Origin of the sequence: Streptomyces sp. NPDC097981 (assembly GCF_040302565.1) — a bacterium.
Classification (GTDB): Bacteria; Actinomycetota; Actinomycetes; order Streptomycetales; family Streptomycetaceae; genus Streptomyces.
In genome coordinates this window covers 1-47,932 of the sequence record NZ_JBEORW010000054.1, presented here as the reverse complement: position 1 = coordinate 47,932, position 47,932 = coordinate 1, and the positions used below count along the sequence as shown (strand labels likewise).

At 71.2% G+C, this 47,932-nt stretch carries 46 protein-coding genes and 1 pseudogene; 14 read left to right on the top strand and 33 right to left on the bottom strand.

What is annotated here, in order from left to right; genetic code table 11:
* A pseudogene (locus tag ABTY04_RS35110) lies at positions 1-231 on the top strand (2-oxoacid:ferredoxin oxidoreductase subunit beta); the annotation flags it as partial.
* A 32-nt stretch (positions 232-263) separates the two neighbouring features.
* Here the strand turns inward: ABTY04_RS35110 and ABTY04_RS35105 are convergent.
* Positions 264-602: a winged helix-turn-helix transcriptional regulator gene (locus ABTY04_RS35105; RefSeq protein ID WP_352217503.1), complete on the bottom strand. Its 339-nt coding sequence runs from the start codon at positions 600-602 to the stop codon at positions 264-266.
* A 124-nt stretch (positions 603-726) separates the two neighbouring features.
* Between ABTY04_RS35105 and ABTY04_RS35100 the strand changes: the two genes are divergently transcribed.
* The 3 genes from ABTY04_RS35100 (at position 727) to ABTY04_RS35090 (ending at position 4,204) form a co-directional block, all read left to right on the top strand.
* Positions 727-1,581 carry an SDR family oxidoreductase gene (locus ABTY04_RS35100; RefSeq protein WP_352217502.1) on the top strand — a complete coding sequence of 285 codons (855 nt, stop codon included), beginning with the start codon at positions 727-729 and terminating at the stop codon, positions 1,579-1,581.
* A gap of 144 nt (positions 1,582-1,725) precedes the next feature.
* Positions 1,726-2,676 carry an EamA family transporter RarD gene (gene rarD / locus ABTY04_RS35095; RefSeq protein WP_352217501.1) on the top strand — a complete coding sequence of 317 codons (951 nt, stop codon included), beginning with the start codon at positions 1,726-1,728 and terminating at the stop codon, positions 2,674-2,676.
* A 211-nt stretch (positions 2,677-2,887) separates the two neighbouring features.
* Positions 2,888-4,204: a M28 family metallopeptidase gene (locus ABTY04_RS35090; RefSeq protein WP_352217500.1), complete on the top strand. Its 1,317-nt coding sequence runs from the start codon at positions 2,888-2,890 to the stop codon at positions 4,202-4,204.
* 6 nt (positions 4,205-4,210) lie between these two features.
* Here ABTY04_RS35090 and ABTY04_RS35085 read toward each other — a convergent pair whose 3' ends face one another.
* From ABTY04_RS35085 to ABTY04_RS35070, 4 genes are all read right to left on the bottom strand, one after another.
* On the bottom strand, positions 4,211-4,609 hold the full coding sequence (locus ABTY04_RS35085) for a hypothetical protein (protein WP_352217499.1): 399 nt from the start codon (positions 4,607-4,609) through the stop codon (positions 4,211-4,213).
* On the bottom strand, positions 4,606-4,809 hold the full coding sequence (locus ABTY04_RS35080; protein WP_352217498.1) for a YlcI/YnfO family protein: 204 nt from the start codon (positions 4,807-4,809) through the stop codon (positions 4,606-4,608). Before ABTY04_RS35080 ends, ABTY04_RS35085 begins: the two co-directional genes overlap by 4 nt.
* A 110-nt stretch (positions 4,810-4,919) precedes the next feature.
* Positions 4,920-6,146 (bottom strand): LolA family protein, encoded by a 1,227-nt coding sequence (locus tag ABTY04_RS35075; protein WP_352217497.1) that lies wholly within the window; start codon positions 6,144-6,146, stop codon positions 4,920-4,922.
* A 229-nt stretch (positions 6,147-6,375) separates the two neighbouring features.
* Complete coding sequence (locus ABTY04_RS35070) at positions 6,376-7,386, bottom strand: polyprenyl synthetase family protein (protein ID WP_352217496.1); 1,011 nt, start codon at positions 7,384-7,386, stop codon at positions 6,376-6,378.
* A 390-nt stretch (positions 7,387-7,776) separates the two neighbouring features.
* Here ABTY04_RS35070 and ABTY04_RS35065 point away from each other — a divergent pair, with 390 nt between their 5' ends.
* Positions 7,777-9,780 (top strand): CocE/NonD family hydrolase, encoded by a 2,004-nt coding sequence (locus ABTY04_RS35065; RefSeq protein WP_352217495.1) that lies wholly within the window; start codon positions 7,777-7,779, stop codon positions 9,778-9,780.
* 106 nt (positions 9,781-9,886) lie between these two features.
* Here the strand turns inward: ABTY04_RS35065 and ABTY04_RS35060 are convergent, their stop codons facing one another.
* Positions 9,887-10,735: an HAD family hydrolase gene (locus ABTY04_RS35060; RefSeq protein WP_352217494.1), complete on the bottom strand. Its 849-nt coding sequence runs from the start codon at positions 10,733-10,735 to the stop codon at positions 9,887-9,889.
* A gap of 141 nt (positions 10,736-10,876) precedes the next feature.
* Between ABTY04_RS35060 and fahA the strand changes: the two genes are divergently transcribed.
* Positions 10,877-12,100 (top strand): fumarylacetoacetase, encoded by a 1,224-nt coding sequence (gene fahA / locus ABTY04_RS35055; protein WP_352217493.1) that lies wholly within the window; start codon positions 10,877-10,879, stop codon positions 12,098-12,100.
* Positions 12,101-12,297: 197 nt separating this feature from the next.
* On the opposite strand, the gene nuoN is transcribed toward fahA, so the two are convergent.
* The 14 genes from nuoN to ABTY04_RS34985 are packed head-to-tail and all read right to left on the bottom strand — an operon-like array spanning position 12,298 to position 28,145.
* The gene (gene nuoN, locus ABTY04_RS35050) at positions 12,298-13,944 is read right to left on the bottom strand and encodes an NADH-quinone oxidoreductase subunit NuoN (protein WP_352217492.1); all 1,647 of its coding nucleotides are present in this window, start codon (positions 13,942-13,944) and stop codon (positions 12,298-12,300) included.
* Between the two features lie 5 nt (positions 13,945-13,949).
* On the bottom strand, positions 13,950-15,542 hold the full coding sequence (locus ABTY04_RS35045) for an NADH-quinone oxidoreductase subunit M (protein ID WP_352217491.1): 1,593 nt from the start codon (positions 15,540-15,542) through the stop codon (positions 13,950-13,952).
* Position 15,543: 1 nt separating this feature from the next.
* Positions 15,544-17,439 (bottom strand): NADH-quinone oxidoreductase subunit L, encoded by a 1,896-nt coding sequence (gene nuoL / locus ABTY04_RS35040; protein ID WP_352217490.1) that lies wholly within the window; start codon positions 17,437-17,439, stop codon positions 15,544-15,546.
* 12 nt (positions 17,440-17,451) lie between these two features.
* Positions 17,452-17,751, bottom strand: coding sequence for an NADH-quinone oxidoreductase subunit NuoK (nuoK, locus tag ABTY04_RS35035; protein WP_054223348.1), 300 nt, complete (start codon positions 17,749-17,751; stop codon positions 17,452-17,454).
* Positions 17,748-18,563, bottom strand: coding sequence for an NADH-quinone oxidoreductase subunit J (locus tag ABTY04_RS35030; protein WP_352217489.1), 816 nt, complete (start codon positions 18,561-18,563; stop codon positions 17,748-17,750). The genes nuoK and ABTY04_RS35030 overlap by 4 nt, the downstream gene beginning before the upstream one ends.
* Positions 18,560-19,165 (bottom strand): NADH-quinone oxidoreductase subunit NuoI, encoded by a 606-nt coding sequence (gene nuoI, locus ABTY04_RS35025; protein WP_352217488.1) that lies wholly within the window; start codon positions 19,163-19,165, stop codon positions 18,560-18,562. Before nuoI ends, ABTY04_RS35030 begins: the two co-directional genes overlap by 4 nt.
* Positions 19,158-20,528: an NADH-quinone oxidoreductase subunit NuoH gene (nuoH, locus tag ABTY04_RS35020; RefSeq protein ID WP_352217487.1), complete on the bottom strand. Its 1,371-nt coding sequence runs from the start codon at positions 20,526-20,528 to the stop codon at positions 19,158-19,160. Before nuoH ends, nuoI begins: the two co-directional genes overlap by 8 nt.
* On the bottom strand, positions 20,525-23,041 hold the full coding sequence (locus ABTY04_RS35015; RefSeq protein ID WP_352217486.1) for an NADH-quinone oxidoreductase subunit G: 2,517 nt from the start codon (positions 23,039-23,041) through the stop codon (positions 20,525-20,527). Before ABTY04_RS35015 ends, nuoH begins: the two co-directional genes overlap by 4 nt.
* Positions 23,038-24,384 (bottom strand): NADH-quinone oxidoreductase subunit NuoF, encoded by a 1,347-nt coding sequence (nuoF, locus tag ABTY04_RS35010; RefSeq protein WP_352217485.1) that lies wholly within the window; start codon positions 24,382-24,384, stop codon positions 23,038-23,040. Before nuoF ends, ABTY04_RS35015 begins: the two co-directional genes overlap by 4 nt.
* A complete protein-coding gene (gene nuoE, locus ABTY04_RS35005; protein ID WP_352217484.1) occupies positions 24,384-25,163 on the bottom strand; it encodes an NADH-quinone oxidoreductase subunit NuoE in 780 nt (259 codons plus the stop codon). Before nuoE ends, nuoF begins: the two co-directional genes overlap by 1 nt.
* Positions 25,160-26,488, bottom strand: coding sequence for an NADH-quinone oxidoreductase subunit D (locus ABTY04_RS35000; protein ID WP_352217483.1), 1,329 nt, complete (start codon positions 26,486-26,488; stop codon positions 25,160-25,162). Before ABTY04_RS35000 ends, nuoE begins: the two co-directional genes overlap by 4 nt.
* The gene (locus ABTY04_RS34995) at positions 26,488-27,219 is read right to left on the bottom strand and encodes an NADH-quinone oxidoreductase subunit C (protein ID WP_352217482.1); all 732 of its coding nucleotides are present in this window, start codon (positions 27,217-27,219) and stop codon (positions 26,488-26,490) included. Before ABTY04_RS34995 ends, ABTY04_RS35000 begins: the two co-directional genes overlap by 1 nt.
* Positions 27,216-27,770, bottom strand: a complete 555-nt coding sequence (locus tag ABTY04_RS34990) for a NuoB/complex I 20 kDa subunit family protein (RefSeq protein WP_030028258.1) — start codon at positions 27,768-27,770, stop codon at positions 27,216-27,218. Before ABTY04_RS34990 ends, ABTY04_RS34995 begins: the two co-directional genes overlap by 4 nt.
* Before the next feature lie 15 nt (positions 27,771-27,785).
* Complete coding sequence (locus tag ABTY04_RS34985) at positions 27,786-28,145, bottom strand: NADH-quinone oxidoreductase subunit A (protein WP_030028256.1); 360 nt, start codon at positions 28,143-28,145, stop codon at positions 27,786-27,788.
* 758 nt (positions 28,146-28,903) lie between these two features.
* Here ABTY04_RS34985 and ABTY04_RS34980 point away from each other — a divergent pair.
* Both ABTY04_RS34980 and ABTY04_RS34975 read left to right on the top strand, forming a co-directional pair.
* On the top strand, positions 28,904-29,737 hold the full coding sequence (locus ABTY04_RS34980) for a C40 family peptidase (protein WP_352217481.1): 834 nt from the start codon (positions 28,904-28,906) through the stop codon (positions 29,735-29,737).
* 247 nt (positions 29,738-29,984) lie between these two features.
* Complete coding sequence (locus ABTY04_RS34975; RefSeq protein ID WP_352217480.1) at positions 29,985-30,290, top strand: hypothetical protein; 306 nt, start codon at positions 29,985-29,987, stop codon at positions 30,288-30,290.
* Positions 30,291-30,312: 22 nt separating this feature from the next.
* Here the strand turns inward: ABTY04_RS34975 and ABTY04_RS34970 are convergent, their stop codons facing one another.
* Positions 30,313-31,596: a geranylgeranyl reductase family protein gene (locus ABTY04_RS34970; RefSeq protein ID WP_352217479.1), complete on the bottom strand. Its 1,284-nt coding sequence runs from the start codon at positions 31,594-31,596 to the stop codon at positions 30,313-30,315.
* 97 nt (positions 31,597-31,693) lie between these two features.
* Between ABTY04_RS34970 and ABTY04_RS34965 the strand changes: the two genes are divergently transcribed.
* Positions 31,694-32,245: a GNAT family N-acetyltransferase gene (locus ABTY04_RS34965; protein ID WP_352217478.1), complete on the top strand. Its 552-nt coding sequence runs from the start codon at positions 31,694-31,696 to the stop codon at positions 32,243-32,245.
* 55 nt (positions 32,246-32,300) lie between these two features.
* Here ABTY04_RS34965 and ABTY04_RS34960 read toward each other — a convergent pair whose 3' ends face one another.
* The 10 genes from ABTY04_RS34960 to ABTY04_RS34915 form a co-directional block, all read right to left on the bottom strand.
* Complete coding sequence (locus ABTY04_RS34960; protein ID WP_352217477.1) at positions 32,301-33,212, bottom strand: glutaminase; 912 nt, start codon at positions 33,210-33,212, stop codon at positions 32,301-32,303.
* A gap of 15 nt (positions 33,213-33,227) precedes the next feature.
* Positions 33,228-33,920, bottom strand: coding sequence for a demethylmenaquinone methyltransferase (locus tag ABTY04_RS34955; RefSeq protein WP_352217476.1), 693 nt, complete (start codon positions 33,918-33,920; stop codon positions 33,228-33,230).
* A 165-nt stretch (positions 33,921-34,085) separates the two neighbouring features.
* Positions 34,086-35,330 (bottom strand): alpha/beta hydrolase family protein, encoded by a 1,245-nt coding sequence (locus tag ABTY04_RS34950; RefSeq protein WP_352217475.1) that lies wholly within the window; start codon positions 35,328-35,330, stop codon positions 34,086-34,088.
* A gap of 156 nt (positions 35,331-35,486) precedes the next feature.
* Complete coding sequence (locus ABTY04_RS34945) at positions 35,487-36,212, bottom strand: helix-turn-helix transcriptional regulator (protein WP_352217474.1); 726 nt, start codon at positions 36,210-36,212, stop codon at positions 35,487-35,489.
* Positions 36,213-36,222: 10 nt separating this feature from the next.
* A complete protein-coding gene (locus tag ABTY04_RS34940; RefSeq protein ID WP_352217473.1) occupies positions 36,223-37,161 on the bottom strand; it encodes an alpha/beta hydrolase in 939 nt (312 codons plus the stop codon).
* Positions 37,162-37,235: 74 nt separating this feature from the next.
* Positions 37,236-37,886 carry an imidazolonepropionase-like domain-containing protein gene (locus tag ABTY04_RS34935; RefSeq protein WP_352217472.1) on the bottom strand — a complete coding sequence of 217 codons (651 nt, stop codon included), beginning with the start codon at positions 37,884-37,886 and terminating at the stop codon, positions 37,236-37,238.
* Positions 37,887-37,893: 7 nt separating this feature from the next.
* On the bottom strand, positions 37,894-39,093 hold the full coding sequence (gene mqnC, locus ABTY04_RS34930) for a cyclic dehypoxanthinyl futalosine synthase (protein WP_352217471.1): 1,200 nt from the start codon (positions 39,091-39,093) through the stop codon (positions 37,894-37,896).
* A gap of 74 nt (positions 39,094-39,167) precedes the next feature.
* Positions 39,168-41,015 carry a serine/threonine-protein kinase gene (locus ABTY04_RS34925; RefSeq protein WP_352217470.1) on the bottom strand — a complete coding sequence of 616 codons (1,848 nt, stop codon included), beginning with the start codon at positions 41,013-41,015 and terminating at the stop codon, positions 39,168-39,170.
* Positions 41,016-41,065: 50 nt separating this feature from the next.
* On the bottom strand, positions 41,066-41,887 hold the full coding sequence (locus ABTY04_RS34920) for an MBL fold metallo-hydrolase (protein ID WP_352217469.1): 822 nt from the start codon (positions 41,885-41,887) through the stop codon (positions 41,066-41,068).
* 264 nt (positions 41,888-42,151) lie between these two features.
* On the bottom strand, positions 42,152-43,015 hold the full coding sequence (locus ABTY04_RS34915; RefSeq protein ID WP_352217468.1) for a menaquinone biosynthetic enzyme MqnA/MqnD family protein: 864 nt from the start codon (positions 43,013-43,015) through the stop codon (positions 42,152-42,154).
* Positions 43,016-43,251: 236 nt separating this feature from the next.
* Here ABTY04_RS34915 and ABTY04_RS34910 point away from each other — a divergent pair, with 236 nt between their 5' ends.
* The gene (locus tag ABTY04_RS34910; protein ID WP_030012116.1) at positions 43,252-43,455 is read left to right on the top strand and encodes a cold-shock protein; all 204 of its coding nucleotides are present in this window, start codon (positions 43,252-43,254) and stop codon (positions 43,453-43,455) included.
* Between the two features lie 184 nt (positions 43,456-43,639).
* On the opposite strand, the gene ABTY04_RS34905 is transcribed toward ABTY04_RS34910, so the two are convergent.
* The gene (locus ABTY04_RS34905; RefSeq protein WP_352217467.1) at positions 43,640-45,358 is read right to left on the bottom strand and encodes a lytic transglycosylase domain-containing protein; all 1,719 of its coding nucleotides are present in this window, start codon (positions 45,356-45,358) and stop codon (positions 43,640-43,642) included.
* Positions 45,359-45,685: 327 nt separating this feature from the next.
* Between ABTY04_RS34905 and ABTY04_RS34900 the strand changes: the two genes are divergently transcribed.
* Together ABTY04_RS34900 and ABTY04_RS34895 are read left to right on the top strand one after the other, a co-directional pair.
* Positions 45,686-45,853, top strand: coding sequence for a hypothetical protein (locus ABTY04_RS34900; RefSeq protein WP_352217466.1), 168 nt, complete (start codon positions 45,686-45,688; stop codon positions 45,851-45,853).
* Positions 45,854-45,864: 11 nt separating this feature from the next.
* On the top strand, positions 45,865-46,260 hold the full coding sequence (locus tag ABTY04_RS34895) for a hypothetical protein (RefSeq protein WP_352217465.1): 396 nt from the start codon (positions 45,865-45,867) through the stop codon (positions 46,258-46,260).
* A 1-nt stretch (position 46,261) separates the two neighbouring features.
* On the opposite strand, the gene ABTY04_RS34890 is transcribed toward ABTY04_RS34895, so the two are convergent.
* Complete coding sequence (locus tag ABTY04_RS34890; protein ID WP_352217464.1) at positions 46,262-46,705, bottom strand: MarR family winged helix-turn-helix transcriptional regulator; 444 nt, start codon at positions 46,703-46,705, stop codon at positions 46,262-46,264.
* Positions 46,706-46,756: 51 nt separating this feature from the next.
* On the opposite strand from ABTY04_RS34890, the gene ABTY04_RS34885 reads away from it, so the two are divergent.
* Both ABTY04_RS34885 and ABTY04_RS34880 read left to right on the top strand, forming a co-directional pair.
* Positions 46,757-47,185 carry a VOC family protein gene (locus tag ABTY04_RS34885; protein ID WP_352217463.1) on the top strand — a complete coding sequence of 143 codons (429 nt, stop codon included), beginning with the start codon at positions 46,757-46,759 and terminating at the stop codon, positions 47,183-47,185.
* A 142-nt stretch (positions 47,186-47,327) separates the two neighbouring features.
* The gene (locus ABTY04_RS34880; protein WP_352217462.1) at positions 47,328-47,801 is read left to right on the top strand and encodes an SRPBCC family protein; all 474 of its coding nucleotides are present in this window, start codon (positions 47,328-47,330) and stop codon (positions 47,799-47,801) included.
* Positions 47,802-47,932: the final 131 nt, after the last annotated feature.

The window sequence follows — 47,932 nt, the reverse complement described above, 5'->3', positions numbered from 1 at the left end:
ATCCTGGTCCACGACGCCCACAACGCCGGCCCGACCACCGCGTTCGCGCTGTCCCGGCTGGCCGACCCCCACACCCTGCACCAGACGCCCATCGGGGTCTTCCGCAGCGTGGAGCGGCCGGTCTACGACACCCTCATGGCCGAACAGCTGGAGACGGCCGTCGACGCCAAGGGCAAGGGCGACCTCAGCACCCTCCTCACCGGCAACGACACCTGGACGGTCGTCGGCTGACCCGTGCCCGCTGAAGGGCGGCCCGGAGTTCCTCAGGAACTCCGGGCTTCGTCGTACGCGGCCCGCGCCGCCTGGACATCGGCGGTCCGCCGCTCGGTCCAGCGGGCCAGGGCCCACACCTGCTCGGCGGCCTCGCGTCCCAGCTCGGTCAGCGAGTAGTCCACCCGCGGCGGGATCACGGGCTTGGCGTCGCGCAGCAGGAATCCGTCGCGCTCCAGCGTCTGGAGGGTCTGGGCCAGCATCTTCTCGCTGACGCCGCCCACCTCCCGGCGCAGTTCGCTGAACCGGTACGAACGCTCGACGAGGGCGGCCAGCACCAGCACCCCCCAGCGGCTGGTGACGTGCTCCAGCACTCCACGGGAGGGGCACATCGGGGCCTTCACGCTGACCTGCTTACTCACCTTCACACCAGTACCTTACTTTGAAGTTGGTACTTACTAAAGGTTAGCGCTGCTTCTAGGGTGGTGTCACACCCCAACGCAAGGAGCGCATCCCATGAGCATCGTCGTCACCGGAGCCACCGGAGCCCTCGGCCGCCTCGTCGTCGAGGAGCTGCTGAACCAGGTCCCCGCCGAGCACGTGGCGGTCGTCGTCCGCAGCAAGGAGAAGGCCGCCGGCCTGGCCGAGCGGGGCGTCGAGGTGCGCGTCGCGGACTACGACGCCCCCGAGACCCTGGCTGCCGCCTTCCGCTCCGGCGACCGCGTCCTGCTGATCTCCGGCAACGAGGTCGGCCGCCGGGTGCCTCAGCACACCGCCGTGATCGGGGCCGCGAAGGCGGCCGGCGTCGCCCAGCTCGCCTACACCGGGATCCTCGGCGGCCCCGAGGCCGACTTCGACCTGGCCGCCGAACACAAGGTCACCGAGCAGGCCATCCTCGATTCCGGCCTGCCCTACACGTTCCTGCGCAACGGCTGGTACCACGAGAACTACACCGGCCAGCTGGGCACCGTCCTGGAGCACGGCTCGGTCGTGGGCAGCGCGGGCGGGGGCCGGATCGCCTCCGCCGCGCGGGCGGACTACGCCGCCGCCGCGGCCGCCGTACTGACCGGCGAGGGCCACCTGAACCAGGTGTACGAACTCTCCGGCGACACCGCCTGGAGCCTGGCGGAGTACGCGGCGGAGATCGCGGCCCAGTCCGGCAAGGAGGTCGCGTACGCCGAGGTGCCCGCTGACACGCACCTGTCGATCCTGACCGGCGCCGGGGTCCCCGAGGGCTTCGCGGCGATCCTCGTCGACGTGGACGCGGCGATCTCCCGCGGCCGGCTGGCGCACACCGGCGGGGACCTGTCCCGCCTCATCGGCCGCCCGACGACCCCGGTGGCGCACGCGATCGCCTCCGCCCTGGCCTGAGCGGACGCGACCCGGCCTGAGCCGGCGCCGCCGCAGCCACACAAGACCCCGGACGTGTCACGAGTATCTCCCCCTTACGGGCATGACATCCGGCTCGCCCGGCGCTACCTTCGTGGAGTTGGCTGAATCTCGACTGGAGGCCCCGTGAAGGCGGAGAACGAGCAGCGCACGGGTTTGCTCTACGGATTCGGCGCATACGGTATGTGGGGGCTGGTCCCCCTGTTCTGGCCGCTGCTCAAGCCGTCCGGGGCGATCGAGATCCTCGCCCACCGCATGGTGTGGTCGCTGGGCGTGGTCGGGATCCTGCTGCTGGCCATGCGCCGCTGGGGCTGGATACGGGAGCTGGTCCGCCAGCCCCGCAAGCTCGGCCTGACCGCGCTGGCCGCCTCGGTGATCTCCGTGAACTGGGGCCTGTACATCTGGGCCGTCAACAACGGCGCGGTCGTCGAGGCCAGCCTCGGCTACTTCATCAACCCGCTCGTCACCATCGCGATCGGCGTGCTGGTCCTCGGCGAACGGCTGCGCCGGGCGCAGTGGGCCGCGGTCGGCATCGGCGTGGCTGCCGTGCTGGTCCTCGCCGTCGGGTACGGGCGACCGCCGTGGATCTCGCTGGCGCTGGCCTTCTCCTTCGCGGCGTACGGGCTGATCAAGAAGAAGCTCAACATGGGCGGGGTCGAGTCGCTCGCCGCCGAGACCGCGCTGCTGTTCCCGCCCGCCCTCGGGTACCTGCTGTGGCTGGGCGCGCAGGGCCGGTCGAGCTTCGCCACAGAGGGCCTCGGGCACTCGGCGCTGCTCGCCGCGACCGGACTGGTCACCGCGATCCCGCTGGTCTGCTTCGGGGCGGCCGCGATCAGGGTCCCGCTGTCCACGCTCGGACTGCTCCAGTACATGGCTCCGGTGTTCCAGTTCGGGCTCGGCGTCGTGTACTTCCACGAGGCGATGCCGCCCGAGCGCTGGGCCGGGTTCTCCCTGGTCTGGGCCGCGCTCGCGCTGCTGACCTGGGACGCGCTGCGCACGGCGCGCAAGGCCCGGGCCGGGCTCGAAGCGGCCCGTGCCGCCGGGCCGCTGGCGGCTCCGGCGCACGAGCCGGCGTAACCGCGCCGCGCGCCCCCATTACCCCCGCGGTCCCCGCTACGGAACATGCGTAGCGGGGATCGTCCGTTTTCCGAACCATACTGACCGGATCTCGGTCTTGACTGACCGTCACGCTTCCGCTGACCATCAGGCTCGCACTGACGCACGATCGCTCAATTGCGCCACCCCGCACGTTCCGTTCAATCCCCAACGGAATTCCGGAGTCCCCCACATGAGCCTGTCCGTCTCCCGGCGTCTCGCCGCCGTGACCGCGATCGCGGTCGCCGGCCTGTTCGCCTCCACCGCCCCCGCCGCACTCGCCGCCCCCACGGCGGCGGCCGCGGCGCCGACGCCGCCCGACATCCCGGTCGCCAACGTCAAGGCGCACCTGGCGCAGTTCCAGTCCATGGCCAACGGCAACGGCGGCAACCGCGCCCACGGCAGGGCCGGCTACAAGGCCTCCGTCGACTATGTGAAGGCCAAGCTGGACGCGGCCGGTTTCACCACCACCCTGCAGACCTTCACCAGCAGCGGCGCCACCGGGTACAACCTGATCGCCGACTGGCCGGGCGGCGACCCGGACTCGGTGCTGATGGCCGGCTCGCACCTGGACTCGGTCACCGCGGGTCCCGGCATCAACGACAACGGATCCGGCTCGGCCGCCGTCCTGGAGACGGCGCTGGCCGTCTCGCGCGCACAGCTCCAGCCCGCCAAGCACCTGCGGTTCGGCTGGTGGGGCGCGGAGGAGCTCGGCATGGTCGGGTCGAAGTACTACGTCAACAACCTGCCGAGCGCCGAGAAGGCGAAGATCTCCGGCTACCTGAACTTCGACATGATCGGCTCGCCGAACCCGGGCTACTTCGTCTACGACGACGACCCGGCCATCGAGCAGACCTTCAAGAACTACTACGCGGGGCTCGGCATCCCGACGGAGATCGAGACCGAGGGCGACGGCCGCTCCGACCACGCCCCGTTCAAGAACGCGGGCATCCCGGTCGGCGGCCTGTTCTCCGGCGCCGACTACACGAAGACGGCGGCGCAGGCGCAGAAGTGGGGCGGCACCTCCGGGCAGGCCTTCGACCGCTGCTACCACGCCTCGTGCGACACCTCGGCGAACATCGACGGCACCGCCCTGGACCGCAACTCCGACGCCATCGCGTATGCGATATGGAACCTGGGGGCGGCCACTCCGGTCCCGCCGGGCCCGTCCTTCGAGAGCACGGCGGACGTGAACATCCCGGACTCTCCCGGGGCCGCGGTGACCTCGCCGATCACGGTCTCGGGCGTCGCCGGCAACGCCCCGGCCACCACCAAGGTCGACGTGAACATCGTCCACACCTACCGCGGCGACCTGGTGATCGACCTGATCGCCCCGGACGGCACGGCGTACCGGCTGAAGAACTCCAGCTCGGACTCCGCGGCCGACGTGGTGGCCTCGTACGCGGTGAACGCCTCCGGCGAGGTGGCCAACGGCGTCTGGAAGCTCCAGGTCAAGGACGTGGCGGCCCAGGACGTCGGCTACATCAACAGCTGGAAGATCACCTTCTAGCAGCGCCTAGGCCGGCGGGACCGCCAACGGCTCCTGGATGAGGGTGCGGAGCTCCTCGGCGACCGCGCCGATGTCCGCGCGGCCCAGCTTCGCCGCCTCCACCAGGTCGCCGAGGTCCTCCGGGGAGGGCAACTGCTTGGCCCCCGCCACGCGCAGGTACGAGCGCGTGGCGGCGGCCGCGTAGAACTCGTTCATCGGCGACTCCAACGCCGGGCACACCGCGAGGGTGTGCAGAAACGCGGCGGCCCGCCACGCGGTGTCCGGGGCGGGCTGTTCGGGCACGAGGACGAGGTCGTTCTGGTGCCGGGCGACCGCGGCGGCCACACCGGAGGGATCCCACACGGCGGGATCTGACGGGAGATGGTGGGCCAGAGCGGTCCAGGCCCACTCCATGGTGATCTTCAATTGCCGAACCGCTCCTGGAAGTAGCTCCAGTGGTCGGCGAACTCCTCGATGCCGGAAAGGAAGTTCTTCCGGTCTTCGTCCAGCTCGCGTTCCGTCACTTCGGTGATCAGCGCGGTGACCGTCGTGCCCAGTGCCGCCGCGCGTGCTTTGAGGCGCTCGTGGAACTCTTCGTTCAGGCGGATGGTGACGTGTCTCGACATGCTTTTCACGGTACAGCGAGCCTGCTGTACGCAGGGCCGGAACGGCGGAAGGGTGGGCAGGGACACAGTCCCCGCCCACCCTTCGGACAGGCGCAGCCGTCCTGCCGGCGTTACTTGTTGGCGTCGGCCGCCTGGATCAGCGCGTCCTTGGTGACCGCGCCGACGTAGACCTTGCCGTCGTCCGTGATCAGGGCGTTGACCACGCGGGTCTTGAAGACCCGGCCCGAGCCGAACTTGCCGGTGACCTTGCCCCCGAGGGAGTCGAGGAACTGCTTGGCCTCCTTGGGCGCGTTCTTGTCGCCCGCCGCCTTCTCGACGTCCTGGAGCCCCTTGCCGGCGCCGGTGTCGATCCGTGCGATCGTCGACCAGCCCTCGCCGAGCACCTTGGTGTCGCCGTGGCCTCCCTTGCCGCCCATGCCGCCGGTCAGGGCGTCGAGGCCGGGAATGGAGTCCAGGCCCTTGAAGCCCTTGCCGTGGCCGGCCCCGCCCTTGGCCGCCTCGCCGGCGCCCTCGGTCACCTTGGCGCCCTTGGGCGCGGTGAAGGCGAAGGTGTCGGCGGACGGCTTGGCGAAGTCCACCTTGGTGAACCCGGCGTCGACGATGGGCTTGCCGCCCTCGGCGGCCAGCAGCTGCACCCGCAGCGGCACGCCGTTCTGGGCGTCCACCGCGATCTTGACCGAGCCGATCGTGGATCCGCTGTGCTTGGGCTTCAGCACCAGCTGGTAGGCGTTCCGGCCGGCCACCTGCGCGGTCTCGCCCACGCTGACGTCCGTGGTCGGGCCGGCGGCCTTCAGGATGTCCTGGGCCAGCTGCTGGGGCGAAGCGCCGCCCAGCCGGTCGGCCGTCTTCTTGTGGTCCTTGCCGGCCGCAGCGCCTTCGGGGTCCTTCTCGTGCCAGACCTCGTTGGCCTTGGTGTCGTACCCCCACACGTCGGCGCCGTTGTGGATGATGCTGTACTCGTCCTTGCCGTCCACGAACGTGAGCTTCTGGTGGTCCGGTCCGTCGGCCGCGACGCGCAGGGTGTGCGTGCCGTTCGCCAGCTGCGCGAGCTTGTCCTCGGGGTTGGCCGTGCCTCCCGCGACGCCCCCGCCGCCGAGCAGGCCGCTCGCCAGGGTCGGCAGACCGAGGTCGGTGGTGACCTTCGCGCTGCCGGAGAGCTGCTGCACGTCGGAGGCCGCGACCTTCTCGATGAGCTGCTGCGCCGTCACATTCGGCAGGTCGGGGCCGCCGGAGTTCGCGAAGGCCGGGACCATCGCCACGGTCGCGGCGGCGACACCCGCCACCGCGACCGGTACGGCGTACCGGGCGGCCTTGCGGGTCTTTGCGTTCGTTGCCATGTCTGCCCTACCTCTTTGTCACCCGTTCTGGTGTGTCTCCATCTGACCAAGAGGCAGGGGGTCCGGGCGTCACTCCCCGGGCTCAACTCCGCGTACACCCCAGGGATGACACGACGAGGGCCCTGTGTCCCCCACCCGTAGGGGACACAGGGCCCTCGCCTCTGCCTCGGGGCGTATCCGGGCGTACCCGGCATGCGTCCGGATGCACCCGGACGCGCCCGGACGCGCCCTAACCGGCGCGGTGCACCACCGCGTCGCACAGTTCTTCCAGCGCCGACTTCGCGAAGCACTCCGGCAGCGGCGCGAGCATGGCCCGCGCGTCCTCCGCGTACCGGATGGTGTCGCGCCGGGCCTGCTCCAGCGCGGGGTGCACCCGCAGTCGGGCGAGCACGTCCGCGTGCCGGGCGTCATCGGTCAGGTCGCCGTCCAGGAGGGTGACGAGCTCCAGGTCGGCGGGGTCGCCGCCCTGGGCCGCCATCTCGCGCAGCCGCAGCACGGGCAGCGTGGGGATCCCCTCGCGCAGGTCCGTGCCCGGGGTCTTGCCGGACTCGTGGGAGTCGGAGGCGATGTCGAGGACGTCGTCGGCGAGCTGGAAGGCGGTGCCGAGGCGCTCGCCGTACTGGGTCAGGATGTCGACGACCGACTCGTCGGCGCCGGACATCAGCGCGCCGAACCGGCCGGAGACCGCGATCAGCGAGCCGGTCTTGCCGGCGATGACGTCGAGGTAGTGGGCGACCGGGTCGCGGCCGTCGCGCGGGCCGGCGGTCTCCAGGATCTGGCCCGTCACCAGCCGCTCGAAGGCCTCGGCCTGGATGCGTACGGCCTCCGGCCCGAGATCCGCCAGGATGTGCGAGGCGCGGGCGAACAGGAAGTCACCCGTCAGGACCGCCACCGAGTTGCCCCAGCGGGCGTTGGCGCTGGCCACGCCGCGGCGCACGTCCGCCTCGTCCATGACGTCGTCGTGGTAGAGCGTCGCCAGATGGGTGAGCTCGACGACCACCGCGGAGGGAACGATCCCGGGCGCGTAGGGGTCCCCGAACCGCGAGGCGAGCATCACCAGCAGCGGCCGGAACCGCTTGCCGCCGGCCCGGACCAGGTGCTGTGCGGCCTCGGTGATGAAGGGGACTTCGCTCTTGGTGGCCTCCAGCAGACCCGCCTCGACTGCGGCCAGTCCGGCCTGGACATCGGTCTCAAGAGCCTGGTCCCGCACGCTCAGTCCGAACGGCCCGACGACGGTCACGAGGGGTACTCCTGTCTGCTGACGATCACGCTGACGATCACCTGGATTGTCGATGTGTCGCTGCCATCACTCAAGCCAGCGTATCCGGTCTGTTTTCGATCACCGCGAGCGCCTGTCATGTCGCCACCCGCGCACTGCCCCATACACACAGGTATGTTCGTGATGACCCGAAACAACTGGAGAATACGTTTTGTCCAGAACTACCACCGAAATCGGGGAACCCGCGGAGCCGGTCGCGCCCGGCGCGATGCGCCGCGCCGCGCAGTGGAGCGTCGCGGGGCTCCTCGCCCCGGGCGGGCCCGCCACTCTTCCGGCGGGCACCGGCCGGCTGACGACGGCCGCGCCGCGCGGGGCAATCCGTCCGCCGAGGCGGACGGCGGCGGCCTCCGCATGACCATCCGTACCGAGTTCCCGTACGGGACCACGCACGAGGACGTCCGGATCCCGATGGCCGACGGCGTGCAGCTGTACGCCCGGATCTGGCGCCCGCTGACGGACGAGCCGGTCCCGGCCCTGCTGGAGTACCTGCCGTACCGGCTGACCGACTGGACCGCGCCGCGCGACCGGCAGCGCCACCCCTGGTACGCGGGGCACGGCTACGCCTCGGTCCGGGTGGACGTACGGGGCCACGGATGCAGCGGCGGGAACCCGGGCGACGAGTACGACGCGCGGGAACTGGCCGACGGGGTCGCGGTGGTGGAGTGGCTGGCGGCGCAGCCGTGGTGCACGGGGTCGGTGGGAATGTTCGGGATCTCGTGGGGCGGCTGCAACTCCCTCCAGATCGCCGCGCTGGCGCCCGAGGCCCTCAAAGCGGTCGTCACGGTCTGCTCGACGGACGACCGGTACGACAACGACGTCCACTACATGGGCGGGTCGGTGCTGGCCGTGGACATGCACGCGTGGGCGGCGACCATGCTGGCCTGGGCGGCCCGCCCGCCGGACCCGCTGTTCGCCGGCGACGGCTGGCGGGAGCAGTGGCTGGCGCGGCTGGAGTCCGTCGAACCCCTGGTCCACACCTGGCTGGCGCACCAGACCAGGGACGACTACTGGCGCCACGGCAGCGTCTGCGAGGACTACGCGGCGATCGGCGCGGCCGTGCTGGCGGTGGGCGGCTGGCACGACCCGTACCGGGACACGGTGCTGCGGCTGGTCTCCCGCATCCCCGCCGACCGGGTACGGGGGCTGATCGGCCCGTGGTCGCACCAGTACCCGGACCGCGCGGTGCCGCCCGGTGCGGCGATCGGGTTCCTCCAGGAGACGCTGCGGTGGTGGGACCACTGGCTGAAGGACACGCCCAACGGGGTGATGGACGAGCCCCTGCTGCGCTCCTGGATCTCGGAATCCCATCCTCCCGCGACCTCCTACGAGGTGCTGCCCGGCCGCTGGGCCGGGGAGCGGGAGTGGCCGTCCGCGGCCGTCACCCCCGTCACGTACGCGCTCCAGGGCACGCCGGTGGCCGTGGCGTCCCCGCAGCACACGGGGCTGGACGCGGGGCGGTTCCTCCCGGCCGGCAACGAGGCGGACCTGCCGCCGGACCAGCGGGAGGAGGACGCGAAGTCGGCCTGCTTCGAGTTCCCGGTGGGGCGCGAGCCGGTGGAGATCCTGGGCCGCGCCCAGGTGACGGCCCGGCTGCGGATGGACGTCCCGTACGGCCAGGTGGTGGCCCGGCTGTGCGACGTGGCGCCCGACGGCTCCTCGACGCTGATCACCCGGGGCGCCCTGAACCTCTCCGCACGCCTGGGCCGGGACAAGGCGGCGCCCTGGCCGGTGGGCGCGTACGAGGACGTGGTCTTCGAGCTGAACGGCATCGGCCACCGCTTCGCGGCGGGCCACCGGATCCGGCTCGCGCTGTCCTCCGCCTACTGGCCGTGGATCTGGCCGCGGGCCGGCTCGGAGGCGGGCTGGACCCTGGACCCGGCGGGCAGCGCCCTGGTCCTGCCGGTCCGGTCCGAGTCCCCCGCGCCCGGCCCGGAGATCACCTTCGAGGCGCCGGAGCAATCGGAACCGCTCGGGGTGGTGTCGCCGGCCACGCTGGACGAGCCGCGACCGCAGCGGCTGGTCGTACGGGACGTCGCGCGCGGAACCTGGCGGCTGGAGGTGGACCCGCGGTACGGGGGTACGCGGGTGTACCCCGACGGCCTGGAGTGCGGCGAGGACGTGCTGGAGGTGTACGAGATCGACTCGGCGGACCCGCTGTCGGCCCGGACCCGCTCGGACTGGCGGATCCGGCTGCACCGGCCCGAGCTGGCGTGGGACGTACGGGTGGAGACCCGCTCGGAGGTCTCGTGCGATGAGGGCGGCTTCGTGACGTCGAACGAGCTGGTGTGCCGGGAGGGTGAGGAAGTCGTGTTCCACCGCACGTGGGAACGCCGCCTCCCGCGAGCGGCGGGCTGACCCTGCGGGGCCTGTCCCCCGCCCCCCTTCCTCCGTTCCTCCCCCGGCCGCCGCCGGGAGGTGCTCTCAGGGGCTTCGTCCCGGACCCGGCCCCGGATCCCGGTCCTCAGACGCCGGCTGGGCCGGATGTGCCCGGGGGCGGGAAGAGGCGTTCCAGGACCACCGCGATGCCGTCCTCCTCGTTGGAGAGCGTGAGTTCGTCGGCCACGGCGACCAGCTCGCGGTGGGCGTTGGCCATCGCCACCCCGTGGGCCGCCCACGCGAACATCGGGATGTCGTTCGGCATGTCGCCGAAGGCGACCGTCGACGACGCGCCGACGCCCAGGACATCCGCCGCCAGGGCCAGTCCGCTCGCCTTGCTGACGCCGGGCGGCTGGAGCTCCACCGTGTGCTCCCCCGCCATCGTCACGTTCACCAGGTCCCCGACCACCGAACGGGCGACCCGCGTCAGCTCGTCGTCGTCCAGCTCCGGGTGCTGGAGCAGCACCTTGTTGATCGGCGCGGCCCACAGGTCGGCGCGTCTGCGCACCCGGACCGTCGGCAGGTGCGGATGCCACATCCGATAGCCCGGCCCTATCAGCATCTCGGCGTCCACCCCCTCCTGGTTGACCGCCGCGTACACCTCGCCGATCTCCGCCTCGATCTTCCCGAGCGCCACGTCCGCCAGATCCCGGTCCAACGAAATGGAGTGCAACAGGCGTGCGCGCGCCGTGTCGTACACCTGCGCGCCCTGCCCGCACACCGCGAGCCCTGTGTAACCGAGGTCATCCAGGACATGTCGGACCTGCGGGACGGGGCGTCCGGTGACGATGATGTGCTGGGCGCCGGCGGCGCGCGCCGTCGCGAGCGCCGCGCACGAGCGGGCGGAGACGGTGTCTCCGGCGCGCAGCAGGGTCCCGTCCAGGTCAGTGGCGATCAAGGCGAAGGGGAGAACCGAAAGCGGAGCGGAAGTCACTGCGCAAGGATACGGACCCCATTGGACAAGTCCTACAAATAGAGCCTCAATCCGGCCTCCCGCAGGCCTCACCCGCCACGTAACGTATCAACCAGCCCACCGGGACACCCCCGGACCGCATCGAAAGCGAGGCAGTACCCCATGCCCCAGCAGAGCCCCCTCGATGTCCCCGAGGGCGACCCGTTCGGGCCGCACAACCTCCCGTACGGCGTCTTCTCCACCGCCGGGGAACCGCGCCGCCGCATCGGTGTGCGCATCAGCGGACACGTGCTCGACGCGGGGGCGGCCGCGGCCGCGCTCGGCTCCCCGTACGCGGCGCTGCTCGGGCAGTCCTCGCTCAACCCGCTGCTGGCCGCAGGCCGCACCGCCTGGCGCGACGTGCGCCGCGCGCTGACCGCCTGGGTGACCGACCCCGGCCACCGCGAGACGGTCGAGCCGCACCTCCTCCCGCTGGACGCCGTCACCCTGCATCTGCCGTACGAGGTCGCCGACTACGTCGACTTCTACGCGAGCGAGCACCACGCCACCAACGTCGGGAAGATGTTCCGCCCGGACGGTGACGCCCTCACCCCCAACTGGAAGCACCTGCCGATCGGTTACCACGGCCGCTCCGGCACGATCGTCGTCTCCGGCACCGACGTCGTCCGCCCGTCCGGGCAGCGCAAGGCGCCCACCGACCCGGCGCCCGTCTTCGGCCCGTCCGTCAAGCTCGACATCGAGGCGGAGGTCGGCTTCGTCGTCGGCACCCCGTCCGAGCTGGGCCGCCCGGTGCCGCTGGCCGAGTTCGAGGACCACGTCTTCGGGCTGTTCCTGCTCAACGACTGGTCGGCGCGCGACATCCAGGCCTGGGAGTACGTGCCGCTGGGCCCCTTCCTCGGCAAGTCCTTCGCCACCTCCGTCTCCGCCTGGGTGACCCCGTTGGAGGCCCTGGAGGCGGCCCGGGTCGCCCCGCCGGCCCGCGACTTCCCGCTGCTGCCGTACCTCGACGACGCCGACGCGGACCGGCCCGGCGGCTTCGACCTGCACATCACCGTCTCCATCAACGGGCAGGAGGTCGCGCAGCCGCCGTTCGCGACGATGTACTGGACCGCCGCCCAGCAGCTCGCGCACATGACGGTCAACGGCGCCTCCCTGCGCACCGGGGACGTCTACGGCTCGGGCACGGTCAGCGGCCCCGAGGTCGGACAGCGCGGCTCGCTGCTGGAGCTGACGTGGAACGGCCGCGACGCCATCGAGCTCGCCGACGGCAAGCGCACCTTCCTGGAAGACGGCGACACCGTCACCCTCACCGCCTGGGCACCGGGCCCCGAGGGCACCCGGGTCGGCCTCGGCGAGGTCACCGGCCGCGTTGCGGGATCCCGCTAGCCGCCCCTCGGGGCGGAGAGCATCACCGGGGTGGCGGGCCCTTCCGCCACCCCGGAAGGTTTCCGCCCCCCTTCCCCATCGACCTGGACCTCACCGAGATCGTGCCGAGGCGGCTGCGGCCGGAGTGACCCGCACACGCAACGGGGCCAGGCTCCCTCGAAGAGAGCCTGGCCCCGGCACGTCCACCGGACCATCCGTCAGCGGACGAACGTGCTCGCCTGCCCCGCCAGGTCCAGGAAGTACTGCGGGGCCAGGCCCAGGACCAGGGTCACGGCCACGCCCACCGCGATGGTGGTCATCGTCAGCGGCGACGGGACGGCCACCGTCGGGCCGTCCGCCTTCGGCTCGCTGAAGAACATCAGGACGATCACCCGGATGTAGAAGAACGCGGCGATCGCGGACGAGATGACACCGACCACGACCAGCACGCCCGCGCCGCCCTCCGCCGCCGCCTTGAACACGGCGAACTTGCCGGAGAAGCCCGACGTCAGCGGGATGCCTGCGAAGGCCAGCAGGAAGACCGCGAAGACCGCCGCCGTCAGCGGGGAACGGCGGCCCAGCCCCGCCCACTTGGACAGGTGCGTCGCCTCGCCGCCCGCGTCGCGCACCAGCGTGACCACGGCGAAGGCCCCGATCGTCACGAAGGAGTACGCGCCCAGGTAGAAGAGGACGGACTGGACGCCCTGCGCCGACGTCGCGATCACACCGGCCAGGATGAAGCCCGCGTGCGCGATCGAGGAGTAGGCCAAGAGCCGCTTGACGTCGGTCTGGGTCACCGCGATCACCGCACCGGCCAGCATCGTCACGATCGCCACGCCCCACATCACCGGCCGCCAGTCCCACCGCAGGCCCGGGAGGACGACGTACAGCAGGCGCAGGAGCGCGCCGAACGCGGCCACCTTCGTCGCCGCCGCCATGAAGCCCGTGACCGGGGTCGGGGCGCCCTGGTAGACGTCCGGGGTCCACATGTGGAACGGGACCGCGCCGACCTTGAAGAGCAGGCCCATCAGGATCATCGCCCCGCCGATCAGCAGCAGCGCGTCGTTGCCCATGGTGTCGGCCAGCGCCGGGTCGATCTTCGTGACCGTGCCGTCCACCACGTCGGCGATCGCCGCGTACGAGACCGAGCCCGCGTACCCGTAGACCAGCGCGATGCCGAAGAGGAAGAAGGCCGAGGAGAAGGCGCCGAGCAGGAAGTACTTGACCGCCGCCTCCTGCGACATCAGCCGCTGGCGGCGGGCGACGGCGCAGAGCAGGTACAGCGGGAGGGAGAAGACCTCCAGCGCCACGAACAGGGTCAGCAGGTCGTCGGCCGCCGGGAAGATCAGCATGCCGGAGATCGCGAACAGCACCAGCGGGAAGACCTCGGTGGTGGTGAAGCCCGCCTTGACGGCGGCCTTCTCGCTCTCGCTGCCCGGTACGGACGCCGCCTGCGCGGCGAAGGAGTCCACCCGGTTGCCGTGCGCGGCCGGGTCCAGGCGCCGCTCGGCGAACGTGAAGACCGCGACGATCGAGGCCAGCAGGATGGTCCCCTGGAGGAACAGCGCCGGGCCGTCCACGGCCACGGCGCCCATCGCCGCGATGTGCGCCTTGTCGCTGCCGTACCCGCCGGCGGCGAGGCCGACGACCGCCGCGAAGGCCGAGGCCAGCGCGGCGACGGTGAGGAACACCTGGACGTAGTAGCGGGACGTGCGCGGTACGAAGGCCTCGACGAGGACTCCGACCACCGCCGCGCCCACCACGATCAGCGTGGGCGCGAGCTGCGCGTACTCGATGTGCGGGGCCGGGATCCGGTCGACCGGCTCCCCGGCCGCCAGCGTCAGCAGCCCTTGGGCAGCAGCCATGGTGCTCACTTCGCCGCCTCCCCGTTCTTGGCCTCGACAGCCACCTGTGGCTTCGGGTCCTTCTCGTGTACGTCGGACATGGTGTGCTCCACCGCCGGGTTGACGATCTCGGTGAGCGGCTTCGGGTACACGCCCAGCGCGATCAGCAGCACGATCAGCGGGGCGACCACCAGCACCTCGCGCAGGCGCAGGTCCTGCATCGGGCGGACCTCCTCCTTCACGGGGCCGGTCATCGTGCGCTGGTAGAGCACCAGGGTGTAGAGCGCGGCCAGCACGATCCCGATGGTGGCGATGATGCCGATGACGGGATACCGGGAGAACGTGCCGACCAGGACCAGGAATTCACTGACGAAGGGCGCCAGGCCCGGCAGCGACAGGGTGGCGAGGCCGCCGATCAGGAAGGTGCCGGCCAGCACCGGGGCCACCTTCTGCACACCGCCGTAGTCGGCGATGAGCCGGGAGCCGCGGCGCGAGATCAGGAAGCCGGCCACCAGCATCAGCGCGGCCGTGGAGAGCCCGTGGTTGACCATGTACAGCGTCGCGCCCGACTGGCCCTGGGAGGTCATGGCGAAGATGCCCATGATGATGAACCCGAAGTGGGAGATCGAGGCGTACGCGACCAGCCGCTTCATGTCCCGCTGCCCGACCGCGACCAGCGCGCCGTAGACGATGCTGATCAGGGCGAGGACGAGGATCACCGGCGTGGCCCACTTGCTGGCGTCCGGGAACAGCCCGAGGCAGAAGCGGAGCATCGCGAAGGTGCCGACCTTGTCGACGACCGCGGTGATCAGGACGGCGACCGGGGCCGTGGCCTCGCCCATCGCGTTCGGCAGCCAGGTGTGCAGCGGCCACAGCGGGGCCTTCACCGCGAAGGCGAAGAAGAAGCCGAGGAACAGCAGCCGCTCGGTGTTGGCCGACATGTCGAGCGTGCCCGCGGCGCGGGCGGCGGTGATCTCCTGGAGCGAGAAGTTCCCGGCGACCACGTAGAGGCCGATGACCGCAGCCAGCATGATGAGGCCGCCGACCAGGTTGTAGAGGAGGAACTTGACCGCCGCGTACGAGCGCTGCGCGGCCGCGTTCTCGTCCGTGCCGGCGTGGGCCCGGTCCCCGAAGCCGCCGATGAGGAAGTACATCGGGATGAGCATGGCTTCGAAGAAGATGTAGAAGAGGAAGACGTCGGTGGCCTCGAAGGACATGACCACCATCGCCTCGACCAGCAGGATCAGGGCGAAGAAGCCCTGCGTCGGGCGCCAGCGGGACGATTGCGTCTCAAGGGGGTCGGCGTCGTGCCAGCCGGCCCCGATCACGAAGGGGATCAGCAGCGCGGTGAGCCCGATCAGGACCACCCCGATGCCGTCGACGCCCAGTTGGTAGCGGACGCCGAAGTCGGGGATCCAGGCGTGCGATTCGGTGAGCTGGTAGCGGGCGCCGCCGGGCTCGAAGCGGACCGCGACGAGCACGGCCAGGGCCAGCGTCGCCAGCGAGAAGAGCAGCGCCAGCCACTTGGCGGCGGTCCTGCGGGCGGCCGGGACGGCCGCTGTCAGGACGGCGCCGGCCGCGGGGACCACGGCCGTCACCGTCAGAAGCGGGAAACTCATCTCACACCGCCCTCATCAGCAGGGTCGCGGCGATGAGGATCGCCGTGCCCCCGAACATCGAGACCGCGTAGCTGCGGGCGTAGCCGTTCTGCAGCTTGCGCAGCCGGCCCGACAGACCGCCGACCGAGGCGGCCGTCCCGTTGACGACCCCGTCGACCAGGCTGTGGTCGACGTACACGAGCGAGCGGGTCAGGTGCTCCCCGCCGCGCACCAGCACGACGTGGTTGAAGTCGTCCTGGTACAGGTCCCGGCGGGCCGCCCGGGTGAGCAGGCTGCCGCGCGGGGCGTCCACCGGGACGGGCTTCCTGCCGTACTGGGCCCAGGCGAGGCCGACGCCGATGAGCAGGACCACGACCGTGGCGGCGGTGATCGCCCCGGCGCCGATCGGCGGGTGCCCGTGCTCGAAGGAGGTGACGGGCTCCAGCCACTTCACGAAGGACTCGTTGAGGCTGAAGAGGGCTCCGGCGAAGACCGAGCCGAAGGCCAGCACGACCATCGGCAGGGTCATGGACTTCGGGGACTCGTGCGGGTGCGGCTCGTGTCCGTGCTCGTCCGGCTGCCAGCGCTTCTCGCCGAAGAAGGTCAGGAGCATCACGCGGGTCATGTAGAACGCGGTGATGGCCGCGCCCAGCAGGGTGACCGCGCCGAGGATCCAGCCCTCGGTGCCGCCCTTCGCGAAGGCCGCCTCGATGATCTTGTCCTTGGACCAGAAGCCGGACAGGCCCGGGAAACCGATGATGGCGAGGTAGCCGAGGCCGAAGGTGACGAAGGTGACCGGCATGTACTTCCGCAGGCCGCCGTAGCGCCGCATGTCCACCTCGTCGTTCATCCCGTGCATCACGGAACCCGCGCCGAGGAAGAGGCCGGCCTTGAAGAAGCCGTGCGTCACCAGGTGCATGATCGCGAAGGCGTAGCCGATGGGGCCGAGGCCCGCAGCCAGGATCATGTACCCGATCTGCGACATCGTCGATCCGGCGAGGGCCTTCTTGATGTCGTCCTTCGCGCAACCGACGATCGCACCGAAGAGGAGCGTGACCCCGCCGACCACGACGACCGCGGTCTGCGCGTCCGGCGCGGCGTTGAAGACCGCCCCGGACCGGGTGATGAGGTACACGCCGGCGGTGACCATGGTCGCCGCGTGGATCAGGGCCGAGACCGGGGTCGGGCCCTCCATCGCGTCACCGAGCCAGGACTGGAGCGGCACCTGGGCCGACTTGCCGCACGCGGCGAGCAGCAGCAGCAGGGCGATCGCCGTCAGCTTGCCCTCGGTCGCGTTCCCCACCGAGGCGAACACCGGCCCGAAGGCGAAGGTTCCGAAGGTGGTGAACATCACCATGATCGCGATGGACAGGCCCATGTCGCCGACCCGGTTGACCAGGAAGGCCTTCTTCGCGGCGGTCGCCGCGCTCGGCTTGTGCTGCCAGAAGCCGATGAGCAGGTACGAGGCGAGGCCGACGCCCTCCCACCCGACGTACAGCAGGAGGTAGTTGTCGGCGAGGACCAGCAGCAGCATCGCCGCGAGGAACAGGTTCAGGTAGCCGAAGAAGCGGCGGCGGCGCTCGTCGTGCTCCATGTACCCGATCGAGTACACGTGGATGAGCGTGCCCACTCCGGTGATCAGCAGGACGAACGTCATCGACAGCTGGTCGAGCTGGAAGGCGACGTCCGCCTGGAAGCCCTCGACGGGGATCCAGGTGTACAGCTTCTGGTACAGGGTCCGGTCGTCGGCGCTGCGTCCCAGCATGTCGGCGAACAGGGCCGCGCCGATGCCGAAGGAGGCGGCGGCGAGCAGGGTGCCGAGCCAGTGGCCGGCCTTGTCGAGGCGCCGGCCGCCGCACAGCAGCACCGCCGCTCCGAGCAGGGGCGCCGCGATCAGCAGCCCAATCAGATTCTCCACTGTGAGCGCCCCTTACAGCTTCATCAGGCTGGCGTCGTCGACCGAGGCCGAGTGGCGGGTACGGAACAGCGACACGATGATCGCGAGTCCCACCACGACCTCCGCGGCGGCGACGACCATCGTGAAGAAGGCGATGATCTGGCCGTCGAGGTTGCCGTGCATCCGGGAGAAGGTGACGAAGGCGAGGTTGCAGGCGTTGAGCATCAGCTCGATGCACATGAACAGCACGATCGCGTTCTTCCGGATCAGTACTCCGGCGGCGCCGATGGTGAACAGCAGCGCCGACAGGTACAGGTAGTTGACCGGGTTCACTTCGAGGCCTCCTCACGGCCGAGGCGCTCGGTCGACCGCTGCTCCAGCGCCTTCAGGTCCTCCAGGGCCTCGTTCGAGACGTCCCGGATCTGGCCGCGGGCCCGCAGCGTCTTGCTGACGGTCAGCTCGGACGGGGTGCCGTCCGGCAGCAGGCCGGCGACGTCCACTGCGTTGTGCCGGGCGTAGACGCCGGGCGCGGGCAGCGGCGGAACCTGTACGCCCTCGCGGACGCGCCGCTCGGCGAGCTCGCGCTGCGTGGCGGCCCGCTCGGTGCGCTCGCGGTGGGTGAGCACCATCGCGCCGACGGCGGCGGTGATCAGCAGCGCGCCGGTGATCTCGAAGGCGAACACGTACTTGGTGAAGATCAGCGTGGCCAGCCCCTCCACGTGCCCGGCGGAGTTGATCCGGCCGAGTCCGTTGAAGTGGCCCAGCCCGGCGTTGGCGATGCCGGCGATCAGCAGGACGCCGAAGCCGAGCCCGCAGAGGGCGGCCATCCAGCGCTGCCCCTTGAGGGTCTCCTTCAGCGAGTCGGCTGCGGTGACGCCGACGAGCATGACCACGAAGAGGAAGAGCATCATGATCGCGCCGGTGTAGACGATCACCTGGACCACGCCCAGGAAGTACGCCCCGTTGGCGAGGTAGAAGACCGCCAGGACGATCATCGTCCCGGCCAGGCTGAGGGCGCTGTGCACGGCCTTCTTCATCAGGATCGTGGACAGCGCGCCGACGACGGCGACGGTGGCGAGGACCCAGAACTGCACGGCCTCGCCGGTGGAGGTGACCGTGGCGGCGGCCGTGGTGAACGCGCTCACGCCCCCACCCCCTGGCCCTCGGAGGGCGCCGCCTGCTCGCCCTTGGAGACGGCCGCCTGCCGCTCGGTACCGGGGGCCGCCCCGGTGACCAGCCCGCGGTAGTAGTCCTGCTCGTCCATGCCCGGGAAGATCGCGTGCGGCGTCTCCACCATGCCCTCGGTCAGGCCGGCGAGCAGCTGCTCCTTGGTGTAGATGAGCGATTCGCGGCTGGAGTCGGCCAGTTCGAACTCGTTCGTCATCGTCAGCGCCCGCGTCGGGCAGGCCTCGATGCACAGCCCGCACAGGATGCAGCGGGCGTAGTTGATCTGGTAGACCCGGCCGTACCGCTCGCCCGGGGAGTAGCGCTCCTCCTCGGTGTTGTCCGCGCCTTCCACGTAGATGGCGTCGGCGGGGCAGGCCCAGGCGCACAGCTCGCACCCGATGCACTTCTCCAGACCGTCCGGGTGCCGGTTCAGCTGGTGCCGCCCGTGGAAGCGCGGAGCGGTGGTCTTCTGCTGCTCCGGGTACTGCTCGGTGAGGCGCTTCTTGAACATGGCCTTGAAGGTCACGCCGAAGCCGGCCACCGGGTTCTGCCACTTCTCGTTCTGGTCCGCGTCAGACATTCTCAGCACCCTCCTCTCGGTCACTGTCAGCATTCGCCCCGCCACTGGCAATCAGCTCCCGCTCGCTGCGGGGCCGCCTGCGCGGTACGGGTGCCAGGTGCTGGCCGGGCTTGGGCGGTACGGGGAATCCGCCCGCCAGCGGGTCGAAGGGCTCGGCCGCCGCGGCCTCGCCGGCCTGTCCGGCGGCCGCCTTCTCCTTCCGGTCGCGGAACAGGTCCGCGACGAAGGACAGCAGCAGGATCGCGACGACCGCGCCGCCGACGTACAGGACGATCTCCGAGAAGTCGTAGCGCTCGTTGCGCAGCGCCCGGACGGTCGCCACCAGCATCAGCCAGAGCACGGAGACCGGGATCAGGACCTTCCAGCCGAGCTTCATCAGCTGGTCGTAGCGGACGCGGGGCAGCGTGCCGCGCAGCCAGATGAAGAAGAACAGCAGCAGCTGGACCTTGATGACGAACCAGAGCATCGGCCACCAGCCGTGGTTCGCGCCCTCCCAGTACGTGGAGATCGGCGCGGGGGCGCGCCAGCCGCCGAGGAAGAGGGTGACCGAGACCGCCGAGACGGTGACCATGTTGACGTACTCGGCCAGCATGAACAGCGCGAACTTGATGGAGGAGTACTCGGTGTTGAAGCCGCCGACGAGGTCGCCCTCGGACTCCGGCATGTCGAACGGGGCGCGGTTCGTCTCGCCGACCATGGTGACGACGTAGATGATGAACGACACCGGCAGCAGCACGATGTACCAGCGGTCCGCCTGCGCCTCCACGATCGCCGAGGTCGACATCGACCCGGAGTAGAGGAAGACGGAGGCGAAGGCCGCGCCCATCGCGATCTCGTACGAGATCATCTGGGCGCAGGAGCGCAGGCCGCCGAGCAGCGGGTACGTCGAGCCCGAGGACCAGCCGGCGAGGACGATGCCGTAGATGCCGACCGAGGCGACCGCGAGGACGTAGAGCATCGCGATCGGGAGGTCGGTGAGCTGCATCGTGGTGCGCTGGCCGAAGATGGAGACCTCGTCGTCGGCCGGGCCGAACGGGATCACCGCGATGGCCATGAAGGCCGGGACCGCCGCGATGACCGGGGCGAGGACGTACACCACCTTGTCGGCCCGCTTGACGATGATGTCTTCCTTGAGCATGAGCTTCACGCCGTCGGCGAGCGACTGGAGCATGCCCCAGGGGCCGTGCCGGTTGGGGCCGATGCGCAGCTGCATCCAGGCGACGACCTTGCGCTCCCACACGATGGAGAAGAGCACGGTCACCATCAGGAAGGCGAAGCAGAACACCGCCTTGACGACGACGAGCCACCAGACGTCCCTGCCGAACAGGGAGAGGTCCTCGGCCGCGAGCTGTACCGCGTTCACGCGCCCACCTCCGCATCGGTGCCGCTGCTGTCGGCCGGGGTCGCCGGGCCGATCCGTACGAGGGTGCCCGGGTGGGCACCGGTGTCGGCGAGGACGCCGTGCCCGGTGGAGTTCAGCGGGAGCCAGACCACCCGGTCGGGCATCTCGGTGATCCGCAGCGGCAGCTCCACGGAGCCGGCCGGGCCGGTGACCGCGAGGACGTCGCCGTCCTTGACGCCGGTCTCGGCGGCCGTGGCGGCCGACAGCCGGGCGCTCGCCTCGTGCCGGGTGCCGGCGAGGGCGTCGTCGCCCTCCTGGAGCCGGCCCTGGTCGAGGAGGAGCCGGTGGCCCGCGAGGACCGCCTCGCCCGCGCGGGGGCGGGGCACCTGCACGGCGGCGACGGAGACCTCGGCGGGGAGTCCGCCCTCCCACGGGCCGAGCCGGTCCAGTTCGCGGCGTACGGCGTGTACGTCGGGCAGCGCGATCGGCCGGTCGGCCGCGTCGGCCAGCATGTGCAGCACGCGGGCGTCGGCGGGGGCGGTCGGGCGGGTCATCTGGTCGGGCTTGAGCGCGGCCTCGAACGGCCGGACCCTGCCCTCCCAGTTGATGAACGCGCCCGCCTTCTCGGCGACGGCGGCGACCGGGAAGACCACGTCCGCGTGGTCGGTGACCTGGCCGGGCCGCAGTTCCAGCGAGACCACGAAGGCCTCCTGGAGGGCGACCAGAGCGCGGGCCGGGTCGGGCAGGTCGGCGACCTCGACGCCCGCGACCAGCAGGGCGGCCAGCTCGCCGCCTGCGGCGGCCTCGACGATCTGCCCGGTGTCGCGGCCGTAGCGGTGCGGGAGGTCGTCCAGCCCCCAGGCGGTGGCGACCTCGGCGCGGGCCCGCGGGTCGGTGGCCGGACGGGCCCCCGGCAGCAGGGACGGCAGCGCGCCCGCCTCGACGGCGGCCCGCTCCCCGGCCCGGCGCGGGATCCACACCAGCTGCGCCCCGGTGGCGGCGGCGGCCCGTACGGCGGCGGTCAGCGCGCCGGGCACGCCGGCCAGGCGCTCCCCGACGACGATGACGGCGCCGCTCCGGCGCAGCGCGTCGGCGGCCTCGTGGCCGTCGGCCTCCAGGCCGGTCCGGGAGGCCAGTGCGTTGAGCCACTCGGGCTCGGTGCCGGGGGCGGCGGCCAGCAGGGTGCCGCCCGCCTTCTCCAGGCCGCGGGTGGCGAACGGGGCGAGGGCGAAGGTCCGCTGCTTGCGCTTGCGGTGGGCCTTGCGCAGCCGCAGGAAGACGCCGGGGGCCTCCTCCTCGGACTCGATCCCGGCGAGCAGCACGGCGGGCGCCGCCTCCAGCGAGGAGTACGTCACCCCGCGCCCGTCGAGGTCCTTGCCGGTGCCGGCGACGGTGGCGGCCAGGAACTCGGCCTCCTCCGCACTGTGGATCCGCGCCCGGAAGTCGATGTCGTTGGTGCCGAGGACCACCCGCGCGAACTTGGCGTACGCGTACGCGTCCTCGACGGTGAGCCGCCCGCCGGTCAGGACGCCGGCCCGGCCGCGCGCGGCGGCGAGCCCGGCGGCCGCGGCCTCCAGGGCCTCGGGCCAGCTCGCCGGGGCGAGGACCCCGTCGCTGCCGCGGACCAGCGGAGTGGTGAGCCGGTCCGGGCGCTGCGCGTAGCGGAACCCGAAGCGGCCCTTGTCGCAGATCCACTCCTCATTGACCTCGGGGTCCTCGGCGGCCATCCGGCGCAGCACCTTGCCGCGGCGGTGGTCGGTCCGGGTCGCGCAGCCGCCCGCACAGTGCTCGCACACGCTCGGGGAGGAGACGAGGTCGAACGGGCGGGAGCGGAACCGGTACGCGGCCGAGGTGAGGGCGCCGACGGGGCAGATCTGGATGGTGTTGCCGGAGAAGTACGACTCGAAGGGGTCGCCCTCTCCGATGCCGACCTGCTGGAGCGCGCCGCGTTCCAGGAGCTCGATCATCGGGTCGCCCGCCACCTGGTTGGAGAACCGGGTGCAGCGCGCGCACAGCACGCAGCGCTCGCGGTCCAGCAGCACCTGTGTGGAGATCGGGACCGGCTTCTCGTACGTGCGCTTCCTGCCCTCGAAACGCGAGTCGCTCTGTCCGTGGGACATCGCCTGGTTCTGCAGGGGGCACTCGCCGCCCTTGTCGCAGACCGGGCAGTCCAGCGGGTGGTTGATGAGCAGCAGCTCCATCACCCCGCGCTGGGACTTCTCGGCGACCTCGGAGGTCAGCTGCGTCTTGACGACCATGCCGTCGGTGCAGGTGATGGTGCAGGAGGCCATCGGCTTGCGCTGGCCCTCGACCTCGACGATGCACTGGCGGCAGGCGCCGACCGGGTCGAGGAGGGGGTGGTCGCAGAACCGGGGGATCTCGATGCCGATCTGCTCGGCGGCCCGGATGACCAGGGTTCCCTTGGGCACCGACAGTTCGATGCCGTCGATGGTCAGGGAGACCGAATCTTCGGCGGCCTTCGGCCGCCCCGCTGCCTCGCCGCCACCGGCGGGGGCGTTGGTGGTGACGGTCATGCGTTCACCTCCGTGTCAGCCCAGAGGGTCGACTTCCTGGGGTCGAAGGGGCAGCCCTTGCCCGTGATGTGCTGCTCGTACTCGGCGCGGAAGTACTTGAGCGAGGAGAAGATCGGGCTGGCGGCGCCGTCGCCGAGCGCGCAGAACGACTTGCCGTTGATGTTGTCGGCGATGTCGTTCAGCTTGTCGAGGTCGGACATGACGCCCTTGCCCGCCTCGATGTCGCGCAGCAACTGCACCAGCCAGTACGTTCCTTCGCGGCAGGGTGTGCACTTGCCGCAGGACTCGTGGGCGTAGAACTCGGTCCAGCGGGTGACGGCCCGCACCACGCAGGTCGTCTCGTCGAAGCACTGGAGCGCCTTGGTGCCGAGCATGGAGCCGGCCGCGCCGACGCCCTCGTAGTCCAGCGGCACGTCGAGGTGCTCGGCCGTGAACATCGGGGTGGAGGAGCCGCCCGGGGTCCAGAACTTCAGCCGGTGCCCGGGGCGCATCCCGCCGCTCATGTCGAGGAGCTGGCGCAGGGTGATGCCGAGCGGGGCCTCGTACTGGCCGGGGCCGGCGACGTGCCCGGAGAGCGAGTACAGGGTGAAGCCGGGGGACTTCTCGGTCCCCATCGCCTTGAACCAGTCCTTGCCCCTGTTCAGGATCGCGGGAACCGAGGCGATGGATTCGACGTTGTTGACGACAGTGGGGCACGCGTAGAGCCCCTCGACGGCGGGGAAGGGGGGACGCAGCCGGGGCTGGCCGCGCCGGCCTTCGAGGGAGTCGAGGAGCGCCGTCTCCTCACCGCAGATGTACGCGCCCGCGCCCGCGTGCACCGTGATGTCGAGCTTCAGTCCGCTCCCGAGGATGTCCTCCCCGAGGTACCCGGCCTCGTACGCCTCGCGCACCGCCTCGTGCAGGCGTCGCAGTACCGGCACGACCTCGCCGCGCAGGTAGATGAAGGCGTGCTCCGACCGGATCGCGTAGCAGGCAATGATCATTCCCTCGATGAGGGAGTGCGGATTGGCGAAGAGGAGGGGGATGTCCTTGCAGGTTCCCGGCTCCGATTCGTCCGCGTTCACGACGAGGTAGTGCGGCTTTCCGTCGCCCTGCGGGATGAACTGCCACTTCATTCCGGTGGGGAAGCCCGCGCCGCCGCGCCCGCGCAGACCGGAGTCCTTCACGTACGCGATGAGGTCGTCCGGAGTCATCGCGAGTGCCTTGCGCAGGCCCTCGTACCCGTCGTGGCGCCGGTAGGTCTCCAGCGTCCACGACTGCGGCTCGTCCCAGAAGGCCGACAGCACGGGTGCCAGCAGCTTCTGCGGTGCCCCGTTGTCGTGCATTTCGGCGGTCACGGTCATCACTCCCCCTCCTCGGTGTCGGCCGCGGCCTCGCCACGCGGGTGCACGACCTTGCCGTGCTGCGGGGGCTCGCCGCGCGCGATGCGCAGGCCGATCAGGGAGGCGGGGCCGGCGCCGCCGCTCGCCTCGACCGCGCCCTCGCGCTCGTCCGGGAAACCGGCCAGGATCCGGGCGGTCTCCTTGTACGTACACAGCGGCGCGCCCCGGGTCGGCGCGACGGGACGGCCGGCGATCAGGTCGTCGACCATGGCCTTGGCGGACTCGGGGGTCTGGTTGTCGAAGAACTCCCAGTTGACCATCACCACGGGGGCGTAGTCGCAGGCCGCGTTGCACTCGATGTGTTCCAGCGTGACCTTGCCGTCGGGGGTGGTCTCGTTGTTGCCGACGCCGAGGTGCCGCTTGAGCTCCTCGAAGATCGCGTCGCCGCCCATGACCGCGCACAGGGTGTTGGTGCAGACGCCGACCTGGTAGTCGCCGGAGGGCCCGCGCCGGTACATCGTGTAGAAGGTGGCCACGGCGGTGACCTCGGCGGTGGTCAGGCCCAGGACCTCGGCGCAGAACCGGATGCCGGTGCGCGAGACGTGACCCTCCTCGGCCTGGGTCAGGTGCAGCAGCGGCAGCAGCGCGGAGCGGCTGTCGGGGTAACGGGCGATGACCTCCTTCGCGTCCGCTTCGAGCCGGGCGCGTACGTCGGCCGGGAAGTCGGGGGCCGGAAGCTGGGGCATGCCCAGACTCAGGGGGGTCTGGGGGGTGCCCCCTCCAGAAGACACGGTGGTCATCGGTCGACGCCTCCCATCACGGGGTCGATGGAGGCGACGGCGACGATGACGTCGGCGACCTGGCCGCCCTCGCACATCGCGGCCATGGCCTGCAGGTTGGTGAAGGACGGGTCGCGGAAGTGGACCCGGTAGGGGCGGGTGCCGCCGTCGGAGACGATGTGGACGCCGAGCTCGCCCTTGGGGGACTCGACGGCCGCGTACGCCTGTCCGGCCGGTACCCGGAAGCCCTCGGTCACCAGCTTGAAGTGGTGGATGAGGGCCTCCATGGAGGTGCCCATGATGTTCTTGATGTGGTCGAGCGAGTTGCCGAGGCCGTCCGGGCCCATCGCGAGCTGCGCAGGCCAGGCGATCTTCTTGTCGGCGACCATGACCGGGCCCGGCTCCAGCCGTTCCAGGCACTGTTCGACGATCCGCAGGGACTGGCGCATCTCCTCCAGGCGGATCAGGAACCGCCCGTACGAGTCGCAGGTCTCCGTGGTCGGCACGTCGAACTCGTAGGTCTCGTAGCCGCAGTACGGGTCCGCCTTGCGCAGGTCGTGCGGCAGGCCGGCGGAGCGCAGGATCGGGCCGGTGGCGCCCAGTGCCATGCAGCCGGTGAGGTCGAGGTGGCCGACGTCCTGCATGCGGGCCTTGAAGATGGGGTTGCCGGTGGCGAGCTTGTCGTACTCCGGCAGGTTCTTCTTCATGGTCTTGAGGAAGTGGCGCAGCTGGTCCACGGCGCCCGGGGGCAGGTCCTGGGCGAGGCCGCCGGGGCGGACGAACGCGTGGTTCATGCGCAGGCCGGTGATCAGCTCGAAGATGTCGAGGATCAGCTCGCGGTCCCGGAAGCCGTAGATCATGATCGTGGTCGCGCCCAGCTCCATGCCGCCGGTGGCGATGCACACCAGGTGGGAGGAGAGCCGGTTGAGCTCCATCAGCAGGACACGGAGGACGGTGGCGCGGTCCGGGATCTGGTCGGTGATGCCGAGCAGCTTCTCGACGCCGAGGCAGTACGCCGTCTCGTTGAAGAACGGCGTCAGGTAGTCCATGCGCGTCACGAAGGTGGTGCCCTGCGTCCAGTTCCGGAATTCGAGGTTCTTCTCGATGCCGGTGTGCAGGTAGCCGATGCCGCAGCGGGCCTCGGTGACCGTCTCGCCGTCGATCTCCAGGATCAGGCGGAGCACGCCGTGGGTGGACGGGTGCTGCGGGCCCATGTTGACGACGATCCGCTCGTCGTCGGCCTTGGCCGCCGACTGGACGATCTCGTCCCAGTCGCCGCCGGTGACGGTGTAGACGGTGCCCTCGGTGGTCTCCCGGGAGGCCGAGTGGTTCGAGGTGTTGGACATCAGCTGTACGACCTCCGCTGGTCGGGAGCCGGGATCTGGGCGCCCTTGTACTCGACGGGGATGCCGCCGAGCGGGTAGTCCTTGCGCTGCGGGAAGCCCTGCCAGTCGTCCGGCATCATGATTCGGGTGAGCGCCGGGTGCCCGTCGAAGACCAGGCCGAAGAAGTCGTACGTCTCGCGCTCGTGCCAGTCGTTCGTCGGGTAGACGGAGACGAGCGACGGGAGGTGCGGGTCGCCGTCCGGGACGGACACCTCAAGGCGCAGCAACCGGCCGTGGGTGATCGAGCGCAGGTGGTAGACGGCGTGCAGCTCGCGGCTCTTGTCGTCGGGGAAGTGGACCCCGCTGACGCCGGTGCAGAGCTCGAAGCGCAGGGCCGGGTCGTCGCGCAGGGTGGAGGCCACCCGGAGCAGGTGTTCGCGGGCGATGTGGAGCGTCAGCTCGCCCCGGTCGACCACGACCTTCTCGATCGCGTTGTCCGGGAGCAGGTCCTGCTCCTCCAGGGCTCCTTCGAGCTCGTCCACGACCTCGTCGAAGTAGGAGCCGTAGGGGCGGTGGCTCGCGCCGGGCATGGCCACGGTGCGGACGAGGCCGCCGTAGCCGCTGGTGTCGCCGCCGCTGCGGGATCCGAACATGCCTTTGCGGATGCCGATCACCTCGGGGCCGCCGCGGGTGCCCCGCGGGGCAGGAACGTTGTTCCCGTTGTCCGGGGTGGTCTCGTCGGTGTCGCTCAACGGAGCAGCCCCTTCATCTCGATGGTGGGGAGGGCCTTGAGGGCCGCCGCCTCCGCCTCGCGGGCCGCCTCTTCCCGGTTCACGCCGAGCTTTCCGCCCTGGATCTTCTGGTGGAGCTTGAGGATCGCGTCCATCAGCATCTCGGGGCGGGGCGGGCAGCCGGGGAGGTAGATGTCCACCGGGACGATGTGGTCGACGCCCTGGACGATCGCGTAGTTGTTGAACATTCCACCTGAAGATGCACAAACCCCCATGGAGATGACCCATTTGGGAGCGGGCATCTGGTCGTACACCTGCCGCAGCACCGGCGCCATCTTCTGGCTGACCCGGCCGGCCACGATCATCAGATCGGCCTGGCGCGGGGAGCCGCGGAAGACCTCCATGCCGAAGCGGGCCAGGTCGTACCGGCCCGCTCCGGTGGTCATCATCTCGATGGCGCAGCAGGCCAGGCCGAAGGTCGCGGGGAACACGGATGACTTGCGCACCCAGCCCGCGGCCTGTTCGACGGTGGTCAGCAGAAAGCCGCTCGGCAGCTTCTCTTCCAGTCCCATGGGAAATTCAGCCCCTCAGTCCCATTCCAGGCCGCCGCGGCGCCACACGTACGCGTAGGCGACGAAGACGGTGAGCACGAAGAGCAGCATCTCGACGAGCCCGAAGATCCCCAGGGAGTCGAAGGTGACGGCCCAGGGGTAGAGGAAGACAACTTCGATGTCGAAGACGATGAAGAGCATCGCCGTCAGGTAGTACTTGATGGGGAAGCGACCGCCGCCGGCCGGCGTGGGCGTCGGCTCGATGCCGCACTCGTACGCCTCTAGCTTCGCCCGGTTGTACCGTTTTGGGCCGATCAGCGTGGCCATGACCACGGAGAAGATCGCAAACCCTGCGCCGAGGGCGCCGAGCACGAGGATGGGTGCGTACGCATTCACGCTCCTCGCTCCTTCCAGTCGTCCTTGACCGTTGGACCGCTGTGCCCGGCGACGGGCGAGCCGCCCCGCGAAGATCGCCCAACTCGACGAGTTCACATGTGAGGCAGTTCACAAGCCGGACTGCTGCGCATCTTATGCCCGCCGGTCTGTGATCTGCGACACGGGTAACAACAACGAGTTTGTGATCTCCACCACCTGACGAACGATCATGAAGTCCGATGAGCCACGATCTTCATACGCAAAGCATCCACATGATCACCAAAGGTGACATCCGACCCTGTTACCGCAGGTAGAGGGCGATCGGCCCTATCAAACGATGTCCAGTGCAGGCAAATTTGCAGGATCAAGCCTTACGGGGTAAAGGGAATCGCCGTCGCCCGGTCGGGGGAGCCCCCGGGGACGGGAATGGACGCGTGCACGCGTTCACGAACGCCGGACCCCGCGACACGGCAAGTTCACGGCAGGGTCACGGGCGGGCCACAGCGCCCTCACGGCGAGACGTTTCTGTGACCTGCGCCACTCAGAATTCTCGCCTCCGAAAGAGGGCTTGGCCATCTGTGCGCAGGGATGGTAGGCGGAGGATCAATCGGACTTATTGTGGAAACCCCTTGATCACAGGCTTGTGAAGGCATGTCCGATTCGCCCGTTACGGCGTCAATAAGACCCGCGACGCGCCCGATTGGCGCACTTCCCGCGCAACTGTGGCGCAGACCACGTTTCTTGAAGGGAACCCGGACGCCCTGATAGCGGTTGTCCTCATGTCCCACACCGCTCACATACCCAGCCACCGGAAGCCCCGTCGCAGCGCCTCGAAGCTCGCGGTCCGCGCCGGAGTTGCCGGTGGCGTCCTCAGCACCCTGGCGATGGCCGGCACGGCGAGCGCGTCCCCGTCCGACCCCGTGACCGAGACGACGCTCGAAATGCCGGTCCTGAACCTGGACCTGGCCGCCGAGGTCTCCTCCGCCGTCACCACCGCCGCAGAGAACACGGCCGCCGCAGCCGTCACCGGCGAACTGCGCACGCAGGAGGAGCAGGCCCGTACGGGCGCTGCCGCCGAGGCGAAGAAGGCCAAGGAAGACGCCGAGAAGGCCGACGCCGAGAAGAAGGCGAAGGAGGAGGCGGACCGCAAGGCTGCCGCCGAGCGCGCCACCCGCAGCTCCTCGCGCACCTCGTTGCAGAGCACCTCCGCGGCCGCGTCCGACGAGCTGGGCCAGGGCACCGTCACCGCCCCGGCGACCGGCTCCGCGGCCGCCATCGTGAACTTCGCCCGCGCGCAGGTCGGCAAGGCGTACATCAGCGGCGGCACCGGCCCGTCCTCGTTCGACTGCTCCGGCCTCGTCCAGGCTGCGTACCGCCACGCCGGCATCTCCCTGCCGCGCGTGTCCCAGGACCAGTCCGCGGAGGGCACCTCGGTCTCCCTGAGCGCCCTGCAGCCGGGCGACGTCCTGTACTGGGGCTCCCGCGGCAACGCCTACCACGTCGCCATCTACGTCGGCGGCGGCAACTTCGTGGGCGCCCAGAACACCAGCACGGGCATCGTCGAGCGCCCCCTGAGCTACGACAGGCCGACGGGCGCCGTCCGCATCCTCTGAGGTCCCCGGGGGCCCCAGAGCCCCTCTCAGCGCGGCCGAGGGCCGGCACTCCCCCGCTCCGGGGCGGAGTGCCGGCCCTTCGCCGTGCCGGCGCGGACCCGCGGACCCGCGGACGCGGAAGCCGGGTTGTCCACGGGCTGCCGGCAGGTCTTCGTCCCGCCTGTCGGGCGCCCGTGCCGAACCCGCCGAGGACTTGAGAAGATGACGGGGGTGCTGCGAACGAATGCAGCCCGGGAGGTGGTGGACCGTGATCGGCACGTCGTACGAGGACCACGGCAGCCATGGCCCCGCTGACCCCACCGCCGTTCCGGCCGCCACCGGGCTCTTCCTGTTCTCCGTCGGCGGCTGGCTGCTGAACACCGCCCGCCCGTGGCAAAAACCCGGACATCCCGCCATCCTGGGGCTCAGCTGGACCGTTGCCCTCGCGCTGCTGCTGTGGGGGCTGGTGCTGCTGGTCCGCTGCGTACGGACCGTCCACGGTTCGCCGCACGCCCCGTACGAGAACGGCGAAGCGGGCCGGGGCGGGGAGAACCCGGCCCGGCCCGCTTCCTAGGCCCTGCGGTCAGACCCTGCGGTCAGGCCCTCGGGGCCACCTTCGAGAGGCCGTTGATGATGCGGTCCATCGCGTCGCCGCCCGCCGGGTCGGTCAGGTTGGCCAGCATCTTCAGCGTGAACCTCATCAGCACCGGGTGCGTCAGGCCGCGCTGGGTGGCGACCTTCATCACCTTCGGGTTGCCGATCAGCTTCACGAAGGCGCGGCCGAGCGTGTAGTAGCCGCCGTAGGTCTCCTTGAGCACCTTCGGGTAGCTGTGCAGCGTCAGTTCGCGCAGCGCGGGGGTGGCGCGGGAGTGCGCCTGCACGACGACGTCGGCCGCGATCTTGCCCGACTCCATCGCGTAGGCGATGCCCTCGCCGTTGAACGGGTTGACGAGCCCGCCCGCATCGCCGACCAGCAGCAGGCCCTTGGTGTAGTGCGGCTGCCGGTTGAAGGCCATCGGCAGGGCCGCGCCGCGGATCGGCTGCGTCATGTTCTCGGGGGTGTAGCCCCAGTCCTCCGGCATGGACGCGCACCAGGCCTTGAGGACCTCGCGCCAGTCCAGCTCCTTGAAGGCGGAGGAGGAGTTGAGGATGCCGAGGCCGACGTTGGACGTGCCGTCGCCCATGCCGAAGATCCAGCCGTAGCCGGGCAGCAGCCGGTCCTGCGGGCCGCGCCGGTCCCACAGCTCCAGCCAGGACTCCAGGTAGTCGTCGTCGTGCCGGGGCGAGGTGAAGTACGTACGGACGGCGACGCCCATCGGGCGGTCCTCGCGCCGGTGCAGGCCCATCGCCAGGGAGAGGCGGGAGGAGTTGCCGTCGGCGGCCACGACGAGCGGGGCGCTGAAGGTGACCGGGGTCTTCTCCTCGCCCAGCTTCGCCTGCACGCCGGTGATGTGGCCGGTGCGGGGGTCGCGGACGGGCTCGCCGACGTTGCAGCGCTCGTACAGGCGGGCGCCGGCCTTCTGGGCCTGGCGGGCCAGGGTCTCGTCGAAGTCGTCGCGCTTGCGGACGAGTCCGTAGTCCGGGAAGGAGGCGAGTTCCGGCCAGTCCAGCTGGAGCCGCTGGCCGCCGCCGATGATGCGCAGGCCCTTGTTGCGGAGCCAGCCGGCCTCTTCGGAGATGTCGATGCCCATCGCCACCAGCTGCTTGGTGGCGCGGGGGGTCAGACCGTCGCCGCAGACCTTCTCACGCGGGAACGCCGTCTTCTCCAGCAGCAGGACGTCGAGTCCGGCCTTGGCGAGGTAGTAGGCGGTGGTCGAGCCGGCGGGCCCGGCCCCGACGACGATCACATCCGCGGAGTGTTCGGAGAGGGGCTCGGTCACTGCGGGGTCTCCCGAAGGCTCGATAAAGGGTGCCGGGCGGCACAGGACATGTGCAGTCTATGCAGCAAGAGAGATCACGAATCGAAGGGCTGCCCCGATGACGACCACGCCCACCTCGCCCGCCTCGCCGGACTCGCCGGCCCGGCCGCTCCCGGCCGTACGGCTGCGCGTGCCCACCGACGAGGACGCGCGGGCCTGGCACGGGGTCTTCGACGACCCGGATGTCATGGAGTTCCTCGGCGGTCCCGCCGAACTGTCCCTGTACGAGGAGTTCACCGCGCGGCAGCGGATGCACGATGCACAGCTCGGCTACTGCCTGTGGACGCTGCTGGACGAGGAGGGTGCGGTGATCGGGTTCACCGGTGCGCAGCCGTGGCCGCAGAAGGAGTGGGGGCCGGTCGGGGAGATCGAGATCGGGTGGCGGCTCGCCCGCCCGGCATGGGGCCGGGGCTACGCGTACGCCGCCGCGCTGGCCACCCTCGACCGGCTCCGGGAGGCGGGGGTTCCGCGGGTGGTGGCGATGATCCACGCCCGGAACGCGCGCTCGGTGGCGGTGGCGGAGCGGCTGGGCATGGTCCTGTCGGAGGAGTTCCGCACCCCCGGCGGCAACCCGTGCCGCCGCTACAGCCTCGGTCTCGGACCCGAGTAGCCCCGCCGCCCGCGGCCCGGAACTCCCGCCCCCGGGCCGCCGGACGGAGTCCGCGTCAGAAAACGGACAGGCCCGTCAGGGTCGTGAAGCGGTCGAGGGCCGCCACCGCCGCGACGGAGTTGCCGTGGAGGTCGAGGCCCGGGCTCCAGACGGCCAGCGTGCAGCGGCCCGGGACGACCGCCACGATGCCGCCGCCCACGCCGCTCTTGCCGGGGAGGCCGACGCGGTAGGCGAACTCGCCTGCCGCGTCGTACGTCCCGCAGGTCAGCATCACCGCGTTGATCTGCTTGGCCTCGCTCCGCGTCAGCAGCCGCGAGCCGTCCGCGCGCAGCCCGTGCCGGGCCAGGAAGCGGGCGGCGCGGGCCAGGTCGGCGCAGCTCATCTCGATGGAGCACTGCCAGAAGTAGTGGTCGAGCAGGGCGGGCACGGGGTTGTCGATGTTCCCGTACGAGGCCATGAAATGGGCCAGCGCGGCATTGCGGTCGCCGTGCTCGTGCTCGGAGGCCGCCACCTCGGCGTCGAAGCCCAGGTCCGGGTTCCCGCTCTCCTGCCGCAGGAACTCCAGCAGCTCGCTGCTCGCGTCGCCGGTCAGCGTCTGGAGCCGGTCGGTGACCACGAGGGCGCCCGCGTTGATGAACGGGTTGCGCGGGATGCCGTTCTCGTACTCCAGCTGCACGAGGGAGTTGAACGGGTTGCCCGAGGGCTCCCGGCCGACCCGCTCCCACAGGCTGTCGCCGCCCTCGGCCAGCGCCAGGGCCAGGGCGAAGACCTTGGTGATGGACTGGACGGAGAACGGGACCTGCCAGTCCCCCACCCCGAAGACGTTGCCGTCGAGATCGGCGACGGCCATCCCGAACTGCCCGGGATCCACGGACGCGAGGGCCGGGATGTACTCGGCGGGCGTGCCGCTGCCCACCAGGGGGGCGGTGTCCGCCGCGATCTGCTCCAGCAGCTTCTGGTAGTCCACTGCTTCCGGTGCTTCCTAGGCCTTGAAGCCGCGGTGCAGCGCGACGATGCCGCCGCTCAGGTTGCGCCAGGCGACCTTGGACCAGCCGGCCTTCTGCAGCAGCGCGGCCAGCTCCGGCTGGTCCGGCCACTCACGGATCGACTCGGCGAGGTACACGTACGCGTCGGGGTTGGAGGACACGGCGCGGGCCACCGGCGGCAGGGCGCGCATCAGGTACTCCATGTAGACCGTGCGGAACGGGCCCCAGACGGGCTGCGAGAACTCGCAGATGACGACCTGGCCGCCCGGCTTGGTCACCCGGTACAGCTCGCGCAGCGCGGTCTCGGTGTCCTGCACGTTGCGCAGGCCGAAGGAGATCGTCACGGTGTCGAAGACGCCGTCCTTGAAGGGCAGCTTCGTCGCGTCGCCCGCGGTCAGCGGCAGCCAGGCGTGGCGCTTCTTGCCCTCGCGGAGCATGCCGAGCGAGAAGTCGCAGGGGACGACGTACGCGCCGGTCGCGGCGAACGGCAGCGAGGAGGTCGCGGTGCCGGCGGCCAGGTCGAGCACGGTGTGCCCGGGGCGCGCGCCGACGGCCTTGGCGACCTCCTTGCGCCACAGGCGGGCCTGCCCGAGGGAGATGACGTCGTTGGTGAGGTCGTAGTTCGCCGCCACACCGTCGAACATGGAGGCGACTTCGTGCGGCTGCTTGTCCAGGGAAGCCCTTGTCACTGGCGTTCGCCCCTTGGTGTGCGATGCGGATCAGCGGTCAACGGACCCATCCTCTCAGGCCCGGCCCACCGCCCGTCCCGGGCCCCGCTGGCGGGCGCCCCCGGCACCCGGCCAGGCCTTTCCGCCGGCCGGCGCCGTCTCCGGCGGACCGCGTGCGTTTCCGCCTCAGGCGGCCCGTGCGTGCGCAGTGTCCGGCACGGCTCCGAGCGTGTCGTCCAGCCAGTCGTATATCCGGGCCATGGCCAGCCGCTGCGCCCCGGCCTGGCAGTGGGCGTCGGCACCCTCCTCCGCCGTGAACTCCAGGAGGGTCCTGGGGCAGGTGAGGTCGTCGTAGAGCTGCTTGGCCTGCCCGGCGAAGAACAGGTCCTCGGCGGCCTCGCAGATCAGGGCCGGGCAGCGGATCTGCGAAGCGATGCCGTCGCGGAGGTGGTAGTCGAGGTAGGCGGCGCCGAACTCCCGGGGGGTGGCCGCGCCCATGACGTACATGCCGTGGTTGATCGCCCAGCGCAGCACGGGGTTCTCGGTGGTCATCCGGTCGAGCAGGGCATCGAGTTCCGGGTCGGAGTCGGCCCGCAGCCGGCGCTCGCTCTCGCTGCGCTCGCCGGGCAGCAGGCCGGTGACCGCGGGGCCCAGGTCGTAGACGCCGTCGAGGGCGGCCACCGCCGCCGGACGGTGGTCGAAAGCCGCTGCCCTGGGGGCGAGGAGGCCGCCCATGCTGTTGCCGAGCAGGGCGATCCGGCGGCTGTCGACCTCGGGCAGCTTCACGGCGAAGTCCAGCACCGGAGCCACCACGTTCTCCCAGTCGGGGCGGAAGACCAGACCCTCGCGGTGCAGCGGTCCCGGCTGACCGGGACCGTCGAAGACGAGCACGGTGTAACCGCGCTCGATGCCGGCCATCGCTCCGAAGAAGTGCATCTCCTCGGCGGTGCCGTCGAAGCCGTTGTGCATGACGACGGTGGGGCGGGGCTCCCCCGAGGTGTCGGCCCGGTAGAGGTATCCGGGCAGCGTGGTGCCCTCGTACGGGATCTCGACCGGCTCTATCCGGGGGCTGAAGAGGGCTGCCGCCGAGCGGAAGCACTCCACGGAGCGCTCGTACGCGTGCTCGTGCCGGGGGTCGCAGGGCCGGCCGTGCAGGAAGAACTCGGCCGACCGGTAGTAGTTCGAGGCCCGCAGGAAGCCGTCCCGGGCACTGACCGGGTGGCCGGCGTCCAGGGCCCGTGCGGCCTCGCCGGCCACCCGGTCGGCGGTGGCCAGCCACTCGTCGTGCCAACTGCCGTAGTCTCCTTCGGCGATGCGCCGGCTGGTGGCGACCACCTCGCCGAAGTCGGCTCCGCCGTAGGCGATGTGACCGAACGAGCGCAGGGTCTCGTACCAGAATTGCGCGTCGCCGGGAAACAGCAGTCGTTCCATGGAACTTCTCCTTGACGTCGGTGGTGCCGGACGGTCAGCGGGTGTTCATGGAGGACAGGCTCCTCGCGGGTGGTGTCCACTTTCCAGACCGCACGGGGGCGGTGACTGTCCAGTGCTGTCCGCTTGCGCGCGGGGCAGGGGAACGGCCCGGTTCCGTCACCGCGGAGGTGAAGCCGTCGCAGTGGGCTGCACCGCACCGGCGGCGGCCGAGTCACGCAGCAGTTCGGCCAGGTCATGGGGCGGCGCCTGCTCGCCGGTCGGAGCCGCTGCCGCGATCCGGTCCAGCCGGAAACCCCGGCCGGCCCGCCGGGTGCGGCACCAGGCGACGAGGTACCAGCAGCCGCCGGCGGCGAGCAGACCTGCCGGTTCCACCACGCGATCGCTTTCGCGTCCTGCCGCGTCGACGTAGGACAGCCGCAGCACCGTGTTGCCGGCGAGGGCTTGTTCCACCGCGGTGCGGATCGCGGAGTGGACCGCGTCGTGGGTCTGCGCCGGCAGCGCGACGATCCGTGCGGACCGCTCCCGGGCCGCTGCCGAGGCGGGACCGGTCATCGAGGCTGCGATCTTCTGGTACGCGGTGCGGGCCGCGCCAGCGTAGGGGGCGCCGGCGCCGGCCGCGGCGAGTGCGGCGGCCAGCGCCGAGGCCTCGTCGGCCGTGAAGTGGATCGGGGGCAGGGTCATCGCCGGGTCGATCGTCCAGCCCCCGCCGCGCCCCGCCGTGGTGCGTACCGGGACACCGGACTCCATCAGCGCCTGGAGGTCGCGCTGCGCCGTGCGCCTGCCGACCTCGAACCGTGCGGCGAGCGTCGCGACCGTGAGCGGCCGCGGCGCCGCCGCGCGCAGCTCTTCCACCAGCGCATAGAGCCGGGTTGTGCGGTTCATGAGGCCGACGCTACCGGCCCGCGGCAGCCAGGAACTCGCTCGCGCGCCCCTGTTCCCGCTCGGTGACGGTCAGCGGGAACAGGGTGAAGCCGTGCATCGCGCCGGCGACGACGCCGAGCTCCACGGGCGCGCCCGCCGCCTGCCACCGCTCGGACAGGAACAGCGAGTCGTCGAGCAGCGGATCCTCGGTACCGACGACGATCCGGGCGGGCGGCAGGCCGGTCAGGTCGGCGAACAGCGGCGAGAGCTCCGGGTCGCGGCGCTGCTCCGCGCCCGTACCGGGTGTGAACAGCTCGTAGCTGCCCCGGAGCGAGTCGGTGTTGCTCAGCAGCCGCCGGGAGCCGAACGACCGCTGGCTCGGTGTCATCGACAGGTCGTACGGACCGAAGAGCAGGTTGGCCGCCCGGAACGCGCCGGTGATGCCGTACCGGTCGCGAAGGCGCAGCAGGGTCAGGACGCTCAGGTGGGCGCCTGCCGATTCGCCGCCGATCAGCAGCCGCCGGGTGCCGAACTCGGCTTCGGCGTGGTCCACCAGCCACCGGGCGGCTGCTTCGCAGTCATCGGGTCCGGCGGGGAAGGGGTGTTCCGGCGCCAGGCGGTACTCCACGCTCACGACGGCCAGCCGCGCCTGCACGGCGAGCTGCCACAGCCTCTCGTCCTGGCCGTCCGCGGAGCCGAACGCCCAGCCACCCCCGTGTATGTGCAGGTACACGCCGTCGACGCGGTCCGGCACGAACGCCCTGACCCGCACGCCGCCCGCGACGACGCGGTCCTGGCCGTGCGGCAGTCTCACGGGTGGCGTGTCACCGCCGAGCCGGTTGCGGCGCAGGAGGGCCAGCAGGGCTGCGTCCGGCGCCTGGCCGCGGGTCGGGCCGCTCGCGGCGGCGGCCTCGAATTGGTCGTTGAACGCCAGGGTCTCGGCGAGGCAGTCCTCATCAGTGATCTTCATGAGTCGACCATCGCAGCCGTCCGCGACAACACTGTGTCACCCTTTTCCGGTGAGCCGCGTCACAGCCCTGGCGCCTACCGGCGGCGGTGCAGGAGCCGGCCTCCGATGACCGTGGCCACGCAGCTGGTCGCGCCCTGCGGCAGCAGCGCCTCGGCGCCGGGCACCGCGAACACCGCGAAGCGGGCCGGGACGCCCGGTTCCAGGATGCCGAAGAAGGCCTCTTCGGCCGCGTCCCGCCCGGCGAACGGGTCCAGGGACGGCGGGTCCGCAGGCGTGGCGGCCGCGGGCGGGAGGAGGGTCAGCCCCGAGCGGACCACCGCCGTCCGCACCGCCGGGACCGTGAGCCGCCCGGTCACCGCCACCACCCCGCGGGCCAGCAGCTTCTGTGTGGCCCGGCGGGCGCTGTTGCCCCAGCGGGACTCGGTCATCTTCAGGTCGGCCAGCGCTTCGGCCCCGCCGATCGGCTCCGCCCCGAGCTCGGCGGTCTCGTACGGGTCGTCCGGGTAGTACGTGCGCTCCAGCAGCACGTCCGCCCCGTGCACCAGCAATCCCGGGGTCAGCACCCCGGGCCAGCGCCGGACCCGCGCATGCGGGAACTCCGCGCCGAGGTCCGCGTACGGGCCCAGCCGGGTGATCCGGTCGCCCTCGACGAGGACCGCCCCGCCGGGCAGCGGCGCACGGCCCGGCCCCGGGACGAGGAGGTCGGCAGTGTGAAGCGTCAGCACCGGCGCGTCAGTTCGTCGAGATGAGCTTCAGCTCGGGGTGCGCCGTGCCGCCCTCGATCGCGGTGGAGGAGATGTGCGAGACCACGCGGTCGTCCACCGGGTCGTTCGCCGGGTCGTCGTGCACGACGAGGTGCTCGTACGTCGTCGCGCGCTGCGCCGGCGTGCGGCCCGCCTTGCGGATCAGGTCGATGATCTCCTGGCGGTTGGAGCGGTGCCTGGCACCGGCGGAGGAGACGACGTTCTCCTCCAGCATGATCGAACCGAGGTCGTCGGCGCCGTAGTGCAGCGAGAGCTGGCCGGCCTCCTTGCCCACGGTGAGCCAGGAACCCTGGATGTGGGCGATGTTGTCGAGGAAGAGCCGCGCGATCGCGATCATGCGCAGGTACTCGAAGACCGTCGCCTGGGTCCGGCCCTTGAGGTGGTTGTTCTCGGGCTGGTACGTGTACGGGATGAAGGCGCGGAAGCCGCCCGTGCGGTCCTGCGTGTCGCGGATCATCGCGATGTGCTCGATGCGCTCGGCGTTGGTCTCGCCGGTGCCCATCAGCATGGTGGAGGTGGACTCGACGCCCAGCGTATGGGCGATCTCCATGATCTCCAGCCAGCGCTCGCCGGACTCCTTCAGCGGGGCGATCGCCTTGCGCGGCCGCTCCGGCAGGAGTTCGGCGCCGGCGCCCGCGAACGAGTCGAGGCCGGCCGCGTGGATGCGGCGGATGGCCTCTTCCGCGGAGACGCCGGAGATGCGGGCCATGTGGTCGACCTCGGACGCGCCGAGGGAGTGGATGACCAGCTGCGGGAACGCCTTCTTGATGGCGGAGAAGTGCTCCTCGTAGTACTCCACGCCGTAGTCCGGGTGGTGTCCGCCCTGGAACATGATCTGCGTGCCGCCGAGCTCCACGGTCTCCGCGCAGCGGCGCAGGATGTCGTCGAGGTCGCGGGACCAGCCCTTCTTGGTGTCCTTCGGGGCCGCGTAGAAGGCGCAGAACTTGCACGCCGTGACACACACGTTGGTGTAGTTGATGTTGCGCTCGATGATGTACGTCGCGATGTGCTCGGTGCCGGCGTAGCGGCGGCGGCGCACCGCGTCGGCCGCCTGGCCGAGCGCGTGCAGCGGGGCGTGCCGGTAGAGGTCGAGCGCCTCTTCCCTGGTGATCCGGCCCCCTGCGGCGGCGCGGTCGAGGACAGACTGGAGAGCGGCCTGGTCGGTCACCGGTGCGTCACCTTTCGGCGGTGTGTCAAGAGGTACGGGCCGATCCAGCCTACGCCAGGGCCGGTCCGCGGAATTCAGGGGCTGCGGGTCAGGTCGCCTTCGGGGTTTCCGGCCGGGACGTCGCCCGACTTGTAGTGGAGTGTCCCGTTGGAGTTGAGGGTGAACCGCTCGTCGGCGGAGCCGTTGGAGCAGATGCCGGGGGCCGGGTTGGGGTTGCCCTCCGTGTCGAGGACGAGGGAGCGGTCGGTGGCGGAGGTGAGCTTCCAGTTGCCGCTGCAGTCGGTTCCGACGATCGGGAGGACCGACTTGTCCCGGGCGACGACCTCGCCGACCTTGCCGCCCTTGATGGTGATCTCGAACTTGCTCGCGACCCCCGTGCGGGCGGTGGTGACCGTGCCCTTCCAGGTGCCGGTGAGCTCCTTGGGGACGTCGCCCCGCGTGCCCTGCGGCGGGGCCGGGGCGGCCCCGTCACCCGGGGTCGGCGAGGTCGCCGGGGAGGTGGCCGCCGGGGACTTCGGGGTGCTGCCCGTCTCTTTGCCGCTGGTGCCGCCGCCGGGCAGCAGGTCCAGGCCGTACAGGCCGCCGGACAGCACGGCCAGTACGGCCGCCGCCGCGAGGACCAGCGAGCAGCTGAAGCGCCGCCCGGCCGCGCTGAGGGTGATCTGACGGGCCTGGTCGGGGGCGGTCCGCGGTTGCGGCACACGACCGCCGGCGGTCGCGGTGGGGCTCCCGTGGACGGCGGGCGGCGGCCCGTAGGGGCCGTACGGGCTCTGCCCCTTGGCGGCGGCGAAGGCGTCGGCGCCCGGGGTCGGGAAGCCGGCGCCGCCCTGCGGGCCGGCGGACGATCCGTACGCCCCGTAGGACCCGTAGGACCCGCCGGCCGGTGAGCCCGTCGGCGGGTACGGCGTGTCGGTGCTCCCTCGGCCGGGGCCCGCCGGGCCGAAGCCGCCCGCCGTCCCGCCCCCGTACGACGGGGTCGCGAAGGGCGCGGGGCCCGACAGGGCCTCCGCGGCGCCCTCGGCGGGACCGGCCGGTGCGGCCTCCAGGTCCAGCAGGGCCACCGCCGCGCGGCTGGCCTCCTCCACCAGGGGTGCGGGAAGCCAGCCGGGGGCGTGCAGGGCGCCGGCGAGCGCCCGCGCCACCGCGTCCGGAGCGGGCCGGTCGGCGGGTGCCTTGGCCAGGCAGGACGCGATCAGCTCGCGCAGCCCGCCGGCCGGGACCGCGTCGAGGTCCGGCGGTTCGTGGACCACCTTGTAGAGGAGGGTCGCCGAGTTGTCCCCGGTGAACGGCGGCCGCCCGGTCGCCGCGAAGGCCAGCACGGAGCCGAGGGAGAAGACGTCGGCCGCCCCGGTGACGCCCTTGCCGAGGATCTGCTCGGGGGACATGTAGCCGGGTGAGCCTATGGAGACGCCGGCGGAGGTCAGCGAGGCGGTCCCGTCCGTGGCACGGGCGATCCCGAAGTCGATCAGCCGGGGTCCGTCGAGGGTCAGCATCACGTTCGACGGCTTCACGTCCCGGTGGACCAGGCCCAGCCCGTGGACGGCCGCCAGGGCGCGGGCCAGGCCTTCGCCGACGGCCCGTACGGAGGTCTCCGGAAGGGGCCCGTGCGCGGCCACAGCGGCGCCCAGGGAGGGTCCCGCGACGTATCCGGTGGCCACCCACGGCACCGGCGCCTCCGGGTCGGCGTCCAGTACGGGCGCGGTCCACTCGCCGCCGACCCGCCGCGCGGCCTCGACCTCGCGGCGGAACCGGGCGCGGAACTCCTCGTCGGAGGCGAAGTGCGGGTGCACGATCTTGACGGCCACCGTCCGGCCGCCAGCGCTGCGGCCCAGGTAGACGCGTCCCATGCCACCCGAGCCGAGCCGGCCCAGCAGCCGGTACGCGCCGATGGTCCGCGGTTCGCCGGCTTCGAGCGGCTGCATCGCGCCCCCTCCCCGTTGGGTCCCTGATCGCCAAGAGCACCTTAGAGCGGTCAGCGGCCCGCCGGGGCGGATCCTGCAGGCTCGAACCCGGCGAGCATCTGCTCAAGGGCCTGCTGGTCGGGGCCGGTGAACGGGTCCATGCCCGCCGCGAGGCCCACCGTCTCGACCATCCGTGCGGTGATCCCGGCCGCGGGCGGCAGGTGCGTGGAGACGACGATCTCCGGGTCCATCTCCCGCAGCGGCTGCACCGAGGCGAGGTACCGGTCGCGGTCCACGATGTGCACCCACGGGCTGTCCACCGAGGCCCACAGGAGCTGCGCGGCCCGCAGGTCCTCGGCTGCGACGGCCGCGGCGTCGCCGCTGCCGGCGCTCTCGGCGCTCGGCATGGGCGCGCCGAAGCAGTCGGAGCTGAAACAGGCCCGCGAACGGTCGTCGTAGAAGCCGACGGTCGCCGGGTTGTCGAAGAGGGGCGGCCGGAAGGCGGCGAGCGAGCGGTCGCCGACGTCCAGGGACTGGCCGGGGTTGAGCAGGAAGATCCGGTCCATGGGCAGGGGCCGCTCGCAGGACATGATCCCGGCACCGATGAAGGTCGTCACGACCTTGGCCTTCGGGGCGGCGTCCAGCAGGGCGAAGAGCCCGCCCGTGTGGTCCCGGTCGGGGTGGCTCAGCCAGATCCACCGCACGTCGACGGGGTCGAGGGCCGAGCCCAGAGCGTCGATGAAATCCCGGTCCGGCAGGCCGAGCCCTGTGTCGACGACGACGGGCTCCCGTGCGTGCAGGACGAACGCGTTGACCGGAAGGAATCCCAGGCCGGGCACTTCGATGCTGTCTCCGAGGACCGTGATGTCCGGGGAGACCTTGCGATTGGTCATGGCGGCACTCCCATGGCCCCCTGGCATGAGAACGGTCGCGGCCGCCGAGGGCGTGCTGCCCCTCCCTGCCCATGGTGTCCCCGGCGGTGCCCCCTCGCACGTGCGCCGGGCTGCGCTCGGGCCCGGTGAATCGGACCCGCGCATTCCTGTGCGACGACAGAAAAGTGAAAAGAGGGGGAATTCCCGGGAAACGGCATATCCCCCCGCGATCCCACCACGACCGGAACCCGGTCTACCGCCTGGTAAACCGATCATCGGAAGTGATCAGCAGCGCGCGCCGTCGCCGTTCAGCAGCTCCACGGCGACATCCGCGGGATAGCCCGTGGTCGGTCCCGTTCGCCGCGCGAATTCCCTTACACCGGCCAACTGTTCGGGCCCGAAGCGGAAGTCGAGCGTCGTGAAGTACCGCTGCAGCAGATCCGCGTCGAAGGCCTCCCAACGGGCCGCCTGCTCGGCGACCTTGGCGACCTCCTCCAGGGAGAGGTCGCGGGAGTCGAGGAAGGCCTCGTGGACCTTGCGCACGACGACCGGCTCACGGGCGAGGTAGTCCTTGCGGGCAGCCCAGACGGCGAAGACGAACGGCAGTCCGGTCCACTCCTTCCACATCAGCCCCAGGTCGTGCACGTCGAGGCCGAGCCGGGGCGCGTCGTGCAGCGAGGCGCGCAGCGCGGCGTCCCCGATCAGCACGGCCGCGTCGGCCTCCTGCATCATCAGGCCCAGGTCAGGGGGGCAGGTGTAGTAGTCCGGCCGGACCCCGTACCGCTCGGAAAGCAGCAGCTGGGCGAGGCGTACGGACGTACGGGAGGTCGAGCCGAGGGCGACCCGGGCTCCGTCCAGCCGGTCCAGCGGCACCTGCGAGACGATCACGCAGGACATGACCGGGCCGTCGCAGCCGACCGCGAGATCGGGGAAGGCGACGAGCTGGTCGGAGTTGCGGAGGAACTCCACGAGGGTGATCGGACCCATGTCGAGGCCCCCCTGGACGAGGCGCTCACTGAGCTTCTCGGGGGTGTCCTTGGTCAGCTCCAGGTCCAGCAGCGTGCCGGTTCTGGCCAGTCCCCAGTAGAGGGGAAGACAGTTCAGGAACTGAATGTGGCCGACACGGGGCCGGCTGCGATAGACGTCCACATCGCGAGACTAGCCCCGGGCCTTCGTCAGCCTTCGGGCGGGCCTCAAACGTCCGGGTGACGTGATCTTTCCCTCTGGTCTCCCCCGCACTCTGCGTGCTAGGCTCGACGCAAGTTGCAGTTTGGTTTCCCTTGCAGTACGAGGCCTGCGGAGAATGTGACCCGCAGGCTTTTGTAGTTTTCAGACTTCTTAGCAGGTTCTGGAGCAGGGCGACCCTTTGGCCCATAGGAGGGCTCATGGCTACCGGAACCGTGAAGTGGTTCAACGCTGAAAAGGGCTTCGGCTTCATCGCCCAGGACGGCGGCGGCCCGGATGTCTTCGTCCACTACTCCGCGATCAACGCCTCTGGCTTCCGCTCCCTGGAGGAGAACCAGACGGTGAACTTCGACGTCACGCAGGGTCCGAAGGGCCCGCAGGCGGAGAACGTCACCCCGGCCTAGTCGCCTGGGCCAACTCTCGCGGTTGGATAAGCAGTACCCAAGGAGCCCTGTCCTCCTCCGTGCAAGCGGAGGTCGCGGGGCTCCTGCCTTTGCCCGGCCCCCCGGTGGACGGGGGACCGGGCACACGGCAAGCCGCCCGGTCACCGTGGGCACGGTGACCGGGCGGCTTCGTGTCCGCGGTCCGCTACGGCTTGACGGCCGCCGGCGTCGTCGGAGCCGTGGGCGGCTGCGTCTCCGTCCTGGCGGTCACCTTCAGGTCCAGGATCAGGACGACGTTTTCCTTCGTGATCAGACGGAGGCGGTACGTGCCCGGGGCGACGTCCGTGGTGAACAGCTCCGGCAGCGCGATCTTGCCGTCGGCCCCGGTCGGGGCCAGGAGCAGGCTGGTCGCCTTCTTCCCGTCCTTGTCCTTGAACCACGGGCCCTTGGCCTTCGCCGGGTCCACCGGCACCCACGCGCCCGTCTCGTTCTGCTCGACCAGGCCGGCGGTGACCTGCGCCCCCTCCACCGCCTTGTCCTGGGCCGTGGCCGTCACCTCCACGCCCTTGAAGCTCGTCCCCGCCACGACCTCCAGCGGCTTCGCCGCGTCGGTGTCGGTGCGGGTCAGCTTGTCCGCGACCGGGGCCGGCTTCGCCGTGACCGTGCCGGTGAAGTTCACCGTGAGCCGGGCCTCGGTGTTGTAGGCCGCGACCCGGAGGGTGAACCCGCCCGCCTTGGCGCCGGCCTTCAGGCCGGGCAGGGCCGCGATGCCCTCGGTGTCGGTGTCGACCACCAGGAAGTTCTTGCCCTCCGCACCGATGCTGCTGCCCGTGCTGTCGTCCTTGATCTCGAAGATGACGGGCTTCGCGGCGGCCGGCTTGCCGTCGCTGAGCACCGCCTTGATCCGCGGGACCACCGTGAACGCGGACCCGGCCTCGGCCTTGAGCTCCGGGCTGCCGAGCAGCTCCAGCTTGGCCAGGGTCGGGGCCGGCGTGGGCTTCTCCGGCGTGGGCGTGGGCGTGGGCTTGGGCGTCGGGGTGGGGGTCGGCGTCGGCTTCGTCTGCGACGGCGTCGTCGTGCCGGGTTTGGTCTGCGACGGCACCCTCGGCGTGGGCAGCGTCGTCGTGGGCGGCGTCGGGTAGTTCCCGACGGGCGGGTTCGGCACCCCGGAGACGCCGCTCTCGTACTGGTGCATGTACCCGAGCACGGTGTTCACGTACTCGCGGGAGTTGTTGTAGCTGAGGATCGCCTTGTCGAGCTGCGCCGGGTCCGAGAGGTTCCGGTCGCCGGCGCACAGGTAGAGGCCCGCGCCCAGCGCCGCGTCGTAGATGTTGTTCGGGTCGCGGTTGCCGTCGCCGTTGCCGTCGGCGCCCCACTTGGCCCAGGTGGAGGGGATGAACTGCAGCGGGCCGATGGCCAGGTCGTACACCGTGTCGCCGTCCCACTGGCCCTTGTCGGTGTCGCGGACCTCGGCGAAGCCCTTGCCGTTCAGCTGCGGGCCGCGGATCGGCTTCTCGGTGGAACCGTCGGCCTTGAGCCCGTACCCGGACGCGTGGACGGACTCGACCCGCCCGATGCCCGCGAGCAGCGCCCAGGGCAGCTTGCAGCTCGGGAGCGCGGCGGCCACCGCGGTTTCGGCACGCTTGTAGGCGTCGAGGGCCGTCGCCGGTATCCCGCTGGCCCCTTCGCCCGTACCCGCGCCCGCGGTCGGCGGTACGGCCGGGTCGGCGAGCGGGTCGGGCAGGTCGAGGCGGGCGTCGCCGCGGTCGGCGGCCTGGGGGCTGTCCGGGGTGGGCTCGGACTCGCCTGCGTCGGCGGTGGACGTGTTGGTCACCACGGCGGCGGTCGTCAGGCTGGCCGCGAGCGCGGCCGTGCACAGGACCTTGCGCGAGGTGTTGACGAGGTGACGGTGAAGCGGCTTCACAGTGCGGCGATCCCCCCAAGGCGGCCGGCAGGGTATACGGCGGGTCGAGCCGTGAATATCCACTGTCTATCAGTTATTCCGAAGCGACTCGCCGTCGCCCCGGGAGATGTGACACACCATTCGTCTCGGCTTCACCGGGTCCTCACGACCGAACGGACAGAGGGCCCGAATCGGTGCCGGAAAGGTCCCAATGGCTCCCGGTTTGACCGCCCTTGCCTTCTTGCACTCCATTCGTGGCGATCGATACCGCGAACGACCGGGGCGCGTGTGAAACTGCCCGTTGACCATGATCGTTCTGGGGGAACAGAGCACACGATGAACATACGGATGACGGCCGCATCGGCCGCCATGACCCTGGCCTCGGCCCTGACGCTGACCATGACGGCCGCCATGGCGGCGTCCTCGCCCGCGTCGGGAGCCGCGTCCGCGGAGGAGCCCGACCAAGGGGACCAGGACCCTGATCCGGACCCCGGCCGGAGTGGATCACACTGCTAGATTCGGCGCCCATGACTGCCGAGGAGTACGAAGAATCGTTCCGCCAGCGAGCGGAACGCAAGCGGTCCCTGGGGGTGTTGCTGCTCATCGCGACGGGCGGGATCTGGCTGTGGCTCGCCTATCAGCTGTTCGCCCCTTTCACCCTCCACTACGGCGCGAGCAACACCGCGACGTGCGCCTCCCGCGTCTTCTACGACGAAGGTCAGTCCGGGAGGCGCAGTTACGCCGAAGCCGAGGGCGAGCGCTGCGCCGTCGCCCGGGACCCCGCCGACATGCTCGGCCTGCTCGTCGTCTCGCTGCTGCCGGCGGCCGCCGGCGGCCTGCAGTACGCCTCGGGCACCCTGACCCTGGCCCTGCGGCGGCACGACCAGGAACTGGCCGTGCTCCGGGCCCTGTCCAAGCGCTGAGTCACCGGCCCGCCGCGTGCGCGTGGACGCGGAGCAGGAGTTCGTGCAGGGTGGCCCGTTCGGCTTCGTCGAGGGGGGCCAGCAGCTGGTCGCGGACGGCCGCGGTCTCCGCGGCCAGCTCGTCCAGGAGCCGCCGCCCCGGCTCGCTGATGCTCGCCAGGACGCGGCGCCGGTCGGCCGTGTCGCGCTCCCGGTCGACGTATCCGAGCCGGGCCAGGCCGTCGAGGACCTTGACCACGTCGCTCGGGTGCACGTCGAGCCGTTCGGCGAGATCGCGCTGCGGCTGCGGTCCGTGATCGGCGAGGGCCGCGAGCACGGCCATGTCCCACAGCCGCAGACCGTGCGCGGCGAGCCGGTCGCCGACGAGGGTGCGGGCCGCCTTGCCCACCGTGGAGAGCAAGTAGGGGGTGAGGGAGGTCAGTCGGGGCGTCGAGCGCGCAATCATGCCCACATTGTAGGGTGATACCAATCATTGGTATCACCCTACTGATTGCGCGTGATCGGAGCCCGTATGGACGCCCTGCACCCCCGTCTGCTCGTCGCCCGCTTCGGCGAGACCTTCCGCTTCTACGACGCCCTGCTGCCCGGCCTGCTCGGCGCCGTCCGCACGCGCGGCGGCGCCGAAGGCCCGTACGCCTCCTGGGACGTGGACGGCCAGGGCGTGCTGGCACTGCTCGACCGCGCGGCGATGGCCGCCGCGGTGACCCCGCCCGGCGCCGGCGGCGCCTTTGGCACCTCCGGTCCCGACGACCGCACCATGCTGGTCAGCCGCGTCCCGGACGTGGACGCCGCGTACGCCGCCTGCCTGGCCCGCGGCGCCGCCCCCGCGGGCCCGCCGGCCGACCGCCCGGAATGGGGCCCGACGCTGCGCAGCGCCCAGGTCCGCGACCCCGAGGGCAACCTGTGGGAGCTCCAGTCGTACTGAGCGCGGCCGCCCCTCGCCACGCGTCGCACCCGTACGCGGGGACTCCCTGTCACTAGGGTGACGGGCACGCGCGCTGCTCGCACGCACACCGCACGCGCGCCCGTCGCCCGTCGCCTGCCGGGCCGCCGAGCCGGGAGCACCCATGAGCACCGATCAGATCCGCGTCCCCGACCTGGCGGACCGCCCCCACCGGCTGACCGTCGAGCGCGCGATGCTCGCCCTCGAACACACCCTGTACGCGGCGTGGACCGAGGAGTTCGACCGCTGGTTCGCCGCGCCCGGGTCGGTCGTGATGACGGCCGAGCCCGGCGCGCCGTTCTTCTTCGAGACGGAGTCCGCCCAGGAGCGCGGCGCTCCGGCGACCAGGCATCCGCACTACGGGCGCTTCCTGCGGCTGGTGCCCGACCGGCTGGTGGAGCTGACCTGGGTGACGGGCCGGGACGGCACGGCGGGCGCCGAGACGGTGGTCACCGTCGAGCTCAGCCCCCACCCGATCGGCACCCGGCTGCGGCTGACCCACGCCGGGTTCTACGACGAGGCCGCCCGCGACAACCACGAGACGGCCTGGCAGGCGATCCTGGCCCGCCAGGACGAGGTCCTCACCGGCTCCGAGTAACGCCCCTTCCGCCCGCCGGAGCGATGTGGCCTCCCCCGCGCGGGCCTGCAACGGCATCAGCCGCGGGGCGAGTTCCACCACGTGCGGCTCCATGCCGAGCAGCCGCAGCGCGTTGGCGGCCTCCAGGCCGA

Excerpts from the sequence above, each read along its gene's own strand:
- ABTY04_RS35105 (WP_352217503.1), bottom strand. The coding sequence starts at position 602 with ATGTGCCCCTCCCGTGGAGTGCTGGAGCACGTCACCAGCCGCTGGGGG.
- ABTY04_RS35100 (WP_352217502.1), top strand. The coding sequence starts at position 727 with ATGAGCATCGTCGTCACCGGAGCCACCGGAGCCCTCGGCCGCCTCGTC.
- ABTY04_RS35090 (WP_352217500.1), top strand. The coding sequence starts at position 2,888 with ATGAGCCTGTCCGTCTCCCGGCGTCTCGCCGCCGTGACCGCGATCGCG.
- ABTY04_RS35080 (WP_352217498.1), bottom strand. The coding sequence starts at position 4,809 with ATGTCGAGACACGTCACCATCCGCCTGAACGAAGAGTTCCACGAGCGC.
- ABTY04_RS35075 (WP_352217497.1), bottom strand. The coding sequence starts at position 6,146 with ATGGCAACGAACGCAAAGACCCGCAAGGCCGCCCGGTACGCCGTACCG.
- ABTY04_RS35065 (WP_352217495.1), top strand. The coding sequence starts at position 7,777 with ATGACCATCCGTACCGAGTTCCCGTACGGGACCACGCACGAGGACGTC.
- fahA (WP_352217493.1), top strand. The coding sequence starts at position 10,877 with ATGCCCCAGCAGAGCCCCCTCGATGTCCCCGAGGGCGACCCGTTCGGG.
- nuoN (WP_352217492.1), bottom strand. The coding sequence starts at position 13,944 with ATGGCTGCTGCCCAAGGGCTGCTGACGCTGGCGGCCGGGGAGCCGGTC.
- ABTY04_RS35045 (WP_352217491.1), bottom strand. The coding sequence starts at position 15,542 with ATGAGTTTCCCGCTTCTGACGGTGACGGCCGTGGTCCCCGCGGCCGGC.
- nuoI (WP_352217488.1), bottom strand. The coding sequence starts at position 19,165 with ATGTCTGACGCGGACCAGAACGAGAAGTGGCAGAACCCGGTGGCCGGC.
- ABTY04_RS35015 (WP_352217486.1), bottom strand. The coding sequence starts at position 23,041 with ATGACCGTCACCACCAACGCCCCCGCCGGTGGCGGCGAGGCAGCGGGG.
- nuoF (WP_352217485.1), bottom strand. The coding sequence starts at position 24,384 with ATGACCGTGACCGCCGAAATGCACGACAACGGGGCACCGCAGAAGCTG.
- nuoE (WP_352217484.1), bottom strand. The coding sequence starts at position 25,163 with ATGACCACCGTGTCTTCTGGAGGGGGCACCCCCCAGACCCCCCTGAGT.
- ABTY04_RS35000 (WP_352217483.1), bottom strand. The coding sequence starts at position 26,488 with ATGTCCAACACCTCGAACCACTCGGCCTCCCGGGAGACCACCGAGGGC.
- ABTY04_RS34990 (WP_030028258.1), bottom strand. The coding sequence starts at position 27,770 with ATGGGACTGGAAGAGAAGCTGCCGAGCGGCTTTCTGCTGACCACCGTC.
- ABTY04_RS34980 (WP_352217481.1), top strand. The coding sequence starts at position 28,904 with ATGTCCCACACCGCTCACATACCCAGCCACCGGAAGCCCCGTCGCAGC.
- ABTY04_RS34965 (WP_352217478.1), top strand. The coding sequence starts at position 31,694 with ATGACGACCACGCCCACCTCGCCCGCCTCGCCGGACTCGCCGGCCCGG.
- ABTY04_RS34950 (WP_352217475.1), bottom strand. The coding sequence starts at position 35,330 with ATGGAACGACTGCTGTTTCCCGGCGACGCGCAATTCTGGTACGAGACC.
- ABTY04_RS34945 (WP_352217474.1), bottom strand. The coding sequence starts at position 36,212 with ATGAACCGCACAACCCGGCTCTATGCGCTGGTGGAAGAGCTGCGCGCG.
- ABTY04_RS34940 (WP_352217473.1), bottom strand. The coding sequence starts at position 37,161 with ATGAAGATCACTGATGAGGACTGCCTCGCCGAGACCCTGGCGTTCAAC.
- ABTY04_RS34925 (WP_352217470.1), bottom strand. The coding sequence starts at position 41,015 with ATGCAGCCGCTCGAAGCCGGCGAACCGCGGACCATCGGCGCGTACCGG.
- ABTY04_RS34920 (WP_352217469.1), bottom strand. The coding sequence starts at position 41,887 with ATGACCAATCGCAAGGTCTCCCCGGACATCACGGTCCTCGGAGACAGC.
- ABTY04_RS34910 (WP_030012116.1), top strand. The coding sequence starts at position 43,252 with ATGGCTACCGGAACCGTGAAGTGGTTCAACGCTGAAAAGGGCTTCGGC.
- ABTY04_RS34900 (WP_352217466.1), top strand. The coding sequence starts at position 45,686 with ATGACGGCCGCATCGGCCGCCATGACCCTGGCCTCGGCCCTGACGCTG.
- ABTY04_RS34895 (WP_352217465.1), top strand. The coding sequence starts at position 45,865 with ATGACTGCCGAGGAGTACGAAGAATCGTTCCGCCAGCGAGCGGAACGC.
- ABTY04_RS34890 (WP_352217464.1), bottom strand. The coding sequence starts at position 46,705 with ATGATTGCGCGCTCGACGCCCCGACTGACCTCCCTCACCCCCTACTTG.
- ABTY04_RS34880 (WP_352217462.1), top strand. The coding sequence starts at position 47,328 with ATGAGCACCGATCAGATCCGCGTCCCCGACCTGGCGGACCGCCCCCAC.